Origin of the sequence: Azospirillum humicireducens, assembly GCF_001639105.2 — a bacterium.
Lineage (GTDB): Bacteria > Pseudomonadota > Alphaproteobacteria > Azospirillales > Azospirillaceae > Azospirillum > Azospirillum humicireducens.
This window is the reverse complement of sequence record NZ_CP028907.1, coordinates 1-57,671: the sequence shown is the minus strand read 5'-3', so window position 1 is coordinate 57,671 and position 57,671 is coordinate 1. Positions and strand designations below refer to the sequence as shown.

General features: G+C 66.7%; 41 protein-coding genes and 1 pseudogene (1 of these 42 running past the window's edge). 24 read left to right on the top strand and 18 right to left on the bottom strand.

The window, feature by feature from the left end:
* The 3 genes in view from A6A40_RS27565 to mutY are tightly spaced (at most 46 nt apart) and all read right to left on the bottom strand, a layout consistent with a single transcriptional unit that may run on beyond the window.
* On the bottom strand, positions 1 to 1,039 hold the 5' portion of the coding sequence (locus A6A40_RS27565) for an NAD(P)/FAD-dependent oxidoreductase (protein ID WP_108549046.1). Its footprint begins 101 nt before the window's first position; 1,039 of the gene's 1,140 nt are visible here — the first part of the coding sequence; it begins with the start codon at positions 1,037 to 1,039; its stop codon lies beyond the left edge, outside the window.
* Positions 1,040 to 1,070: 31 nt separating this feature from the next.
* On the bottom strand, positions 1,071 to 1,784 hold the full coding sequence (locus tag A6A40_RS27560; protein WP_108549045.1) for a DUF1194 domain-containing protein: 714 nt from the start codon (positions 1,782 to 1,784) through the stop codon (positions 1,071 to 1,073).
* Between the two features lie 46 nt (positions 1,785 to 1,830).
* Entirely contained in the window at positions 1,831 to 2,889 is a 1,059-nt protein-coding gene (mutY, locus tag A6A40_RS27555) for an A/G-specific adenine glycosylase (protein WP_108549044.1), read from the bottom strand.
* Between the two features lie 161 nt (positions 2,890 to 3,050).
* On the opposite strand from mutY, the gene A6A40_RS27550 reads away from it, so the two are divergent.
* The 3 genes from A6A40_RS27550 (at position 3,051) to smc (ending at position 7,870) form a co-directional block, all read left to right on the top strand.
* The gene (locus A6A40_RS27550; protein ID WP_108549043.1) at positions 3,051 to 3,524 is read left to right on the top strand and encodes a DUF721 domain-containing protein; all 474 of its coding nucleotides are present in this window, start codon (positions 3,051 to 3,053) and stop codon (positions 3,522 to 3,524) included.
* Positions 3,525 to 3,590: 66 nt separating this feature from the next.
* Entirely contained in the window at positions 3,591 to 4,238 is a 648-nt protein-coding gene (locus A6A40_RS27545; RefSeq protein WP_236784097.1) for a DsbA family protein, read from the top strand.
* Positions 4,239 to 4,408: 170 nt separating this feature from the next.
* Positions 4,409 to 7,870, top strand: coding sequence for a chromosome segregation protein SMC (gene smc / locus A6A40_RS27540; RefSeq protein ID WP_108549041.1), 3,462 nt, complete (start codon positions 4,409 to 4,411; stop codon positions 7,868 to 7,870).
* 24 nt (positions 7,871 to 7,894) lie between these two features.
* Here smc and A6A40_RS27535 read toward each other — a convergent pair whose 3' ends face one another.
* Positions 7,895 to 8,947: a hypothetical protein gene (locus tag A6A40_RS27535; RefSeq protein ID WP_108549040.1), complete on the bottom strand. Its 1,053-nt coding sequence runs from the start codon at positions 8,945 to 8,947 to the stop codon at positions 7,895 to 7,897.
* A gap of 57 nt (positions 8,948 to 9,004) precedes the next feature.
* The gene (locus A6A40_RS27530; protein ID WP_108549039.1) at positions 9,005 to 10,285 is read right to left on the bottom strand and encodes an NAD(P)/FAD-dependent oxidoreductase; all 1,281 of its coding nucleotides are present in this window, start codon (positions 10,283 to 10,285) and stop codon (positions 9,005 to 9,007) included.
* Positions 10,286 to 10,452: 167 nt separating this feature from the next.
* Between A6A40_RS27530 and A6A40_RS27525 the strand changes: the two genes are divergently transcribed.
* A complete protein-coding gene (locus tag A6A40_RS27525) occupies positions 10,453 to 11,796 on the top strand; it encodes a glutamine synthetase family protein (protein ID WP_108549038.1) in 1,344 nt (447 codons plus the stop codon).
* 54 nt (positions 11,797 to 11,850) lie between these two features.
* On the opposite strand, the gene A6A40_RS27520 is transcribed toward A6A40_RS27525, so the two are convergent.
* Positions 11,851 to 12,774 carry a homocysteine S-methyltransferase family protein gene (locus tag A6A40_RS27520; RefSeq protein WP_108549037.1) on the bottom strand — a complete coding sequence of 308 codons (924 nt, stop codon included), beginning with the start codon at positions 12,772 to 12,774 and terminating at the stop codon, positions 11,851 to 11,853.
* A 126-nt stretch (positions 12,775 to 12,900) separates the two neighbouring features.
* On the opposite strand from A6A40_RS27520, the gene A6A40_RS27515 reads away from it, so the two are divergent.
* The 12 genes from A6A40_RS27515 to A6A40_RS27460 all read left to right on the top strand — a co-directional run bounded on the left by A6A40_RS27515 (position 12,901) and on the right by A6A40_RS27460 (position 25,766).
* Positions 12,901 to 13,728 carry a transporter substrate-binding domain-containing protein gene (locus A6A40_RS27515; RefSeq protein WP_236784096.1) on the top strand — a complete coding sequence of 276 codons (828 nt, stop codon included), beginning with the start codon at positions 12,901 to 12,903 and terminating at the stop codon, positions 13,726 to 13,728.
* Positions 13,729 to 13,807: 79 nt separating this feature from the next.
* Positions 13,808 to 14,614 (top strand): amino acid ABC transporter permease, encoded by an 807-nt coding sequence (locus A6A40_RS27510; protein WP_167562544.1) that lies wholly within the window; start codon positions 13,808 to 13,810, stop codon positions 14,612 to 14,614.
* 423 nt (positions 14,615 to 15,037) lie between these two features.
* A complete protein-coding gene (locus tag A6A40_RS32375; protein ID WP_108549035.1) occupies positions 15,038 to 17,926 on the top strand; it encodes a UbiA family prenyltransferase in 2,889 nt (962 codons plus the stop codon).
* Positions 17,927 to 17,967: 41 nt separating this feature from the next.
* Complete coding sequence (locus A6A40_RS27500) at positions 17,968 to 18,342, top strand: EamA family transporter (RefSeq protein ID WP_108549034.1); 375 nt, start codon at positions 17,968 to 17,970, stop codon at positions 18,340 to 18,342.
* Between the two features lie 816 nt (positions 18,343 to 19,158).
* Positions 19,159 to 19,344: a DUF1843 domain-containing protein gene (locus A6A40_RS27495; RefSeq protein ID WP_108549033.1), complete on the top strand. Its 186-nt coding sequence runs from the start codon at positions 19,159 to 19,161 to the stop codon at positions 19,342 to 19,344.
* Positions 19,345 to 19,391: 47 nt separating this feature from the next.
* Entirely contained in the window at positions 19,392 to 19,583 is a 192-nt protein-coding gene (locus A6A40_RS27490; protein ID WP_108549032.1) for a DUF1843 domain-containing protein, read from the top strand.
* Between the two features lie 82 nt (positions 19,584 to 19,665).
* Complete coding sequence (locus A6A40_RS27485) at positions 19,666 to 19,860, top strand: DUF1843 domain-containing protein (protein ID WP_108549031.1); 195 nt, start codon at positions 19,666 to 19,668, stop codon at positions 19,858 to 19,860.
* Between the two features lie 102 nt (positions 19,861 to 19,962).
* Entirely contained in the window at positions 19,963 to 21,516 is a 1,554-nt protein-coding gene (locus A6A40_RS27480) for a GDL motif peptide-associated radical SAM/SPASM maturase (RefSeq protein ID WP_108549030.1), read from the top strand.
* A 130-nt stretch (positions 21,517 to 21,646) separates the two neighbouring features.
* Entirely contained in the window at positions 21,647 to 22,744 is a 1,098-nt protein-coding gene (locus A6A40_RS27475; protein WP_108549029.1) for an extracellular solute-binding protein, read from the top strand.
* Positions 22,745 to 22,843: 99 nt separating this feature from the next.
* Positions 22,844 to 23,995 carry an ABC transporter ATP-binding protein gene (locus tag A6A40_RS27470; RefSeq protein ID WP_108549028.1) on the top strand — a complete coding sequence of 384 codons (1,152 nt, stop codon included), beginning with the start codon at positions 22,844 to 22,846 and terminating at the stop codon, positions 23,993 to 23,995.
* Positions 23,992 to 24,936: an ABC transporter permease subunit gene (locus tag A6A40_RS27465; RefSeq protein WP_108549027.1), complete on the top strand. Its 945-nt coding sequence runs from the start codon at positions 23,992 to 23,994 to the stop codon at positions 24,934 to 24,936. Before A6A40_RS27470 ends, A6A40_RS27465 begins: the two co-directional genes overlap by 4 nt.
* Complete coding sequence (locus tag A6A40_RS27460) at positions 24,933 to 25,766, top strand: ABC transporter permease subunit (RefSeq protein ID WP_108549026.1); 834 nt, start codon at positions 24,933 to 24,935, stop codon at positions 25,764 to 25,766. Before A6A40_RS27465 ends, A6A40_RS27460 begins: the two co-directional genes overlap by 4 nt.
* Before the next feature lie 122 nt (positions 25,767 to 25,888).
* Here A6A40_RS27460 and A6A40_RS27455 read toward each other — a convergent pair whose 3' ends face one another.
* On the bottom strand, positions 25,889 to 27,949 hold the full coding sequence (locus tag A6A40_RS27455; protein WP_108549025.1) for a sulfatase-like hydrolase/transferase: 2,061 nt from the start codon (positions 27,947 to 27,949) through the stop codon (positions 25,889 to 25,891).
* A 966-nt stretch (positions 27,950 to 28,915) separates the two neighbouring features.
* Here A6A40_RS27455 and A6A40_RS27445 point away from each other — a divergent pair.
* Positions 28,916 to 29,947, top strand: coding sequence for an agmatine deiminase family protein (locus A6A40_RS27445; RefSeq protein WP_108549024.1), 1,032 nt, complete (start codon positions 28,916 to 28,918; stop codon positions 29,945 to 29,947).
* Between the two features lie 102 nt (positions 29,948 to 30,049).
* Positions 30,050 to 31,924 (top strand): AI-2E family transporter, encoded by a 1,875-nt coding sequence (locus tag A6A40_RS27440; RefSeq protein WP_108549023.1) that lies wholly within the window; start codon positions 30,050 to 30,052, stop codon positions 31,922 to 31,924.
* Positions 31,925 to 31,946: 22 nt separating this feature from the next.
* Here the strand turns inward: A6A40_RS27440 and A6A40_RS27435 are convergent, their stop codons facing one another.
* The 5 genes from A6A40_RS27435 to A6A40_RS27415 are packed head-to-tail and all read right to left on the bottom strand — an operon-like array spanning position 31,947 to position 36,330.
* Positions 31,947 to 32,720, bottom strand: a complete 774-nt coding sequence (locus tag A6A40_RS27435; RefSeq protein ID WP_108549022.1) for a diguanylate cyclase domain-containing protein — start codon at positions 32,718 to 32,720, stop codon at positions 31,947 to 31,949.
* A complete protein-coding gene (locus A6A40_RS27430; RefSeq protein WP_108549021.1) occupies positions 32,717 to 33,652 on the bottom strand; it encodes a sensor histidine kinase in 936 nt (311 codons plus the stop codon). Before A6A40_RS27430 ends, A6A40_RS27435 begins: the two co-directional genes overlap by 4 nt.
* Positions 33,653 to 33,690: 38 nt before the next feature.
* Positions 33,691 to 34,065, bottom strand: a complete 375-nt coding sequence (gene siaC / locus A6A40_RS27425; RefSeq protein ID WP_108549020.1) for a biofilm regulation phosphoprotein SiaC — start codon at positions 34,063 to 34,065, stop codon at positions 33,691 to 33,693.
* A 20-nt stretch (positions 34,066 to 34,085) separates the two neighbouring features.
* Complete coding sequence (locus A6A40_RS27420) at positions 34,086 to 34,631, bottom strand: SiaB family protein kinase (RefSeq protein WP_108549019.1); 546 nt, start codon at positions 34,629 to 34,631, stop codon at positions 34,086 to 34,088.
* 19 nt (positions 34,632 to 34,650) lie between these two features.
* On the bottom strand, positions 34,651 to 36,330 hold the full coding sequence (locus tag A6A40_RS27415; RefSeq protein WP_108549018.1) for a SpoIIE family protein phosphatase: 1,680 nt from the start codon (positions 36,328 to 36,330) through the stop codon (positions 34,651 to 34,653).
* A gap of 473 nt (positions 36,331 to 36,803) precedes the next feature.
* On the opposite strand from A6A40_RS27415, the gene A6A40_RS27410 reads away from it, so the two are divergent.
* The 5 genes from A6A40_RS27410 to A6A40_RS27390 all read left to right on the top strand — a co-directional run bounded on the left by A6A40_RS27410 (position 36,804) and on the right by A6A40_RS27390 (position 43,394).
* Positions 36,804 to 37,622, top strand: coding sequence for a substrate-binding periplasmic protein (locus A6A40_RS27410; protein WP_167562543.1), 819 nt, complete (start codon positions 36,804 to 36,806; stop codon positions 37,620 to 37,622).
* A gap of 118 nt (positions 37,623 to 37,740) precedes the next feature.
* Positions 37,741 to 38,487 carry a response regulator transcription factor gene (locus tag A6A40_RS27405; RefSeq protein WP_167562542.1) on the top strand — a complete coding sequence of 249 codons (747 nt, stop codon included), beginning with the start codon at positions 37,741 to 37,743 and terminating at the stop codon, positions 38,485 to 38,487.
* Between the two features lie 103 nt (positions 38,488 to 38,590).
* On the top strand, positions 38,591 to 41,485 hold the full coding sequence (polA, locus tag A6A40_RS27400) for a DNA polymerase I (protein WP_108549017.1): 2,895 nt from the start codon (positions 38,591 to 38,593) through the stop codon (positions 41,483 to 41,485).
* 115 nt (positions 41,486 to 41,600) lie between these two features.
* Entirely contained in the window at positions 41,601 to 42,185 is a 585-nt protein-coding gene (locus A6A40_RS27395) for a hypothetical protein (protein ID WP_108549016.1), read from the top strand.
* A 156-nt stretch (positions 42,186 to 42,341) separates the two neighbouring features.
* Positions 42,342 to 43,394 (top strand): serine hydrolase domain-containing protein, encoded by a 1,053-nt coding sequence (locus A6A40_RS27390; protein ID WP_108549015.1) that lies wholly within the window; start codon positions 42,342 to 42,344, stop codon positions 43,392 to 43,394.
* A 4-nt stretch (positions 43,395 to 43,398) separates the two neighbouring features.
* Here the strand turns inward: A6A40_RS27390 and A6A40_RS31940 are convergent.
* The 6 genes and pseudogenes from A6A40_RS31940 to A6A40_RS27365 all read right to left on the bottom strand — a co-directional run.
* Positions 43,399 to 45,301 (bottom strand): annotated as a pseudogene (locus A6A40_RS31940) (efflux RND transporter permease subunit); the annotation flags it as partial.
* Between the two features lies 1 nt (position 45,302).
* Positions 45,303 to 46,513 (bottom strand): efflux RND transporter permease subunit (locus A6A40_RS31935; protein ID WP_236784158.1); only part of this gene is annotated, 1,211 nt, incomplete at its 3' end.
* A 24-nt stretch (positions 46,514 to 46,537) separates the two neighbouring features.
* Positions 46,538 to 47,722 (bottom strand): efflux RND transporter periplasmic adaptor subunit, encoded by a 1,185-nt coding sequence (locus A6A40_RS27380; protein WP_108549014.1) that lies wholly within the window; start codon positions 47,720 to 47,722, stop codon positions 46,538 to 46,540.
* Positions 47,723 to 47,752: 30 nt separating this feature from the next.
* Positions 47,753 to 48,649 (bottom strand): alpha/beta hydrolase, encoded by an 897-nt coding sequence (locus A6A40_RS27375; protein WP_236784095.1) that lies wholly within the window; start codon positions 48,647 to 48,649, stop codon positions 47,753 to 47,755.
* Positions 48,650 to 48,803: 154 nt separating this feature from the next.
* Positions 48,804 to 50,129, bottom strand: coding sequence for an HlyD family type I secretion periplasmic adaptor subunit (locus A6A40_RS27370; RefSeq protein WP_108549012.1), 1,326 nt, complete (start codon positions 50,127 to 50,129; stop codon positions 48,804 to 48,806).
* A 43-nt stretch (positions 50,130 to 50,172) separates the two neighbouring features.
* Complete coding sequence (locus A6A40_RS27365; protein WP_236784094.1) at positions 50,173 to 54,120, bottom strand: peptidase domain-containing ABC transporter; 3,948 nt, start codon at positions 54,118 to 54,120, stop codon at positions 50,173 to 50,175.
* Between the two features lie 487 nt (positions 54,121 to 54,607).
* On the opposite strand from A6A40_RS27365, the gene A6A40_RS27360 reads away from it, so the two are divergent.
* The gene (locus tag A6A40_RS27360) at positions 54,608 to 57,460 is read left to right on the top strand and encodes a beta strand repeat-containing protein (RefSeq protein ID WP_108549010.1); all 2,853 of its coding nucleotides are present in this window, start codon (positions 54,608 to 54,610) and stop codon (positions 57,458 to 57,460) included.
* The last annotated feature ends 211 nt before the right edge of the window (positions 57,461 to 57,671 follow it).

Here is a 57,671-nt window from a genome sequence, read left to right as displayed (position 1 = left end):
CCATGGCCGGCGCGGTCTGGATGCCGTAGCCGCCCTGGCCGGCAAGCCAGAAGAATCCCTCCGCATCGGGCGCGAACCCCACGACCGGCACCTTGTCCGCCACGAAGCTGCGCAGCCCCGCCCAGCGGTGGGCCAATCTCCGAACGGAGAAGCGCGACGCTTGTTCCAACCGGTCCACCGTCACGGCGACGTCGATGTCCTCGGGCTGCACGTCGCAGGGCTCGACCGGAGTCTGGTCGGCGGGTGAGGCCAGCAGGCGGCCGGCATCGGGCTTGACGTAGAAGGTCTCGGCCACGTCCGACACCATCGGCCAGCCATCAAGCCCTGCCTTGTCGGCTGGATCCTCGAAAACCGGGTCGAAGGTGATGGCGGTACGCCGCTTCGGCACCAGTCCGACCGCGGCGACTCCGGCCAGCTTCGCCAGTTCGTCGGCCCAGGCCCCGGCGGCGTTCACCACCACAGGTGCCGCGAAGCTGCCGGCGCTGGTTTCCGCCACCCACAGGCCGTCGCGGCGAGCCAGCGCTCGCACTTCGGCATCTGTCACCACCCGGCCACCGCGAGCCTTCAGCCCGCGCAGAAAGCCGTGATGCAGGGCGTGAACGTCGATGTCGCGGGCATCCGGCTCCCACACGCCGCCGGCCACATAGTCCGGACGCAGGAAGGGTGCCCGAGCCAGGACCTGGTCGCGGTCGTAACGTTCGACCGACGGGGTCAGGCGGCGGCCTTGTTCATATTCCGCATCCAGCCGGTCGACCTCATCGTCGCGGCCGACGATCAGCACGCCGCGCGGCGTCAGCAGGTCATGGTCGGCGAAGCCGCCCGGCGGGTTGGTGTAGAAATTCCAGCTCGCCACCGTCAGGGCGCGGATCGGCGCCGGGCCGTAGGTCTGGGTATAGAGCGCCGCGGATCGACCGGTGGAGTGATAGCCCGGCTGAGATTCGCGCTCCAGCACCAGCACCCGGCCCTGTGCGGCCAGCTCGTAGGCTGCCGAGGCGCCGGCGATGCCGGCCCCGACCACCAGGAAATCGACGCGTTCCAACGGTTCCGCTCCTCGGAGTCTTATCGGCCGCCTACGGGATGGCGGCGCCTTGTGGTGGCATGTGATCGGGCAGGGCGACCATTTCAAGGATCAGTTTCTGTCGCAGTGCGGCGACGAAGCTGTCCTTGTCCATCGCGCTTTTCACGAAGCTTCCCGGTCCGCCGATCACGCTCTCCTCGAAATACTCCTCCAGCCAGGGGAATTCGTCGAGGATGGCTAGGCCGTTGACGATGATTCCGCGTTTCGTCACCCGGTCGCGCGCCTCGGCCGGGTCGATCCCGCCGTTGGAAAAGCCGTTGGAGACCAGATCGATCACCTGCCGCGGCGCCTTGCCGCCGCGGTCGAACAGCTTCGCCGCCTCCAGGATGGCGCTGCCGATGGCCGTCGAGTCGCCCTGGAAGCCGCGGGGCAGGGCGTCGATGCGCTCGGCGAAGCGGCCGGCATCCTCCGGCTTGGCCAGGGCCGTCCAGGGGATCAGAACCTTCAGACTGTTCGGCCCCGAATAGGCGGCCAGCGTCACCCGCGCCCGCGCCGACGCCAGCGCTTCCGCCACCGCCGGATCGCGGAAGGCGGCGGCATGGCCCTGCAGCTGGAATTCCAGGTCGCCGGTGGTGATGGAGGCCGACCCGTCGAGCGCCAGAACCAGAGCCACGCCGGCCTGCACATCCTTTCCGGGCGCGGCGGCCTGCAGGGGACCGACCAGAACCAGCAGGACGAGCAGGGCGGTCATCACGGTACGCGGCATTCGCACAGGCACTCCATCACGCAATCGGCCAGGCAGCCGGCCCGTGTCACACGGTGGCAAGGGCGTGGCGCACCACCTTCACCATCACCGACGGCAGAGCCTGATCGCCCAGGCGGTCCACCGGCACCCAGTTCCCATCGGCCCGCTGCCAGTCCGGACCGGCCTTGGCGGCGACCACCTCAAGCTCAAGGTGAAAATGGGTGAATGTATGGCGGACCAGCCCCGGCAGCCGGCGCCAGCGCGCAGGGAACGGCTGCTGCGCCGCGACCGCGGCCTCGCCAGGCAATTCCGGTCCCCAGGCGGTCGACGGCACCTCAGCCATGCCGCCCAGCAGCCCTTCCTCCGCGCGGCGGCGCAGCAGGACGGCGCCCTCGGGGTTCAGCAACCAATAGGCGACGCCGCGGCGGGTCGGCTTCTCGGCCTTGGCTGCTTTGCGCGGCAGGCTTTCGGCGATGCCGGCGGCGCGTGCCTCGCAATACTCCGCCCAGGGGCACAGCATGCATTTCGGCTTGCGCGGGGTGCAGATGGTGGCGCCCAGGTCCATCATCGCCTGGGCATAGTCGCCGGGCCGGAAGTCCGGCGTCAGGGTGGCGGCCAGCCGCCGCAGGGTCGGCTTGCCGTTGGGCAGAGGCTCCTCCACCGCGAAGATTCGGGCGATCACCCGCTCGACATTGCCGTCCACCACGGTTGCCTTGCGGTCGAAGGCGATGGAGGTGATGGCGGCAGCCGTGTAGGCCCCGATGCCCGGCAAATCCAACAGAGCCGCCTCGTCGCCGGGAAACTGCCCGCCATGCGCGTCTGCCACGACGCGCGCGCATTTGTGCAGGTTGCGCGCCCGTGCGTAGTAGCCGAGCCCGGCCCAGGCGACCAGCACGTCGTCCAGCGGCGCGTCGGCCAGATCGCGCACGGTCGGCCAGCGTTCGGTGAAGCTGCGGAAATAGGGGGCGGCGGCGGGCACGGTGGTCTGCTGCAGCATGATCTCGGACAGCCAGACCCGGTAGGGATCGGCGGTCTCCCCCGGCTTGGCGCGCCAGGGCAGGTCGCGGCGGTGGCGGTCGTACCAGGATAGCAGCCGCCGGGCGGCCTCGATCGAATTTGGAATCATGATGGGAAGAAATAGAGGGTTGGAAGCGTCTGGGGAAGGGAGCCGGCCATATCCCATGGCCGGATGCTGGGCATCGGCCCGCGCTTGCGCTAGGGTGCCGCCATCCCACATGACCCGGAGCCGGTTTCCGAACCGATGCCGCACAGGAGTGATCGCAGAGCATGAGCGGACCGCGTCGCATCGGCCAATCCGTTCCGGAGGTCGCCGGCAAGGTGCTGGGCAAGCGCGGGCTTGCCTTCGGCGCGCTGATCACCGACTGGCCGTCGATCGTCGGACAGCAGCTGTCGCTGCGCACCGCTCCCGACAAGCTCAGCTTTCCCCGCGGCAAGCGCGAGGAGGCGACGCTGCACATCCGCGCCATGGGCGCCATCGCGCTGGAGTTGCAGCATCTGGAACCGCAGATCATCGAACGCATCAACGGTTTCTTCGGCTATCGCGCCGTGGCGAAGATCAAGCTGATCCATGCGGCGCTGCCCTCCACGCCCTCGCCAGTGGTGCGCCCGCGCGCCCTGACGATGGACGAGGAGATCGGCATCACCACCACCACCGCGGGGGTCGAGGACGAGGAGCTGCGAGCCACCCTGGAACGCTTCGGCCGCTCGCTGATGGCGCGGCCGAAGCGCGCCGCGCGATAGCCGGCTCGCTGGACGCATCTGTGCATCATTGTCTATACGTCAACATCTGGTAGGAACGAGGGCAAAGTGAACCGCAAAATTTTGGGAATCGCCGGTCTTCTGGCCATCGGCTTCACCGCCGCGTTCGGCACCGCCATGACAGCGGCGTCCACGGCGGCTCAGGCCGCGGCCACCCTGCCGCCGGTTTCGGAGATGATGGCCGAGCGCGTGATGGGCGATCCGAAGGCGCCGGTGACGATCCTCGACTATTCGTCGATGACTTGCTCGCACTGCGCCAATTTCCACGTCAACGTGCTGCCGAAGATCAAGGAAGCCTATATCGACACCGGCAAGGCCAAGTTGGTCTTCCGCGACTTCCCCTTCGATCAGGCCGCACTCAGCGCCGCCATGCTGGCCCATTGCGCCCCGCCCGAGCGCTATTTCCCGCTCACCGACGTTCTGTTCAAGAGCCAGCCGAACTGGAGCCGCTCCTCCGACCCGGCCAAGGCGCTGGCGCAGTACGGCAAGCTGGCCGGCATGACCCAGGAGACCATCGACGCCTGTCTCGCCAACAAGGAGCTGGCCGACGCCATCCTGAACACCCGCCTGACCGGTCAGAACCAGTACAAGATCGAAGCCACTCCCACCTTCATCCTCAACGACGGCAAGGCCCGTATCGAAGGCGCCCAGTCGTTCGAGGAGTTCGCGAAGGAAATCGACAAGCTGCTGAAGTAAGCGCTTCATTGAAGCTTCAACGGTTGTAAGAGGGGTAATGCCCCCTTCCCAACCCTCCCCCTCTTNTACCGGCCATTGGCCGGCCGAGGGCGGGGGAGGGGCGGGGAGGGGGCAACAGTTTTCCGATGCCCATGCTGTCCTAAGTCAAGTACACCAAAGGTTCGTCCCCAGTGCAGTTCACGCGTCTCCGCCTGTCGGGTTTCAAGTCTTTCGTCGATTCCACGGAACTGGTCATCGAACCCGGCATGACCGGGATCGTCGGCCCCAACGGCTGCGGCAAGTCCAATCTGGTGGAGGCGTTGCGTTGGGTGATGGGCGAGACCTCGGCCAAGCGCATGCGCGGCGGCGATATGGACGACGTCATCTTCGGCGGCACCTCCAGCCGGCCGGCCCGCAATTTGGGCGAGGTAACGCTGGGGGTGGACAACCGGTCGCGCACCGCGCCGGCCGGCTTCAACGAGCATGACGAGCTGGAGATCACCCGCCGGATCGAGCGCGGTTCCGGCTCCGACTACCGCATCAACGGCAAGCTGGTGCGTGCGCGCGATGTCCAGCTGCTGTTCGCCGACAACGCGTCGGGTGCCGCTTCGCCGGCCCTGGTCAGCCAAGGCAAGGTTGCGCAGATCATCTCTGCCAAGCCGCAGGACCGCAGGGCCCTGCTCGAGGAGGCCGCCGGCATCACCGGCCTGCATTCCCGCCGGCACGAGGCAGAGTTGCGGCTGAAGGCGGCGGAGGGCAACCTGACCCGCCTCGACGATGTCATCGGGGCGATGGACACCCAGTTGCAAAGCCTGAAGAAGCAGGCGCGGCAGGCCTCCCGCTACCGCAACCTGTCCGACCAGATCCGCAAGGCGGAAGCCGTGCTGTGGCACCTGCGCTGGATCGCCGCCCAGGAGGAGCGCGCCCGCGCCCATGCCGCCTTTGCAGCGGCCGAGGCGGCGGTGCGCGACCGCATGCTCTCCGTCAACCAGCTGACCGCGCGGCGGACGGAAGCCGCTGCCGGCCTGCCGGAGAAGCGCCAGGACGAGGCGCGTGCGGCTTCCGCCCTGCAAAGGCTGGTGATCGCCCGCGAACAGCTCGACGCCGAGGAGAAGCGCGTCGCCGACCAGCAGCGCGCCTTGGAGGCCCGGCTGCGCCAGATCGCCGGCGACCTTGGCCGTGAGGAGGCTCTGGCCGCCGATGCCGGGGAAGCGCTGACCCGTCTGATGGCCGAGCGCGACCGGTTGATCGCCGCACAATCCGACGAGGAGATGCTGGAGGAAGCCGCGGCGGACGCTCTGGCCGAGGCGCGCGAGCAGGTCGATGCTCTCGACCGCGAACTGATGCGCCTGACCGAAGCGGTCGCCACCGACGAGGCCCGCCGCGCCGCCACCCAGCGTCAGGTTGCCGATCTGGAGTCCCGTGCCGCCGGCCTCGCCAAGCGGCTGGCCGAACAGCAGGCCCAGCGCGCCGTGCTGGAGGCGGAGATTGCCGCCCGCGCCGACCTGTCGGACGCCGAACTGGCGGTGGACCTCGCCGAACAGCGGCTGGAGCAGGCCCGTGAGGCCGCGGAGGCCGCTGAACAGGCAAAGGCGGAGGCCGAACCGGCCCAATCCCGTGCCCGTGAGGCGCTGTCCGCTGCCGACTCCGCCTGTGCCAAGCTGCGTGCCGAAGAGCGGGCGCTGGCCGAGCTGCTGGAGGCCGGAGCCGGCGGGCCGTTCCCGCCGCTGGTCGACGCGGTGGCGGTGTCGCCCGGCTATGAGGGGGCGTTGGCCGCGGCGCTCGGCGACGCGCTGACCGCTCCGCTGGACGAAACCGCACCGGTGCATTGGCGCACGCTGCCGGCCTATGGCTCGGTGGCGCCGCTGCCGGAAGAGGTGGAGCCGCTGTCGAGCCGTGTGGAGGGACCGCGGGCCGCCGCCCGCGCGCTTGCCCATGTCGGGGTGGTCGACGATGCCGCTGCGGCCGAATCGTTGTCGGCGACGCTGGCGCCGGGGCAGGTGCTGGTCAGCCGCGACGGTGGCGCTTGGCGCTGGGATGGGCTGACCGTCCAGGCCGGGGCTCCAACGGCCGCCGCCGTCCGCCTCAAGCAGCGCAACCGCTTGGCCGAGCTGCGCGGCGAGCTGGAGCTTGCCGAGGAACGGGTCGAACTGGCGCGCGAGACCCTGGACGCCGCCAAGCTGGCCGTCGAAGAAGCGGCTCAGGCCGACCGCCGCGCCCGCGATGCCGTGCGCGAGGGCTTTGCCGCGCTGAACGTCGCTCGCGAACGCCATGCAAAGCTGGCGCGCGAGGCCGATGCCGCGTCCTCACGCCTTGCGTCACTGGCTGATGCCGTCGAGCGCCTTGCCGCCGACGAGCGCGAGGCTGCCGCCCGCCGCGACGAGGCCCTGGAGTTGCTGGAGTCGCTGCCGGACCCGCGTGAAGGGCGGGATCGGGTGACCGACCAGCGCGCCGCTCTGGCTGAACGCCGCGCCGTTCTGGCCGAGCGGCAGAATGCGGTCGACCGACTGACGCGCGAAGCGCAGGCCCGGCGCCAGCGCCTGGGCGCCATCCAGGCCGAAACCGCATCCTGGGACACGCGCTCCTCCGGGGCCGGTGGACGGGTGGCGGAACTGCGCCAGCGCGCCGACGAGGCCGAAGGCGAACTCGCCCAGCTCTCCGGACGGCCGGCGGCGATCGCGGCGGAACGCCAGGATCTGCTCGACCGCATTGCCATGGCGGAACGTGACCGCAAGCGCGCCGCCGATGGGCTGGCCGAGGCCGAGGCGCGGTTGGCGGAGACCGAACAGGCCCTGCACGATGCGGAAGCGGCGCTGGCCGATGGCCGAGAGGCGCGTGCGCGTGCCGAGGCCGCGGTGTCCGCCGCGCTCCAGCAGGAACGCACCCTGACGGAACGCATCGCCGAACGGCTGGATTGCCGGCCGGAGGACACTCGCGCCGCCGCCGACCTCGACCCCGCCGAACCGATGCCCGATGCTGCGGCGGTGGAAGCCCGGCTCGACAAGCTGACGCGCGAGCGCGAGACCATGGGGCCGGTCAATCTGCGCGCCGAGATCGAGGCGCAGGAGCTTGAGGCCCAGATCACCGGCCTGCATGGCGAGCGCGAGGATCTGACCGCCGCCATCGCCCGCCTGCGCCAGGGCATCTCCAGCCTGAACCGCGAGGCGCGTGAGCGCTTGATCGCCAGCTTCGACGTGGTCAACCGCGACTTCCAGGACCTGTTCACCCGCCTGTTCGGTGGCGGAAAGGCCTATCTGGAGCTGGTCAACGCCGAGGACCCGCTGAACGCCGGGCTGGAAATCTACGCCAGCCCGCCGGGCAAGAAGCTGCAGGTGCTCTCACTGCTGTCGGGTGGCGAGCAGGCCTTGACCGCGCTGTCGCTGCTGTTCGCCGTCTTCCGGTCGAATCCGGCGCCGATCTGCGTGCTGGACGAGGTCGACGCCCCGCTGGACGAGGCGAATGTCGGGCGCTTCTGCGATCTGGTGGAGGACATCGCGCGGCAGGGCGACACCCGTTTCCTGATCATCACCCACCACCGCCTGACCATGGCGCGGGTCGACCGCCTGTTCGGCGTGACCATGGTGGAGCGCGGCGTGTCGCAGCTTGTCAGCGTGGATCTGAGCCGTGCGGAGGAGTTGCGGGGGGTGGCGTGAGGGCGTGAGGATGAGGCGAGACCCTCATCCACCCCGTTTCCACACCGTCGTCTCGATGTAACGGCTCGCCAGGAACCGGTAAGTCTGCTTCTGAAGCGCCTCCACCTTCGGCGAGCGTTCCATCGAAATGTCGTCCCAGCCACGGAGCAGGTCTTCCCATTCCAGCAGCTTGGCGCGCAGGTCGTCGCGGATCTTGCGGATGAACTGGATGGTGGGATGGAAGTTGCGCAGCGCGCCGACGATGTCGCCGGTCTGGGCGTCGGCCTGATCGAAGATCATGTCGTATTCGCGCACCGGCTTGCGGATCAGCCCCTGCATGCGGTTCAACTCGCTGCAGAAGGTGCGGTCGGTGCGGTAGATGGTGGCGAGCTTGCCGATCGCCTGATCGATCCGGCGGATGTGCCTGAAGCGGTCGCGCAGCGCCTCGATGTAGGACAGTTCCTGTGCCAGATCGTCGATGCGGTCGGTCAGATACTGTTCGGCATTGGTTGTCAGCTTCAGCCGCTCTGCGATCTTGGCGAAGGCCGCCTTCATCTTCTCCTGCGTCTGCGGATCATCCAGCAGCTGTTCCAGCTGAGACTGGTCGGACACGATGATCTCGTTCCCGGTGAAGGAGGAGACGATCTGCATGGTCAGCCGCCCTTTGGCGGTGATGCGGTGCCTGTCCTCCACCGACCAGGAGGCCCGGCCGTCCAGCAGTTCGCCGGGAATTTCCTCGCCCGGCCGGATCTGCTTCACGAAGGCCAGACCCTGTTCGATGATCTCCAGCAGGCGGGCGTCGTGGCAACCATCCTCGATCTGGAAGGATTCCATCAGGGTGGGGAAGGCCAGAGCCACCTTCAGATCGCCCAGCAGGATGTTCAGAACCGGGTCCTTGCTGTTCGGATCCTGGCAGAAGAAGGCGCCTGGCAGGCTGAAGACCTTGTGCTGGAAATCGAAATGCGTGTCCCGCATCGGCTGGACCAGGACATTCTCCTGTGCCGCCTTTTCGGCGATGGCAGCGTCGGGAGCGGCATCCGCAACCGGGGCGGCATCCGAAGAGGGGGGTGTCTCGTCGCTGCTGGAGATGTCGGTCATGGGCTTGGACGGTACTCGGCGGGAGAGGAAGGGGCGGCTGTCGATTGCTCCTCCAGCCTACAGCAGATCGCGCAGACGGAACCACATCATTGCAAGGACCAGCGCCGGGGTACGGAACCGACGTCCGCCGGGGAAGGGCGTGTGGGGAATGCGGGCGAACACGTCGAAGCGACCGGCCGTGCCGCTCACCGTCTCCGCCATCAGCCGCCCGGCCATGCCGGCCAGCGCCACGCCATGGCCGGAATAGCCGTGGGCGTACAGCGTCGTCGGCGACAGCCGGCCCAGATGCGGCATGCGGTTCATGGTGATGGCGACCCGGCCGCCCCAGAAATACTCGATGCGGGCGTCTTTCAGTTCCGGATAGATCGCCAGCATCTTCAACCGCATCGCCTGTTTCAGCCCCGGCGCGTCCACTCCGGAATAGCTGACGCCGCCGCCGAACAGCAGCCTGTGGTCGGCGGAACGGCGGAAATAATTGAGCGAGAACTTCATGTCCGAAACCGCGATGTTCGTCGGCAGCAGAGTCCGTGCCCGTTCCTCGCCCAGCGGTTCGGTGGCGATCATGTAGGTCGCGACCGGCATGATGTTGCGGTCTAGCGTCGGCGCCAGCCCGCCGAGATAGGCGTTGCCGGCCAGGATCAGGTGCTTGGCCGTCACCCGGCCGCGCCCGGTGCCCACCCAGGGCTTCGCCCCGCTGTCCATGGCGACGACGCGGCTGTTCTCGAAGATGCGCACCCCTGCGGCATCGGCGGCGCGGGCGAGGCCCAGCGCGTAGTTCAGCGGGTGAAGATGCCCGCTGCCCTCGTCCAGCAGTCCGCCGATATAGGCAGCGCTGCCGACATGCTCGCGGATGCCGGCGCGGTCCAGCGGCCGCACCCGGTCATAGCCGTAGCCGTCGCGCATCTCGCGTTCCAGCGCCGCCACGTCCTGCATGTGGCGCTGTTTCAGCGCCGCATAAGCGAAGCCCCAGGTCAGGTCGCAGGCGATGGCGTGGCGCTCCACCCGTTCGGCCAGCTGGGCCTTCGCCTCCTCGCCGAACTCCCACAGGCGGCGGGCATCCTCCTTGCCGACCCAGCCCTCGACGGTCGCCATCGGCTTGTTGTAACCGGTGATGATCTGGCCGCCGTTGCGGCCCGAGGCGCCCCAGCCGCAGCGCTCCGCCTCCAGCAGCACGACGTCGAAGCCACGCTCCGCCAGTTCCAGCGCCGCGGTCAGGCCGGTGTAGCCGCCGCCGACGATGCAGACGTCGCAGGCGGCCTCGCCCTCCAGGGTCGGGCGGTCGATACGGGAGGCGGCGGAGGCCGCGTACCAGCTGTTCAGGTAGGAGGCTTTCGGCATGCCGCAGTTAAGTCCGAGCCGACGGGGGAGGTCAACGGAAAGGCGGATATTTCACCGAAGCGTCATGCGGAACCCTCTGGCGCGTTCCGCCGGAACGGCGTCATAGTGTCGCTGTCGTCCACAGCACGGAGGGGGCTGCCCATAGTCCGGAGCGGTCCGCCATACCCATGGGTTTTATGGAAGACTTCATCAAGAAGAACCGCATCACCGAAGTCGAATGTCTTGTGCCCGACATGTCGGGCATCGCGCGGGGAAAGATCGTTCCCGCCGAAAAGTTCCTCCGCATCCTGCGCGACCGCGGCCTGCGCCTGCCCGAGGCGATCTTCGTGCAGACCGTGACCGGTGAGTTCCCCGACGACGAGGACATCACGTCGGACGAGAATTCCGACATCTACATGATTCCGGACGAACGCACGATCCGCTTCGTCCCCTGGTACACCGAGCCGACGGCCCAGGTCATCACCGACTGCGTCTATGCCGACGGCAGGCCGGTCGACGTGTCGCCCCGCCATGTGCTGAAGCGCGTGCTGTCGCTGTACGAGGAGCGTGGCTGGAAGCCGCTGGTGGCGCCGGAGCTGGAATTCTTCCTGGTCCAGGTCAACAAGGACCCCGATTACCCGCTGGTTCCGCCGGTCGGGCGCAACGGCCGGATGGAAAGCGGCCGGCAGGCCTTCGGCATCGACGCGGTCAACGAATTCGACCCGATCTTCGAGGCTGTCTATGATTTCTGCGAGAAGCAGGACATCGACATCGACACGCTGACCCACGAGGCCGGCGCCGCCCAGATCGAGATCAACTTCAACCATGGCGATGCGCTGGAACTGGCCGACCAGGCCTTCCTGTTCAAGCGTACGGCGCGCGAGGCGGCGATCCGCCACCAGATCTACGCCACCTTCATGGCGAAGCCGATGCAGGGCGAACCTGGCAGCGCCATGCACATCCACCAGTCGGTGGTCGATACCGTCACCGGCCGCAACCTGTTCAGCAATCCCGACGGCACCGACAGCGACCTGTTCATGGCGCACATCGCCGGGTTGCAGAAATACCTTCCCTATGTGATGCCGCTGCTGGCGCCCAACGTCAACAGCTACCGCCGGCTGGTGCCGAACTCCGATGCGCCGATCAACGTGCATTGGGGCCGCGACAACCGCACCACCGGCCTGCGCGTTCCCGTCTCCCAGCCCGATGCCCGCCGGGTGGAGAACCGGGTGGCCGGCGCCGACGCCAACCCCTATCTCGCCATCGCCGCGTCGCTCGCCTGCGGCTATGTCGGCATGACCCAGGGGCTGGAGCCGAACGACCCGATCAAGGGCTCCGCCTACCGCCTCGCCTTCACCCTGCCGCGCCACCAGTCGGAGGCGCTGACCAAGTTCAACGCCTGCAAGCCGCTGAAGGAAATCCTCGGCGAACGCTTCATCGACGCCGTCACCTGCGTGAAGCAGACGGAGTACGAGGCCTACAACCGGGTCATCAGTTCGTGGGAGCGGGAAAACCTGCTGCTGAACGTCTGACCGGGTCCGCGGCGGGGCGGCACATCGCCCCGCCGCCCTGTCTTCCCCATCCTGTCAGCCGATGCGGGGCTTGCCCTCTTTCAGCCGGCCGGCGAGGGCGGCGATGTGGTCGGGGCCGATGCCGCAGCAGCCGCCGACGACGGAGGCTCCGGCCTCCACCCAGCTTTCGGCCCAGCGCAGGTAGCTCGCCGGGTCGAGATCGTCGCGGATCGGGTCGAGCCCGTCATTCGCCTCCGCCGTCTTCGGCTGGGGCGGGAAGGCGTTGGCATAGACGCCGATCCGCAGCCCCGCCGCCTCCGGCTGCGCCCGCGCCGCCTCGACGGCGGCCCGCATCACCTCCGGCTGGCTGCAGTTGAACAGCAGCGCCTGCGCCCCCAGTCCGGCGGCGGTCCGCGCCGCGTCGGCCACCGTCTCGCCCGAGCGCAGGGTGGGGGCGGTGCGGCCCGCGGCCACCGCCCCGGCATCGGTGTCGTCGAGCGTGAAGGAGAGCCAGAGCGGCCGCGCATCGTCTCCCAGCACGCGGCGTACCGCCCGCGCCTCGTCGAGCGCGCTCTGGGTTTCGGCCAGCCAGACATCGACGTGCGGCGCCAGCCCATCCACCAGCACCCGCAGGATCGCGTCGACCTGCTCGGGCAGGAACAGGTCGGGCCGGTAGGAGCCGAACACCGGCGGCAGCGACCCGGCAGCCTTGATGCCGTGGGCGTCCGCCACCGACCGGGCCAGCCGGCCGGCGCGGTCGGCCAGGGGCAGACCCTGCTCGTCGAAGCGGTCGCGGCCAATGTGGAAGGGGACTACGGCATAGCTGTTGGTGGTCAACACATCGGCGCCGGCGCGGGCGAAGGACTCGTGTGCCAGCCGGACATGGTCGGGGGACTCGATCAGGGCGAGGGCGGACCATTCCGGCTGGCGGAACGGCGCGCCGATGCGTTGAAGCTCCCGGCCCATGCCGCCGTCCAAGATGATCGTTCCCTCAGTCATTCCATGCTCCGTTGCAACTGGCGTCGAGTTGAAGGATTGTCCTAATCGAAAGTGAAGGGCGTTGACAATCTATATAAATAGATTGGAGAATATAGATCATATAACGCAGATTTTACGGGGTTCTTCATGTTGAAACGACTCGCCATCGCGGCCGCCGCCTTCGTCGCCATCCAGGCCGCCACGCCCATGGCGTGGGCAGGGGAGGTCCTGGACCGCGTGACCAAGCGGGGCGAGTTGAAGCTCGTACTGCTGAACGACTATCCGCCCTTCTCCTCGATCAACGACAAGAACGAGCTGGTCGGGTTCGACATCGACGTCGCCAAGGCCTTCGCCGAGCGGCTGGGGGTCAAGCTGTCCATCGACACCCCGGCCTGGGAGGTGATCGCTGCCGGCAACTGGCGCGGACGCTGGGACATCTGCATCTGCTCGATGACCCCGACGGCGGAGCGCGCCGAGGTTCTCGATTTCCCGGTAAAGTACTACGAGTCGCCCGCCGTGCTGGTGGTCCACAAGGACGAGACCCGGATCAAGGGCATCGCCGACATCACCGGCAAGACGGTGGCGGCGCAGTCCGGCGCCTCGTACGAGGCGTATCTCCAGCAGACGCTGAAGATCACCGCCCCCGACGCCCAGCAGCCCAGCTTCCCCTTCGGCAAGGTGACGGTGGCGCCGTACGAGACCGAGACGGTGGCCTTCCAGGATCTCGGCCTCGGCGGCGGCAAGCGGCTGGACGCGGTCATCACCAACTACATCACCGCCAAGGAGCGCATCGACGCCACCGGCCGGTTCAAGATCGTGTCGGACAAGCTCTATGCCGAGCCCAATTGGGTTGCGGTGGAAAAGGGCGATGCGGCATGGTCGGCCAAGGTGAAGGCGACTATCGAGGCGATGAAGGCGGACGGCACCCTGTCGGCCATCTCCAAGCGGTGGATCGGCATCGACATCACCGGTTGATGGATCGGGAGGAAGACCCCGGCGGAGCGGCCCCGGCGACGGGGCCTTGTGCCGCCGGGGCGTGAGGCGGATGGACGGGATGACGGACGGTGTTGCGGCGGCGCCGGGTTCTGGGCGGCAGGCGGGATTCAGGATCAAGGTGGCGGTGGTCTGGGGCGCGCTCGCACTCCTGCTGCTGGCATTCTTCCAGAGCTTCGACCTGAAATTCGCGTTGATCGCGGAGAAACTGCCGTTCCTGCTCGGCCTGCGCCTGACGCCGGGCGGGTTCCTGCAGGGGGCGGCGCTGACTCTGCTGATCTGCCTGCTGTCGATCACGCTCAGCATCGTCATCGGCGTGCTGGCCACCGCCGGGCGGCTGTCGTCAAACCCGGTCGCCTTCGGGGTGGCGACCTTCTACGGTTCCTTCTTCCGCGGCACGCCGCTGATGGTCCAGCTCCTGCTGCTGTATCTGGGGCTTCCGCAGCTGGGACCGGTTCCGGCGGCGCTGCCTTGCGGCGTGCTGGCGCTGTCGCTGAATTACGGCGCCTATCTCAGCGAGATTTTCCGCGCGGGCGTCCAGTCTGTCGCCCCCGGCCAGCGGGAAGCCGCCATGGCGCTCGGCCTGTCGCGCTGGCAGACCGTCTGGACGGTGATCCTGCCGCAGGCGACCCGCTTCGTCATTCCGCCCACCGGCGCCCAGTTCGTCGCGATGCTGAAGGATTCGTCGCTGGTTTCGGTCACCGGACTGTGGGAGATCAATTTCCTGGCGCAGTCCTATGGCCGCTCCAGCTACCGCTATGTCGAGATGCTGCTGACCGCCGCGGTGGTCTATTGGATGCTGTCCCTGATCTTCGAGCATGTGCAGAGCCGGCTCGAAGTCCGCTATGGACGGGCCTATCGGCGCTGACCCGTCCCGAACGGCTTGAACCGCCGCGTGCCGAATCCACTGCGGCGCCGCACCGGTCGCCGTACTCCGAAGAGCCTTCCCCCCCATGTCCGTTCGGTCGCCGGGTGCCGCGTTCCGCCACGACCGCGCGGCGCGGCCGTGGCGGCCGGGCGTAAAAGCGCAAGGCGCTCTCTCTCCCGTTGATTGCGGCTTCCACACGGAATGGAAGACTTTCAAAGCAAATCCACAGTGTATTTTCGACCCTGTCCGGTGAGAGACGGGGTGATGCGGGTGCCGAACCGGGCGTTCGCCGCCGGCAGACTTGGTCTTTTCCTCCGGAAATAGTCACGGAAGACGATCTCCTCTTGGCCGCTACGGTGTTCCAACCGGCGCAGAGGCCCGGTACAGGGGCATCGTCCCGACGCAACCGAGGGATAGCCAAGCATGAGCATGCACCCTGCGATCCCGACCCTTCGAACAGGCCTCCGAGGCGTTGGCTGGGTCCAGCGCAGCATCATCCTCGCGTCGATGTTCATCGTTCTGACGACCGGGCTGCTGGGGCTGGCGCTGCACCGCGGCGGCCATGCCAGCAATCTGACCGACATCCAGAACCTGTTCGTGCTGGAAAACCCCGACCTGATCCCGGTCGACAGCTGGGATCCGATGATCGCGGCACTCGACTGGCTGCATGAGCGGCCGGGCGAGAATGTCTATGACGGCGTATTCTTCAAGCAGCACATCAAGTTCCAGTATCCCGTCACCTCGCTGCTGCCGCTGGAGGCGATGAAGGCGCTGGGGGTTCTGGATCTCGTGGCCTTCGAGCGGATCAACCTGCTGTTCGTGCTGGCGACCGCGGCCGGCATGGCGATCCTGGTGCTGGAGATGGCGGCGCGGCTGCGCCTGCCCGGCGCGCGGGATGACCGGCTGACCCAGGTGCTGCTGGGCGGCTTCGGCTTCGTCGCGACGCTGTGCTTCTATCCGGTGCTGAAGGCCTTCTCGCTGGGGCAGGTGCAGGTCTGGCTCAACGCCGCCTTCGTCTTCGCCTGCATCGCCCTGCTGCGCGACCGCCGGATGCTGTGCGGAGCCCTGCTCGGCGCATCGACCCTGATGAAGCCGCAGATGTCGCTGTTCCTCGCCTGGGCGGCGCTCCGCGGCGACTGGCGGATGGCGGCAGGCTGGGCGGCGGTCGTGGTGCCGGGGGTGGCGCTGGCGACCCTGCTCTACGGCTTCGCGCCGATGGTCGATTACCTCGACGTGCTGCTGTTCATCGGCCGGCACGGCGAGAGCTATCACGTCAACCAGACGGTCAACGGGCTGGTCAACCGCCTGCTGCACAACGGCAACAATCTGGAGTGGTCGGCGGAGGCATTCGCCCCCTATCATCCGGTGGTCCATATCGCCACGCAGGTTTCCGGCCTCGCCTTCGTCGGCTTCGGCCTGCTGTGGCGGCGGCGCGACCGCGGGGCCGAGCGGATCCTGGCCTTCGTCGTCGCCGGCATCTGCTTCACTGTCGGTTCGCCGGTCGCCTGGGTGCACCATTACGGCATCCTGCTGCCCGCCTTCGCCCTGGCCTTCCTGATCCTGCTGGAGCCCGGGCTGCGGCGTCCGGCCGGGGCGGTCACGCTGCTGGCGGTGGCCTATTTCCTGGCCGGCAACGTCCTGTTCTGGCCGGTCAACGCGCTGGCGGACACGCCGCTGAACGTCCTGCAATCCTACCTGTTCTTCGCCACCCTGATGCTGCTCGGCCTGATCCCGGTGCTGGCCGGCCGGCACGACCGCGCCGCAGCGGCCCTGTGGGGCGTGGCGGAAACGGTGGGGCGCGGTCATGCCTCGCCGGTCGAAGAGGCTGCGCCGTCCGTCGTCGCGCTCCCGCGTGCCGCCGCCGAGACGCCGGTCCCGCCCCTGGTCGACGAGGAGCCACCGCTGTTCGTCGATCTCGACGGCACGCTGCTCAGGACCGACCTCCTCTATGAATCGCTGTTCGGCCTGATCAAGGCGCGGCCCTGGGCGGCGCTGCTGGTGCCGGTCTGGCTGGCCGGCGGCAAGGCGCGGCTGAAGGCGGAACTGGCCCGCCGGGTGGAGATCGACCCGGCCGGCCTCATCTACAACCCGGCCGTCCTTCAGCGGCTGGAAGCGGAGCGCAGGCGCGGCCGGCGGCTGGTGCTGGCGACCGCCGCCCATCACCGCTATGCCGACGCCATCGCCCGCCATCTCGGCCTGTTCGATCAGGTGCTGTCCAGCAGCGATCGCCTGAACCTGAAGAGCGAGCGCAAGTTGGAGGCGATCCGGGCGCAGGTCCCGTCCGGCATCTTCGACTACATGGGCAACGACGAGGCCGATTACGCCGTCTGGCGCGCCGCCCGCCGCGGCATCGCGGTGGACGCCGCTGCCGGCGTGGTTCGCCATGCCGCCACACTGTGCCCGCTGGAGACCATCGCCACCCCGCGCCGGCCGCGCCTGCTGCTGATCCTGAAGGCGCTGCGCCTGCACCAGTGGCTGAAGAACCTGCTGGTTTTCGTGCCGCTGGTGGCCGGCCAGAAGCTGGGGGAGGTCGGGCCGACGCTCCAGGCCATCGCCGCCTTCCTTGCCTTCGGGCTGTGCGCGTCGAGCATCTATGTGCTGAACGATCTGCTGGACCTGCCGGCCGACCGCCGCCACCCGCGCAAGCGCCGCCGTCCCTTCGCAGCCGGCGACCTGCCGCTCGACCTCGGGCTGTCGCTGATCCCCGGCCTGCTGCTGGCCAGCCTCGTCCTGTCGCTGGTGGCGCTGCCGCCGCTGTTCCTGGCGGCGCTGGCGACCTATGCCGCCTCGTCGCTGTTCTACAACCTGTTCGCCAAGAACCGGGTGATCTGGGACGTGATGCTGCTGGCCGGGCTCTATTCGCTGCGGGTGCTGGGCGGCGCCACGGCGACGGGCATCGTCCCGTCCTTCTGGCTGCTCGCCTTCTCGATGTTCCTGTTCCTCAGTCTGGCGATGGTGAAGCGCTATTCCGAGATGGACAGCATGCTGAAGCTGGGGCTGGGGCAGGCGGAGGGGCGCGGCTATCTGACCGCCGACATGCCGGTCCTGCAATCCATCGGCGTGTCGGCCGGTTTCCTCTCGGTGCTGGTGATGGCGCTCTACATCAACAGCCCGGAGGTCGGACGCATCTATGATCAGCCTCAGGCGCTGTGGATCATCTGCCCGCTTCTTCTCTTCTGGATCGGGCGGGTTTGGCTGCAGACCCACCGCGGGCTGATGCATGACGATCCGGTGGTGTTCGCCGCCCGCGACAGGTGGAGCCTCGCCATCGGTCTGGTCTGCGCCGCCACGCTCGTCTTCGGCCGGTCCTGAACAGCCGCTCTCCTGTCTTCAGTCATCCCGCCGGAGTTCCCATGCCCATCGCTGTCGTCGGATTGATCCTGCTGAGCGTCACGTTGTCCGCCCTCGCTCAGATATCCCTGAAGATCGGCATGTCGAGCCCGGCGGTATCGAACGCTCTGGCGCAGGGGGAGGCCGGGCGGATCGCCCTGTCTATCGTCGCCACGCCGCATATCCTGACCGGGCTTGCCTGCTACGGGCTGGGCATGGTGGTGTGGCTGGCGGTGCTGGCGAAGGTCGATGTCACCATGGCCTATCCCTTCGTCGGTCTGGGCTTCCTGGTCACGCTGGCTCTGGGCGTTCTGCTGCTCGGCGAGAGCATGAGCCTGACGCGGGTGATCGGCACCCTGCTGGTCGTGCTTGGCGTGATGCTGACCGCACAGAGCTGAAGACTCCGGTTCAAAATATAGGAGCAGGGTCGGCATCGGATATCGAAGAGGAAGGCGCCATGGCAACAGTCGTGGCACCTTCTTTTTGCATTGCAAAAATATTACGGATCGGTGGTGGTCTCGTGTTCTGTGACTGCCATGATGTGGAAACGATTTTTGACAACAAATATTTCATTTCTAAAATAGGAGTATAGCGATTCCCGTCTTGACCGAAGTCGTGGGGTGGATATAACTGACAGCATATTTACGAGTAAAAATACCAGAGTGCGCAATTTCAGCGACAGGCGCTCCAGATGCCGGCCGGCGGGCCGTTGCCTGGGAAGAGCGTGCTCTTTGCCGGTCGCGGCATTCAACGCATGGGATTTTCGCCCCTTGCAGCCGCGGCCGGCCGCCTTCTACCGCCCGCTCCTCCCCCCTCCTGCCGGAAAATCCGAACGCTAGCACCGCGCCGCACGTCTGCCGTGCGGCGTTTCTTGTGATATGCGGCCAGCAGAACAATATGCACATTGGGAAACTCATTTAATCAGTTACAAAAGCATTCTTTCAAAAAGAAAATTAAAAATAATATATTATCAATTGACCAAGACTGATTCGTCGATGTAAATATATTTATAAATCGATCGCCTGCATTCATTGGTGTGAAAGACAGCAAGAACCCCTCTTTCATTCGATTTCTGTATTTATGAAAATCAGAATTAGTTTGCCGATTTTCAGCTGTCGACTATTTAATTTTCAATTTCGTCAGTTTTAAACATCGGCATCACGCTGCGCATTCAAAGCGCATTTCTCCAACCACGACTTGAAGGAGATCATCGGATGTCCACACCCCCCATTCGCATGCTCTACGGCGGTGCTATGACCGAGGCAATCGCCAGCGGCGATCTGTCGAAGATGAAGGAGGCCGCCGCGGCTGCCGAGACGCATGTCGCCGCGCACGGAGACGTCGCCTCGATGCTCGAGACGCTGAAGGTCGAGATCGCGAAAGCCGAAGCGAAGGGCTGACCGGGATCGCCGACACCGTTCCAGATTCCCCGCGGAGCATTTCCCACATGTCCGAAGCACCCCTGCGCTCCATCAAGCCGTATGGCGTGGCGATCTCCGACGCCATTGTCAGCGGCGATCTGGCGAAGATGAAGGAGGCGGCCGCGGCCGCCGAGCAGCATCTCGCCGAACACGGCGACGTCGCGTCGGTCCTCAACCTGCTGAAGGTCGAGATCGCCAAGGCGGAAGCCGGTTCCTGATCCGGTTGGGCCCGCTCCTTCCGCTGCTCCCCGCTTGACCGATCCCCAACCTCCCTTCCCGTCAAAGCCAAGGAAACGCCACATGTCCAGTTCCCCCCTCCCGCATCCCCGGCCGATGTACATGGCCGCCATGACCGAAGCCATCGCCAGCGGAGATCTGTCGAGGATGAAGAAGGTCGCGGCCGAGGCCGAGGCGCATCTCGCCACCTACGGCGACGTTCCGCGTCTGCTGCAGCTTCTGAAGATCGAGATCGCCAAGGCCGAATCGAAGGGCTGATCCGCGGCGGCCGGGGTGCGTTCTCCATGCCGGCCCGCACCCCGGCGGCGCCGCGCCGCCGATAATCAGAGCCAATCTCATTCTGAGGAAGATTCCGGAATCATGGACCAGCCGCTTCCCAGCCTCGACCGTTCGGCCCACTCTGCGGACCAGTCGGCGTCCGTGCCGGCCCGCTACTGCTTCGATGACGATTTCCGCAGGCTGGTTCCGGTCCTTGTGGTCTGGGAAACCACGCTTGCCTGCAATCTGAAGTGCCAGCATTGTGGATCGCGCGCCGGCCGGCCGCGGCCTGACGAGCTGAACACCGAGGAGGCGCTTGACCTTGTCGACCGTCTGGCGGCACTCGGCACCCGCGAGATCTCTCTGATCGGCGGCGAGGCCTATCTGCGCAAGGACTGGGTGGAGATCATCCGGCGCTGCCGCAGCCACGGTATCAGAACCGCCGTGCAGACCGGCGGCCGAAATCTGACCGACCGGCGGCTCGACGAGGCGGTCGAGGCCGGACTCCAGGCCATCGGCGTCTCGATCGATGGGCTGCCGGAGTTGCACGACCGGGTGCGCGGCGTTTCCGGCTCCTACGATCAGGCGATCAGCGCCCTTCGCCGCGCCAAGGACCGCGGGCTGGCGGTGTCGGTCAACACCCAGATCGGACCTGAAACCCCCGACCATCTGCCCGAGCTGATGAACCGGATCATCGAAGCCGGGGCCACCCACTGGCAGATCCAGTTCACCGTCGCGATGGGCAACGCCGTCGACAATCCAGACCTGCTGCTGCAACCCCACCGCCTTCTCGACGTCATGCCCCTGCTGGCCCGTCTCTACCGCGAGGGCCTGGAGCGCGGGCTGCTGATGGTGGTCGGCAACAATGTCGGCTATTACGGTCCTTACGAGCATATCTGGCGCGGTCTGGGCGACGACCGGATGCATTGGACCGGCTGCGCCGCCGGGCAGATCGGCATCGGCATCGAAGCGGACGGCACCCTGAAGGGGTGTCCGTCGCTGGCAACCTCCCTCTATGCCGCCGGCAACATCCGCGAGATGAGCGTGGAGGACATCTGGCGCCATGCCGACCGTATGCGGTTCGGCCGGTTGCGCTCGGTGGACGAGCTGTGGGGTTATTGCCGTACCTGCTATTACGCCGACATCTGCCGGGCCGGCTGCACCTGGACGTCAGAATCGCTGCTGGGCAAGCGCGGCAACAATCCCTATTGTCATTACCGGGTGCTCGACCTTGCCAGACATGGCCTGCGCGAGCGGGTGGTGAAGATCAAGGACGCACCGGACGAGGCCTTCGCCATCGGCGAGTTCGCCCTGATCCAGGAACCGATCCCCGGTGCCGAGTCCCCCGGCCTGCCGGAGCGGGATCCGGCCAAGGTCCACCGCCACGAGCACGAACGCTCCCCCGAAGGTGGCGTGGTGCCGCCCAGCCTGACGCTCTGTCGTGCCTGCAACCAGTATGTCTGGCCGCATGAGACCGACTGTCCCCATTGCGGCGCCGATGTCGCGGCGGCGGCGGCGCAGCATGAGGTCGACCGTGCACGGCGCCATGCGCTCATCCGCGAAACCCAGCGCCTGCTGGACGGGCTGCGTGCCGCGAAGCCGGACGTTGCCGGCGAACCATCCTCCGCCGCTGCCGCCACCGCTGCTGGCGACTGACGGCTGGCCGAAAACTCGACCCAAACCGTTGACAACTCACCCGGGCCTGGGTGCAATAGCGCCCGCGAGCCGGGCGTGCGGTCGGGATGTGGCGGCGCCCGCAACACAGACGAACAGGTCGGGGCAAACCATGAAAAAATTCGCTCTCAGCCTCATCGGCGCGGTCGCGGCGATTGCCATCGCCGGCCCGGCGATGGCCCAGGCCAAGAAGCCGGTCAACATCTACATCTGGAACGACTATCTGGGTGAGACGACCCTCGCCGACTTCACCAAGGCCACGGGCGCTGAGACGAAGGTCGATCTGTACGACAGCCTGGAACTGCTGGAGCAGAAGGTGCTGGTCGGCAAGTCCGGCTATGACGTGATCGTGCCGACCGCGGAGCCGACCCTGTCGCGCCTGATCCAGGCCAAGGTCGTGGGGCCGCTCGACAAGTCGAAGATCCCCAACTACAAGAACATCGACCCGAAGGTCCTGAAGCTGCTGGAGAATTCCGACCCCGGCAACAAATTCGCCGTGCCCTATCTCGGCGGCACCGTCGGCATCGCCATCATCCCTGAAAAGATCAAGGCTGTCGCCCCCGACGTCGCGCTCGACAGCTGGGATCTGATCTTCAAGCCGGAAGTTGCCAAGAAGGTCGCGGCCTGCGGCATCACCGTGATGGATTCGGCCATCGACGTCATTCCGTCGGTGCTGAACTATCTCGGCCTCGATCCAAATTCCGAGAAGAAGGAGGATCTGGAAAAGGTCGAAAAGACGCTGATGGCGGTCCGTCCCTACATCAAGCGCTTCGTCACCGGTGAGAACATCAACATTCTGGCCGGCGGCGACGCCTGCGTCGTGATGGCCTACAACGGCGATGCCATCCAGGGTGCCGCCCGCGCCGCCGAGGCCAAGAGCGCCAAGGTGGAGTACATCACGCCGAAGGAAGGCGTTCAGGTCTGGTGGGATACCCTGGCGGTCCCGGCCGATGCGCCGAACAAGGACGGCGCCTACGAGTACATCAACTTCGTCCTCGACCCGGCCAACATGGCCAACATCTCCAACAAGGTCAGCTACGCCAACGCGGTGCCGGCCTCGCTGGCGACGGTCGCCGACGACATCAAGTCGAACCCCGGCATCTTCCTGCCGGCCGACAGCAAGCTGAAGCTGTTCTCGCTGAAGCAGGTCAAGCAGGCCACCGACCGCGCCCGCACCCGCGTGTGGACCAAGGTCAAGACCGGCAAGTAAGCCGGACCCCCTGAGGCGCCGCCCCGTGGCGCCGGCCCGCCCCGGCCGATCCCCAGCGATGGGGAACTGCCGGGGCGTTGTCATGAAAGAGGATACCGGATGGCCGGTCAGCCGATTCGCAAGCCCACCCGCCTGGAACCGTGGCAGGACGCGGGCCAGACGCCTTATGTCCGCATCGAAAAGGTGACGAAGACGTTTGGTGACTTCGTCGCGGTGGACGAGGTCAGTCTGTCGATCTACCGCAACGAGTTCTTCGCCCTGCTGGGCGGCTCGGGCTCCGGCAAGACGACGCTGCTGCGCATGCTGGCGGGGTTCGAACAGCCGACCGAGGGCAAGATCTTCATCGACGGCGTCGATATGGCCGGCATCCCGCCCTATGAGCGGCCGGTCAACATGATGTTCCAGTCCTACGCCCTGTTCCCGCACATGACGGTGGAGCAGAACGTCGCCTTCGGCCTGAAACAGGACGGGGTGGCGAAGGCGGAGATCCGCGACCGCGTGGCGGAGATGCTGGGGATGGTCCAGCTGTCGGCCTTCGGCAAGCGCCGTCCGCACCAGCTGTCCGGCGGCCAGCGCCAGCGCGTGGCGCTCGCCCGCTCGCTGGTCAAGCGGCCGAAGCTGCTGCTGCTGGACGAGCCGCTGGGGGCTCTCGACAAGAAGCTGCGCGAGCGCACGCAGTTCGAACTGGTCAACATCCAGGAAAAGCTGGGCGTCACCTTCATCGTCGTGACCCACGACCAGGAGGAGGCGATGACCATGTCCTCGCGCATCGCCGTGATGAACCATGGCGTCATCGCGCAGGTGGGCACGCCGACCGAGATCTACGAGTATCCGCACAACCGCTTCGTCGCGGAGTTCATCGGCTCCATCAACATGTTCGACGGCCGCGTCGTCGAGACCAACGGCGATCAGGTGATCGTCGCCTCCGAGGAGGCCGGCTGCGAGCTGCTGATCGCCCACGCAACTCCGGCGCCGGCCGGTTCGCCCGTCTCCGTCGCCATCCGGCCGGAGAAGATCGCCCTGTCGAAGGAGCCGCTGCCGGGTGGAGACGGGCGCAACCAGACGACGGGCATCGTGCGCGAGATCGCCTATCTCGGCGACGTGTCGATCTATCTGGTGCAACTGCCGACCGGCAAGACGGTGCGCGTCACCGCTCCCAACATCACCCGCCGCACCGAAATGCCGATCACCTGGGAGGACGAGGTGACCCTGACCTGGCGTCCCTTCGCCGGCGTGGTGCTGACGCAATGAGGACGGTCGTCGCCATCCTCGTTTCTGGCCTCAGCCGGATCGGGCTGTGGGGCCGCGGCGTGGTCGTCGCCGTCCCCTATCTGTGGCTGCTTCTGTTCTTCCTGGTGCCCTTCCTGATCGTCTTCGGCATCAGTTTTTCCGAATCGATCATCGCCCAGCCACCCTATTCCTCGCTGGTCGAATGGCTGACCGATGAGGATGCCGGCACATCGAAGCTGCAGATTCTCCTGAACATCAGCAATTACTTCCGGCTGGGCGGGGACGACCTCTACATCCTCGCCTACCTGAATTCGCTGCGGATCGCGGCGGTCACCACGCTGCTGTGCCTGGCGATCGGCTATCCGATGGCCTACGCCATCGCCAAGGCCGAGCCGTCGCGGCGCGGCCCGTTGATGATGCTGGTGATCCTGCCCTTCTGGACCAGCTTCCTGATCCGAATCTATGCCTGGATCGGCATCCTCAAGGGCAACGGCGTCATCAGCAACCTGCTGGAATGGGTGGGCATCACCAGCGGTCCGGTGGAGATCCTCTATTCCGACTGGGCGGTCTACATCGGCATGACCTACTGCTATCTGCCCTTCATGGTGCTGCCGCTCTATTCGACGCTGGAGAAGATGGATCCCAGCCTGCTGGAGGCGGCGGCCGACCTAGGCTCGCGGCCATTCAAGTCCTTCCTGTCGATCACGCTGCCTCTTTCGCTGCCGGGCATCGTCGCCGGGTCGCTGCTGGTCTTCATCCCGGCGGTGGGAGAGTTCGTGACGCCGGAACTGCTGGGCGGTCCCGACACGCTGATGATCGGCCGCGTGCTGTGGAACGAGTTCTTCGCCAACCGCGACTGGCCGGTGGCGTCGGCCGTTGCCATCGCCCTGCTTCTGGTCCTGGTGGTGCCGATCATGATCTTCCAGCATGTGCAGGGCAAACAGGCGGAGGCCGGCCGATGAAGCGGATCGGATTCCTGTCCTGGGCGCTGTGGTTCGGCTATGCCTTCCTCTATGTGCCCATCGCGCTGCTGATCGTCTACAGCTTCAACGAATCGCGGCTGGTGACGGTGTGGAGCGGTTTCTCGACCAAATGGTATGCGGAGCTGATCCACAACGACACCCTGCTGGACGCGGCCCTGCTGTCCTTCCAGGTGGCGGCGGTGTCGGCGACGCTGTCGGTTCTGCTGGGAACCTGTGCCGGGCTGGCGCTGGTCCGGTTCGGGCGGTTCCGCGGCCGGACGCTGTTCGGCGGCATGATCACCGCACCGCTGGTCATGCCGGAAGTCATCACCGGCCTGTCGCTTCTGCTGCTGTTCGTGGCGATGGAGCAATGGTTGGGCTGGCCCGACGGGCGTGGAGTCACCACCATCACCATCGCTCACACCACCTTCACCATGTCCTATGTCGCGGTGGTCATCCAGTCGCGGCTTGCCGGCATGGACGGCAGCCTGGAAGAGGCGGCGATGGATCTGGGCGCCCGCCCGGCAAAGGTTTTCTTCGTCATCACCCTGCCGCTGATCGCCCCGGCGCTGGTCGCCGGATGGCTGCTGGCCTTTACCCTGTCGCTCGACGATGTGGTGGTGGCGAGCTTCGTGTCCGGTCCCGGCTCGACGACTCTGCCGATGGTGATCTTCTCCAGCGTGAAGTTCGGAATCAGCCCGCAGATCAACGCGCTGGCCACCTTGATGGTTCTGGTGGTGGCGACCGGCATCTTCGTCGCCAGCATCGTCATGACCCGCCAGGAGCGCCAGCGCAAACGCGACGAGCAGATGGCGATCCAGAACGGCTGAGTGCAGAGCTGTGCGTGTGGAGTCCGCCCGATGCGTACTGACGCACCGGGCGGATTCTAACCTTTTGTTTTTAAGTACTGTTTGGGGCCGGGGCCCTCGTGTCCAAGGCCCCGGCCTCCACTTTATGCCGGCACCGTCTGTTCCACCGGAACGGAAGGATGCACGTCCAGCCCCGCACGCCTTTCCACATCCGCCAGCAAGGCGGCGAGGCGGTCGGCTTCGGCCTGGACCGTCGCCACGTCGTACCAGCCGGGCAGGCTCTCCAGGTCGGTGCGCGCCGTGGGGGCCGCCCCATTCACCTGCACGAGATTGGTCTCCTCGTTCGGATCCCGGCTCAGATCATACATCTCCCATTCCAGCAGGAGCGGGTTTGCCGGATCGAAGTAGCGGGCCAGCTTGGCATTTTCGGTACGCACGCACCGGATATGGTTGGGCTGGCGCACCGGGCCGGGCGACAGTTCCGGCACGCTCTTGACGCTGAAAGCGCCGGTGCGTACGGCCTCGACCGTCTGGCAGTACACCTCGTACGCTCCGTAATAGTCCGGCTGGGTGAGTCGGCCGCCATCGGCCGGCTGGGTCACCTCGTCGTCGGTCATGAACAGCACGCCTACGCGCGGCTGGCCATTGGGATAGGTCACCGGCGTGCCGGGGGTCTTCAACACCGGCGTCAGGTCGATGCCGGGAAACGGTGCCATGGTGTGGCGTTCGGCCAGCTTGGCCGCCGCTTCGTCCAGGGCCGTCTGACCAACGCCGGTCAGGCCCAGCACGGTGGGCACGAGGTCGGCGTGGCTGGTCACGGCATCCACATGTCTCAACGTGGTCCCGTCGCCGCCCATCGAGGTCGGGAACCGGACCACCATCGGCACATGCACGGCCTCCTCGTAGGCGACGTGCCACTTTTCCAGCATCATGTTGTGGGCCGCGCCCAGCTCGCCATGGTCGGCCACGAAGATCACGATGGTATTGTCGGCCTGCCCGGAATCCTCCAGGGCCTGGAGAACGCGGTTGATCTGGGGATCGACCTGGGAATGCAGCCAGGCATAGAATTGCAGGAGCTGGATGCTGTACCCCTCCGGATCCTCGGAAAGCTGGAACGGGATGGTGAATTTCAGGGCCAACGCCACCGCGGCTTCCCAGTCGGCGGTCCCGGCCACGTTGCCGGCGGCGCTGACGGCGCCGTGGCTCGCCTTGGCGGACAGGGCCAGTCCGATCTTGTAGGCGGCGTCGAACTGGCAGGACGGCTTGGTCGACAGATCCTCGTTCCAGGTGGGTATCTTGCCGGCGCAATCCTGAGGGAAGCCCTGCGGGTTGAGCGGCATCGACATGGTGCCCTCGGTCGGCGGAAGCGACGACTGACCCTGGAGAGGCACGTCGAGCGGGCCGAACACCGGTTGGGTCTTTGCCGCGCTTCCATCGGTCGGCGGCAGGGCCTGGGAAACCACAGTGGGATATGTGGCGATGTCATGGGGGTTGGTGAAGGACACCACCGCGAACCAGGGGCGCTGGGCGGCGTCGGTGGCGGGGGTGTTGGGGCCGGGCCGCGCCTCGTCGGCCGAAACCCCGTAATTGTAGGGCAGTGCCAGTCCGCGGCGGCGCAGGAACAGGCAGGCGTTGTCGGCGAAACCGGCGTCGCGGTAGATGCCCAGGTTGTTGATGGCCGCCCCATGGGGCTCCGGATAGGACAGCTCCCAATCGGAGAAGCCGTAACGCTGGAGCGAATGGCCGGCCGGGTTGCTGACATGCCATTTGCCGAAATAATGGGAGGAATAGCCGATGGCCTGCATCCAATGGCCCATGGTGGGATGGCCGTCGGCCTCCAACCACGGGAATTGGGCCGCGTTGCCGTCCTTGAACATGCCGTCGGTCTGGGTCACGCCGGTGCGGTTGCCGTACTGGCCGGTGAACATCACCGCGCGGCTGGGGGTGCAGGCGCTGGACCCGATGGTATGGTTGTGCAGCGCCACCGCGTTCCTGCGCAGCCGGGTCAGGCCGGGAAAGAAGCGGGCATATTCGTTCTCTCCCACGTCCGCCTCGCCCCGGAATCCCAGGATCCGCTTCAGCGGTTCCGCCAATCCGCCATTGGGGCCATAGGAGAAGCGCGGGTAGCGGTATTGATCGACGGAGATCAGCAGGATGTTGGGCTGCGTGCCGTTGTGCTGCGGCCGGTTGGCGATTTCACTCATGACAATATTATCCCTTGCGATCTGTATCGGAGAGAAGCGGCGGAGAAAAGTAATGAACTCTCGGAAATCGGATGATTTTCCGTTTCAGGCTGTAGATTTTTTCTAGTCTCATTCATTTTTTTAAGGATAGTTTGATAACATTTGCTGCGTCAAACGATATTGGTAATAATTTTCGCTTAGATCATGCAAATAAATATCATACCGATGTGTGCATTTTATTGCAAATTACTTGAGAATGGCCGCATTCGGCGCTGTTGCGTGCGGGCGTTGGATTGCGCGTGGTACACCGCGTTCAAACCGCCCAAACTGCTTTCGGTCAGCCGGAACTGGCCTCAATTCATCGCCACGTCCCGTTTTCAGGGGGGTGATTTACACTGGGTCCATCCCAGTCCAGTCCCTTTATGGGCCTGAACCCGAAGCAGGAATTCCAAATTCCGTCCACGAACGGGGTGGGTGCGGAACGTCAGCTGAGACATTCAGCCACGGGTCCGCAAGCTCAGCCATCCACGCGCGGCAGACCTCTGTTGTCACGGATGGCAATTGCCCATTTCTTTTGCTATATTGGTGTCATCGTCAACAGCGAAAGAGGCTGTGTCATGCGCGCACTCCTGTGGTTCCCATTGTTGAGACTCGGCTTCTTCAGTCCTGTTTCCATGGCTTATTCGACCAACCGTACGGTTACCGCCCGCCGCGCTCTGCGTCCCCCGTCCGGCCGCTGACCGGACCCATGCCGGATCCCTCTCCCGGCATGCCGACGCGATTTCATTCCGCGTCCTTCTCAAAAGTTTCTCTGCCATAAGGCCAAGTGCCCGCTGCAGTGGATGCGATTGCCAAACGCGCGCTCCCGTGGTTAGGGTGGATTGGGATGAAAAACGTCCCGGTCCCACGTGGTTCGCCGACCATCCTGTTGGTGTTGCGGCTGCGAAGGGCAAACTGGGACTTTTGAAAGCGTAGAGGGATCGACGCATGACGACACCGAACGCCCTGACGCCGACGGGTCAAGGCTTCCACATGCCCGGCGAGTGGGTGCGCCACAGCGGTTGCTGGATGGCGTGGCCGTGCCGGCCGGAAACCTGGCCAGAGGGCGCTTTCGACGCCGCGTGCGACGCCTACGCCGAGGTCGCGCAGGCCATTTCCCGGTTCGAGCCGGTGACGATGGTGTGCGACCCGGCGGATGTGGCCGAGGCATCGCTTGCCTGCGGTCCCGGTGTTCAGATCCTGCCGCTGCCGATCAGCGATTCCTGGATTCGCGATACCGGTCCCAGCTTCGTCGTCGATGGCAAGGGCGGGCTGGCCGGGGTGCATTGGGGCTTCAACGCGTGGGGCGGCAATTACGACGGCTGCGATAAGGACCAGCAGGTCGGGCGCCTGATCCTCGACCACCTCAAGCTCCCCTGTTTTGCCGCCCCGCTGGTGATGGAGGGCGGCTCTTTCCATGTAGACGGGGAGGGGACGCTGATCACGACCGAACAATGCCTTCTCAACCCCAACCGCAATCCCGGCCTGTCGAAGGCCGAGATCGAACGGAACCTGAAGGCCCATCTCGGCATCGAGACGGTCATCTGGCTGGGCGAGGGCTATCAGGACGACGAGACCGACGGCCACATCGACGAGATCGCGCTGTTCGTGCGTCCCGGCGTGGTCATGGCGATCACCACCGACGATCCGGGCGACCCGAATTTCAAGATATTCCAGGACAATCTCGACCGGCTGAAGCGTGCCCGCGACGCCAAGGGCCGCGAACTTGAGGTCATCCCGATCCAGCAGCCCGCCCGGCGCGACATGAACGGGGTGCGCCTGACCCTGTCCTACACCAATCTCTACATCGCCAATGGCGGCATCGTCATGCCTGCCTTCGAAGATCCGGCCGATGACGAGGCCTATCGTGTCGTCCGCAAGGCCTTCCCCGACCGCGAGGTGGTGCAGATCGCCGCCATGGACATCGTGCGCGGCGGCGGTGGCATCCACTGCATTACCCAGCAGCAGCCGCTTCCCTGACGGCGGTTCCCTCTCCGTGTCCGCTGTTGGGCGGGTGAGGGAACGCGCCGACACGGCCGGTGTTCCTGTCGGGCATTCTCCTTTCCGGAAAGCCCGACGATCATGGCCGAGGATACCGCCCGCTGGCTGCAGGCACGCCCCATCGCGGTGACCAAGGCCGCGCCCCCCGCCTCGACCCAGACGATCCTGCTGATCATCACACTGATCGTGGTGACGCTGTATCTGGCGGCGGACATCCTCATCCCCATCGCGCTGGCGGTGCTGCTCGGTTTCGTGCTGACGCCCATCGTCAGCCGGCTGGAGCGCTGGCATCTGGGCCGGGTGCCATCGGTTCTGGCAGTGGTGGTCCTGCTGTTCATGACCATCATCGGCTTCGGCGCGGTGGTGGGCAGCCAGCTTGGCGATCTGGCGGAGAATCTGCCGACCTACCAACGCAACATCCACACCAAGATCCAGACCCTGCGTGCCACCACGTCCTCCGCCGGCGGCCGCGGCGCGCTGAAGCAGGCGACCGACGCCTTCCGGGACCTGCAGCAGGAGCTTGAGAGGGCGACCGCCGGCGAACCACCGGCAGCGCCACCGTTGGGCAAGGCTGTCAGCCCGTCCCGTCGGGAACCGGTGCCGGTCCGCCTCGACCAATCCGATACCGGCATCTTCGACCTTGTGCGCCGGGTGCTTGGCCCGGCGATGACGCCGATCGTCACGGCCGGCATGGTGCTGGTCTTCACCATCTTCATGCTGTTGCAGCGCGAGGATCTGCGCGACCGTCTTATCCGGCTGGTCGGGTCCGGCGATCTCAGCCGGACGACGGAGGCGATGAACGATGCCGGCGAGCGGGTCAGCCGTTATCTGCTGATGCAGGTGGTGGTCAATGTCACCTACGGTATTCCCATCGGCATCGGCCTATGGCTGCTCGGCGTGCCGAATCCGCTGCTGTGGGGGCTGATGGCGACGGTTCTGCGCTTCATCCCCTTCCTGGGGCCGGTGATCGCCTCGGCATTTCCGATCCTGATATCCTTCGCGGTCGATACCGGCTGGACTCTGCCGCTGCTGTGCATCGCGCTGTTCGTTGCGGTGGAACTGCTTTCCAACAATGTGGTGGAGCCCTGGCTCTACGGCACGGCGACCGGCCTGTCCTCCCTCGCCATCATCGTTGCGGCGGTGGCGTGGACGACCTTGTGGGGGCCGGTCGGCCTGCTGCTGGCAACGCCGCTGACCGTCTGTCTCGTGGTGCTGGGGCGCCATGTGCCGCAGTTGCATTTCCTGGAGGTGATGCTGGGCGACCGCCCCGTCCTGCCCGACGAGGCGAAGGTGTACCAGCGCCTGTTGGCCCGCGATCCCGCCGAGGCGACCGAGATTGCGGAGGAACGGCTTGGCAGGAGCAGCCTGGACGAGATGGCGGACGGTCTGCTGCTGCCCGCCCTGTCGCTGGCCGAGCAGGATCGCCAGCGCGGCACCTTGAATCCGGAAGGCCGTCAAGCCGTGGCCGACGGAATGGCGAACCTTCTGGACGAACTGTCGGAGATCGGCAACCCACCGGACAATGCGCCGCGCGTGCTCTGCATCGGCGCCCGCAACAATCTGGACGAAGCGGCGGCCGGGCTGCTCGCCTATCTGCTGTCCGGCCGCAGCGTCCGCACCGACGTGATCCCGTGCGAGAAGGTGTCCGCCCGGACCATCGCCAGCCTCGGCACGACCGGCGTCGATGCGGTGGTTCTGTCTTCCCTCAACCCCTCGGCGCTCGCCCATTCGCGCAGGCTGCTGCGACGGCTGCGCCTGCATTTCGGTCCCCGCGTGCCGATCCTGCTCTGCTTGTGGAGCGCCCACCCCGCAGCCGAAGTGCCGGAACGCGCCGGCGCCGAGACCGATGCCGACCTGGTCGCCACCGGCATGGCCGGTGCCCTGGCGCAGTTGGAAGAGTTGCGGATCGGCGCCACGACGCCGGCCGCCGCCGAGCCGCAAGTCGAAGCGGATTGAGAGAGGCCGACATGACGACGGCTTATGCCGCCGTTGCCCACCTGTTCCGTCCGGCGCGCTTGGCGATATAGAGCGCATCGTCCGCGGCCTGGATGCAGTCGTCCGCGGTCCGCCCCGGCCGGTAGGCGGCCACTCCCAGGCTCAGCGTGACGCCGATACCGCGCCCCTGATGGGTGATGGAATGATGGGCGATCAGTCCGCGCAGTTTTTCCGCCACCGTCTCCGCCTGCACCTGATCGGTGTCCGGCAGAAGGATCAGGAATTCCTCGCCCCCCCAGCGGGCGCACAGGTCATGTCCGCGCAGGTTCCGGCGCAACAACCCGGCGGCCTCCACCAGGACGTGATCGCCCGCGGCATGGCCGAAGGCGTCGTTGACCTCCTTGAAATGGTCGATGTCCAACATGATCAGGGCGAATCCACCGCCGCTCCGGCCGACGCGGCACAGCTCCGCTTCCAGGCGGTCGACCATATGGCGGCGGTTTGGCAGTTCGGTCAGCGGATCGGTCTGCGAGGCGGCATGCAATGCCTGCGCCATCTGCCGTGTGTCGGTCTGGATGCGGTCGCTGATCTTGGCGATCTTGGTCAACTGCCGCATCAGCTTCAGGTGTTCGTCCGCCAGGGCGCGGAACTCCGTCATCAGCGGATGGGCGGCATACCCCTCGGTTTCCGCAAGCCGGGCGAGCCAATCCTGGAGTTTCTGTTCCTGCAGCATCATTCCCACCGTTCCCCGCCGCAGTGCCCAGCGCCTGGGCAGCCCCGAGACCCTCCCGTCACCGGATGTCGCGTCGCCGTTCATGACGCCGTCTCCGTCATCGATGGTGCCTGCGCGGGCGTCTCCGCCATAACCGCAGTCGAAGCCGCTTGCGCAGGTGCGATTCGGGCGAGCGGCAGGCGGACCGTGAAGTCTGCGCCTTGACCCGGCTGGCTCGCCACCGAGATTCCGCCTCCGTGGGTATCCACGATGCAGCGGGCGAGATGAAGACCCAACCCGGCGCCGGTGGTGCCCGCAGCATTGGATGCCCGGAAATACTTGTCGAACAGCCGTGCCGCGTCGGCGGCATTGACGCCGATTCCCTCATCCGCAACACGCACCGTCACCTGCCCCTCGCCAGTGGAGAGGTCGAGGCGGATCGTTCCTCCGTTCGGCGAGTATTTGACAGCGTTTTCCAGCAGGTTGGAAAAGACAACGGCCAAAAGGTCGCGGTCGCCGGGAATGGGAACAGGGCGGTCGAAACCATGCAGCTCGAACCGGTGCCCTGCCGCCGATGTTCCCATTTCCCGGACCAGACTGCCCAGCATGGAGACGAGGTCGAACGCTGTGGGCCGTGCGACTGCGGTGCCCAGCCGGTCGTCGGTCAGGCAGCGCTCGATCAGATGAAGCATCCGCTGCACCGCATTTCGGATCTTTCCCACCCGCGGCCTGGCCGAGCCCGGCAGCTTCGGTTCCAGTTCCAGCAATTGCGAGGCGCTGTCGATGATCGCCAGCGGGGTGCGGAACTCATGGCTGACCATCAGCACGAATTGGCGCTGCTGGCGCGCCATGTCCTTGGTCTCGGTCTGCAACCGGTCACTGATCTTCGCGATCTTGCGGAACTGGCGTAACAGCTTGCCATGCCGTTCGGCCAGATTCTGGAATTCCTCCAGCAGCGGATTGCCGGCATTGGCCGGATCCCCGGCCAATCGCTCGATCCACTGACGAAGCTCCTGTTCCTGCGACCGCATCGACATCTCGGGTGCTCAGTTCATCTCGGCTGGTTGACGTGTCTTCAATGGGCGAGGATTTCGAAGGGCAGGGACACGTCTTCCGCGAACTCCTCGGCCATGTCGAGGGCACGGTCGTTGTCGCTGTCGTAGTGCCAGCGCACCGTCACGGTTTGGCCGTTCTGATGGGCGACGTCCAGCATCTCCAACACATCGATCATGCATTTGATGCTGCTGGTGTTCAGGTAACTGAGTCCGATGTCCAGCACCACCGAAGCCGCGGGTTCCTTCAAATACTCCTCCAGCCAGCTGAAAACCGGCGCGTAGAAATCGAAGGAATTTTCCGGGTAGGACTCTCCATCGATGCGCAGGATCCCGGCAGCCGGATCGAAATCGATCAGGGGGGAGCAGGAGGTCGCCTCTATCCGCAAATTATCCATTATGAGTGATCCGTGATTTTTTATAGCTGGACTTCAAGGCTGAAGAAGAAATAGTGATCATCCACTGCACGCAGCGAGTATTCCAGTGGACGGGTGGCCTTGCGCGCCATGTCGATCAGTCCCAGGCCGGCACCGCTGGCGCCCGCTTCGCGCGGCTTGCGCGACTGTTCCTTGTAGGCGGCCTTCAGCCCCGCCTTGTCCAGGCCACGCAACTTCTCCAGCATCGCCGACAGGGCTGGAACGTCGTCCGCCTCGACAAGATTGCCGGAGCTGACGACGTAATGGTCGTCCTCCTTGCCGATCACGACGATGCCGCTGTTGGCGGGGATCGGACGGCCTTGCGCTTCGCGGGACGCGGTATAGTTTCTGACGTTCTGGGCCTGCTCCACATAGACGGAGAAGACATCCATGATCGCTGATTTCTCGATGCGCTCATTTTCCAGATGGTTGCGGACCGCCTTCCCCAGCTCTTCGATGACGCTGTGGCTGAAGGGGCCGCTGAAGCAGATCAGCAGCTTCTGCCGTGACAGCAGCTCCTGAAGGTTGAAGAGTTCGTTGCCTTTCATCGTACCTTGACGACCTGCCTTACGGGTGGATGAGGTGGGAGGAGGAGCCGTCGGTCCCGCAAGCCGCCGTGGCCGATGCCGGTGACAGCGAGAAACCGATCAGGGTGATGTCGTCGCGCTGGGCCCGGTCGCCCTGGTGGTCGGCAAGAGCCTGAGCGAAGGCGGCCTTGCGGTCTGCCATTGGGATGTTGTCGGTATCCAGCAGCATGGCGTTGAAGCGCCGGTTGCCGAACCCGAAACCACGGGCGCCGCCGGCCTGATCGAGGAAACCGTCGGTGGTCAGGTAGAAGCTGCGGCCAGGTGCCAGGTCCACCCGGTGGGTGGAGAAGCGGTGGCCGATGTCCGACCGGCGATAGCCCAGGCTTTGGGCATCCCCCTTGATCTCGCTGACCGCTGCGGCATCGCCGCTCCGGGCATCGACGATGTGCAACCCGATCCGGCCGCCTGCGAACAGCAGGTCGCTCCGGTCCGGCCGCACCAGGCACAGCCCGATGTCCAGCCCGTTGTCGAAGCGCGGATTGTCCCGGCCGCGGGCCAGCGCCGCGCGCACCATGCGGTTCAACCGGCCCAGGATCGCCGCGGGATCGCTGTCGGGCGTGTCGGACAGCACATGGTCGAGGATCGCCGACACCGTCATCGTCATGAAGGCGCCCGGCACGCCGTGGCCGGAACAGTCGGCGACACCGATCAGGAAGCGGCCGTCCTCCAGTTCGCGGAAGATGTGGAAATCGCCGCCCACCACGTCGCGCGGTCGCCACAGCACGCAGACACCGTCCAGCCGTCGCGCCATCTCCCTCTCGTCGGGCAGGATGGCCGACTGCAGCAGGCTCGCATACTGGATGCTGTCCATGACCTGACGGTTCACCACGGCCAGCTGTTCATTGGACCGGCGCAGTTCCTCCGTCCGTTCGGCGACGCGCTGCTCCAGCCGCTCGGTATAGTCGTGGACGGTCTCCGCCATGTGATTGAAGGCGACGGTCAGCTGACCGATCTCGTCGGCGCGGCGGTTGCGCAGCCGTACCCGGTAGTCGCCGGCAGCGATGGCGCCGGCCGAACGCGTCAGCCGGGCGAGCGGCGCCAGGACCAGCCGGTTCAGCAGGATGCTGATCATGCCGATGACGGCCAGCAGCGAGAAGAAGACCAGCCCGGCCATCGGAGCCAGCGCGGTGATGGTGGCGCTTTCCGCTTCCTCCAGCGAGTAGGTCAGGCGCAGCAGGCCGACCATGGTGCGTTCGCCGTTGCCACCTGAAATGGAGATCTGGCGCTCGACGGTCGTCAATTCCGCCCGTCCGGCGGGGCGCTCCAGCGCCACCAGCGGATCGCCATGGCCGCCGCGACCGCCGGAAGCAGCCCACACCTTGACGCTGCGCACCGCGGCATCCTCGGCCATCAGGCCGCGGATCATCCCCTCGACCGCGCGGGTGTCGAACTCCCACACCGCCTGGCCCATGGCCGACGCCTGGAGCGTGCCGACCAGCGTGGCGCGATGGGTCAGCGCCTCGCGCTGCTGGCGCCCGACCAGGACGGACGAGACGCCCATCGCGACCAGTCCGACCAGCAGGGTGCAACCGACGATCATCAGGATGACACGGGTCAGCAGCGACGATCCCCCGGCGCGCACGGCATCCTCGTCCGTGCCGCGGGGGCCTGAGCCGCGAAGCGTATAGGATTCGGTGTCGTCCCATCCCGTGACGCTCATCCACATCCTCCTGACCCGGCTGACCGGAGCGTGGTCGTTCATGACGGTCTTCACGGTAGACCCGGTGCGGTCGACCGGGAGTGCGGCAGTCCCACGCCCATCGGCAATTCCACCCCTGCGTGTGGCGCGCCGACAGTCATCGATAACAGCCGGCGGGCATGATGCATGTGGCGGATCGACCCATCCATAGCATGATCGTTTTATCCAGTCGTGAAATAACATTCGGCAATGCCTTGCTTCATTATCAGGAAGCCTGGGAAAATGGGAACGACCGGCAACCGAGGGCGACCAATGTCGTCCAATTGAATCGAACTGTGACGATTGCCGGCCAAATGGTGGGGTGAGCAGCACCAAGCCGTTGCCCCAAAATGGGATTTTCGCTGTACGGCCGCGCAGTCGCCCATGCTACCTTCCCGTCCGCCGCATCCCGGTAGGACGGTCGCGGCCTGGACCGCAACGGTGGAGGGCGAAGGATGGCGTTCGATGTTCGTGCATTCGGTGCCGCAGGGGTCATTTCCGCCACGCTCGCCGCCGCCCTTCTCCTGGCCGCATCACCGGCCGCGGCCCGTCCGGTCACGGTGATGGCGCCGGAGTTGCCGCCGATGATGACGGCCGCCGGCACCGGGCGGGAAGCCTCCATCATCGCCGAGACACTGGCGGCCTGCGGGCATGAGGCGCAGTTCAAGGTCGTGCCCTTCGGCCGCCATTGGAACGATTTCCGCGACGGTGCCAAGGTTGACGCCGTCACCACCGTGCCGGCTGGCATGGAGATGCCGGGTGCGCGCTCCGCCCCATATATCCTCTACCAGAACGGCGCGTCGGTGCTGAGGAGCAGTGGCCTGACCGTGAAGACGCTGGCCGATCTGGCAGGCAAGCGGGTGATCACCTTCACGGGCGCCCCCGATGTCCTGCCCGGCCTGCGGGATGCGATCCCGAGTTTCTCCGACTTCCGCGAGCGCGCCGACCAGATGGTTCATTCCAATCTGCTGTTCGCCGGCCGGGTCGACGCTGTTCTGGCGGACGGGCTGATCTTCGCCGAATACAACCGTCAGCTGCAGGACAAGGCGAAGGCGGGCGGCGGTCTGCCCTTCGACCCCGGCCAGCCGGTGCAATTCACCGCCATCTTCCCGCCGACACCCTACAGCATGGTGTTCCGCGACGAGTCGCTACGGGGCGACTTCGACCGCTGCCTTGCGGAGCTGAAGGGGAAGGGCCGGATCGATGCCATCGACAAGGCTGCGGTAGCGCGCTACGCCGCCACCGTCGGCGACCAGTACCTGTCCGAGAGGTAAGGTGGCGGATCCGATCTTGTGCAGACCCGGTTTGGTCTGATCCTATTGATTGGGTTTGCGTAACCCGACTGGGTGTTTAAGATAACTTCATACGAATGTGAATGGGGGCATAGGCGTCGTGGCCCGGATCATTGTGGTCGAGGACGAAGCCGACCTTCGTGACGACCTCGTCGAATATCTCGACCGCTGCGGATTCGAGGTGCGGGGAGCGTCGCGCGGCGCGGAACTGGACCGGCTGCTGGAAGGCGGCCCTGCCGACGTCATCGTACTCGACGTCAATCTGCCCGATGAGGACGGCTTTTCGGTCGCGCGGCGCATCCGCGCGTCGTCCCATGCCGCCATCATCATGCTGACGGCGCGGTCCAGCCTGATCGATCGGGTCATCGGGTTGGAACTGGGGGCCGATGTCTATCTGGTCAAGCCCGTGGATTTCCGCGAGGTCGAGGCGCAGGTCAAGGCGCTGATGCGCCGGATGCAGAAGGGGGTCGCCCCGCTCGCTGCACCGGAGCCGCCGCCCGCCGCTCCTGCGGCCGACGCGCGCAGGGCCTGGGTCTTCGACGACATCGAATGGCGCATCCAACCGCCGACCGGCGCCGCCGTGCCGCTGACCGCGACCGAGTTCAAGTTCCTCTCGCTGCTGGTCACCGTTCCCGGCGAGCCGGTGAGCCGTCAGGATATCTCGGTGGCGCTGACGGGCCGCGACTGGGATCCCTACAGCCGCTCCATCGATTCGCTGGTGCGCCGCCTGCGCATCAAGGTGGAGGAACGCAGCGGCTGCCCCCTGCCGGTTCAGGCGGTGCACGGCGTCGGCTATGCCTTCGTCGGCCCGGTGGTCAGCAGCGTGGTCGAGGACAGCACGTCCTGATTCCCGCCCCCTGTTCTCCGGCCCCTGATATCCGTCTCGGCACTCGACTCACGGGCCTCCTTCGGCGATGGTGGCGCCCGCAAGGAAGGGACGAGAGACCATCATGACCGACGCCACCGCTGCCTCCCAGAACGACGCCTCCGGCACCGCCTCAAATGGCGACGGCAGCGGGCTGTATCTGGTCGACGGCTCCGGCTTCATCTTCCGCGCCTTCCATGCGCTGCCGATGCTGACGCGGCCGGACGGCACGCCGGTCAACGCGGTGCTGGGCTTCTCCAACATGCTGCTGAAGCTGCTGGCCGACGCCAGGGCGGAGGCGGTGGCGGTCGTCTTCGACAGCAAGCGCCTGAATTTCCGCAACGAGTTCTATCCCGACTACAAGGCCCACCGTCCGGAACCGCCGGAGGAGTTGAAGCCGCAGTTCGCCCTGATTCGCGAGGCGACGGAGGCCTTCTGCCTGCCCTGCCTGGAGCTGGAAGGCTATGAGGCCGACGATCTGATTGCCACCTATGCCCGGCTGGCGCAGGAGGCGGGGCGTCAGGTCACCATCGTTTCGTCCGACAAGGACCTGATGCAGCTGGTTCGTCCCGGTGTCGGCATGTTCGACCCGATGAAGAACAAGACCATCGGCCCCGACGAGGTGTTCGAGAAGTTCGGAGTCGCGCCGGACAAGGTGGTGGACGTCCAGGCGCTGGCCGGCGACAGCGTCGACAATGTCCCCGGCGTGCCGGGCATCGGCGTGAAGACCGCGGCCCAGCTGATCACCGAATATGGCGATCTGGAAGCCCTGCTGGCCAATGCCGATAAGATCAAGCAGCCGGCCCGCCGCCAGAAGCTGATCGAGTTCGCCGAGCAGGCCCGCATCTCCCGCCGCCTGGTTCTGCTGGACGAGAATGTGCCGCCGCCCAAGCCGCTGGACGAGCTGCGCGTGCGCGAGCCCGATCACCAGCGCCTGATCGATTTCCTGCGCGCCCAGGGCTTCCGCAGCATCGTCTCGCGCGTCGAGATGGAGATGCTGAAGGACGGCCGCATCGCCGACGGTGCCGGATCATCCGCCGCCCCCACCTCGGCCGCCCCCGCGGCGAAGGATCCCGCCGCCGCGCCGTCCGGGGAAGCGGGGGAGCGCCCGGCCCGCAAGACGGTGCTGAATGTGCCGGAGGTGCGTTACGAGCTGGTGCAGGACGCCGACACGCTGCGCCGCTGGGTCGAGCGCGCCCGCGAGACCGGCGTGCTGGCGGTGGATACCGAAACGGACAGCCTGACCCCGGCCACCGCCACGCTGGTCGGCGTGTCGCTGTCGACCGAGCCGGGCATTGCCTGCTACATCCCGCTGGCGCATGGTTCGTCCACTGCCGCCGCCGGCCAGCTTGATTTCGACGCCCCGCCGCCGCCGGTGCAGATCCCGACGACCGAAGCGATGGCGATCCTGAAGGACGTGCTGGAGGACCCGTCGGTCCTGAAGATCGGCCACAACTTCAAGTTCGACCACCAGCTGTTCGCCCGCAACGGCATCGCGGTGTCGCCGGTGGACGACAGCATGCTGATCTCCTATGTGCTGGACGGCGGCGCCCACGGCCACGGCATGGACGAGCTGGCGGAACTGCACCTCGCCTATACGCCGATCCCCTTCAAGGAGGTCTGCGGCACTGGCAAGAGCCAGATCACCTTCGACCGCGTGCCGCTGGACAAGGCGCTGGCCTATGCCGCCGAGGATGCCGACATCACGCTGCGCCTGTGGACGCTGCTGAAGCCGCGGCTGGTCGACGACCGCATGGTCACCGTCTATGAGACGCTGGACCGCCCGCTGGTCCCGGTGGTGGCCGACATGGAGCGCGCCGGCGTGCGCATCGACAAGAAGGCGCTGTCCGACCTGTCGCAGAGCCTGTCCATCCGCCTCGCCGAGATCGAGAAGGACGTCCACGCGCTGGCCGGCCAGAGCTTCAACATCGGCTCTCCCAAGCAGCTGGGCGAGATCCTGTTCGACACGCTGAAGCTGGGCACCGGCAAGAAGGGCAAGACCGGCGCCTATTCCACCGACAGCAGCGTGCTGGAGGAGCTGGCGGAGCAGGGCCACACCATCGCCCAGCGCGTTCTGGACTGGCGCCAGCTCGCAAAGCTGAAGAGCACCTATACCGACGCGCTGCAGGAGAAGATCTCCCCCGTCACCGGCCGGGTCCACACCGCCTTCGCGCTGGCGGCGACCAACACCGGCCGCCTGTCCTCCACGGATCCCAACCTGCAGAACATCCCGGTGCGGACGGAGGAGGGCAAGAAGATCCGCCGCGCCTTCGTGGCGTCTCCCGGCCACAAGCTGCTGAGCGTCGACTATTCGCAGATCGAGCTGCGTCTGGTGGCGGAGATGGCGAACATCCAGGCGCTGCAGGACGCCTTCCGCGACGGCCTGGACATTCACGCCGCGACCGCCGCCCAGGTGTTCGGCATCCCGCTGGAGCAGATGACGCCGGACATCCGCCGCAAGGCAAAGGCGATCAACTTCGGCATCATCTACGGCATCTCCGGCTTCGGCCTGGGCCGCCAGCTGGGCATCGCGCCCGGCGAGGCCAACGCCTTCATCAAGACCTATCTGGAGCGCTTCCACGAGCTGAAGGTGTGGATGGAGTCGATCAAGAGCTTCGCCCGCCAGCACGGCTATGTGGTGACGCTGTTCGGCCGCCGCTGCTACATGCCCGGCATCCAGGACAAGAACGCCGCCCGCCGCGCCTTCGCCGAGCGTCAGGCCATCAACGCCCCGATCCAGGGCACCGCCGCCGACATCATGAAGCGCGCCATGAACCGCATGCCGGGCGCATTGGCCGCGGCGGGGAGCAACGCGCGGATGCTTTTGCAGGTGCATGACGAACTGCTGTTCGAGGTGCCGGAAGCGGAGGCCGAGGACGCGGCGCGCATCGTGCGCGGGGTGATGGAGGGTGCGGCCCATCTTGGCGTGCCGCTGGTGGCGGAGGCGGGGATCGGGGACAATTGGGAGGAGGCGCATTGAGGGGTAGGGTCGGCTCCCGCACCTGCCGCGCCGGCCGCAATTTATTGAGTCAGCATAGTTATGTGTGTTAGCCCGAACGGATCGAAAATATCCCTTTGATGAGGAGGGGTTACAAGTGACGTCCGTTGCCCAGACTGTCGCCTTTGCGCCGGCCGATACCCGCCGTGCCCTGGTCCATGCCGCATTGTCGCGAAGCCAGGGCGCGATCGCCAAGAAGATGGACGTGGATTCCATCGAGACTTCGATAGACCGTCTCAAGCGGTTGCTGTTCCCCTGGATGGTGCTGGATTTCCGCGCCGAACCGACCAAGACCAAGGCGATTTGCATCTTCAAGATGTTCCTGGGCGACAGGGAAGACGACAGCGCCGCCTACGCAAAGCTCGCCAGTGAAATGAAGACGGTCGAACAGAATTCGAAGCTGGCTAAGAGCATGAGCTGGTTCAAGCGGGTGAAGACGTCTAGCACCCGCACCGTCGACAGCAACATCTTCGACGACATGTTTCTGCTGCATCTGGAAAGCGATCCTAAGAACATATTGAGATACCAGATGAACCAGGAGCTGTTCGCGCAGATTGTCCGGACGCCGCCGACCCTCAGTCATAGCAAGGAACTGCTGGCTGCCGTCCGCAAGATCCGCCAGACCTGCAAGGAGGCCGGGTTCTCTCTGAAGAACCTCGGTCTGGGCGACAGCTTCACCTGATCCGCGGCTCCCACCCCTTGCCGGTTCTCGATTGCCCTGCGCAGCCTCGAAACCGGACACCGCTTTTGGCGTAACTCCGCCGGGCTACGAGGGGGCAGGGCAATGCAGAGGGATGGAAAAGGCCGGAAGGACGGGGCTTCCGCCCGGCATGGGCGCTTGCTCCGGCTGACCTTGGCCATTGCACTCCTGCTGGGCTCCGCGGCCCCGTCCGCCCACGCAGCCGACCGCCTGCAGCGCCTCCTCGACCGCTTTCTTGCCGAGGAGGAACTCGACGGCGGCGTCCTGCTGGTGTCCGGTCCCGACATACGGCGCGTCGTCGTCTCCGGCATCGCCGACCGGCGCGGCGAGCGGCCGGTCACGGAGGAGACGCGCTTCTATGTCGCCTCCGTCGGAAAGATGGCGACCGCCGCCGCCGTGCTGCAGCAGGTAGAGGAGGGGCTGCTCTCGCTCGACCAGCAGGTCCGGCACTTGGCGCCGGACCTGCCGCTGGGCAAGGTCGCCAATGTCAACCGGGCGCAGCTGGTCCATCTGCTCGACCACAGCTCGGGCATTCCCGACTACATCACCGATGCCTATGAAGAGGACGAGGCGGCCAAGCCGGAGCGACTGCCGCGCAACGGCGCTCTGCTCGCCTATGCGGCGGGGGAGGAGGCGACAGGGCCGGTCGGCGGGCATTACGAATATTCCAACAGCAACTATGTCCTGCTCGGCCACATCGCGGGGCTGCGCGACGGCGTTCCCTTCGCGCAGGTGCTGCGGAATCGGGTGATCGACCGGGCCGGGATGGGCTCGACCACCGTCGGCGCCGATCCGCGCGACCGCAGCCTTGCCCATGGCTATACCGAAGATGGCGACGTCAGCCGCAGATCCTGGGCGGCGACCACCGGCGACGGGCCGCTGGTCACCACTGCCGGCGATCTGGAGCGCTTCGTCTTCGCCCTGTTCCGCGACAACCGCTTGCTGAAGCCCGAGACGGTCCGGCGGATGATGACCCCGTCGGAGAACGAGGAGGGGCAGGGGCTGGGCGTCGCGCTGTGGAAGGACCGCTGGGGGCGCGGCGTCGGCCATGACGGCCGCTATGACGGGTTCGAGGCCGATGTCCGCTATTACCCCGGCCGCCGCACCGCTCTGATCTTCCTGACGAACGGAAACCAGCAGAGCGACGAGGCCCTGCTGGATGCCGTGGCGGAGGAAGTGTTCAGACGGTAAGCGGTCAGTGGTGCGTCACCGCTCCCGCGGGGGTGGCGGGGATGTCCGCCGACCGCTCCACCTTCGCGCCGGCCAGCCGGCGCAGCAGGACGTAGAAGACCGGGGTCAGCACCAGACCGAACAGGGTGACGCCGATCATGCCGGCGAACACCGCCACACCCATGGCATGCCGCATCTCCGATCCGGCGCCGGTGGAGGTCACCAGCGGCACCACGCCCATGATGAAGGCGATGGAGGTCATCAGGATCGGGCGCAGGCGCAGGCGGCTGGCCTCGATGGCGGCCTGGATTGTGCTGCGGCCCTGCTCCTCCAATTCGCGGGCGAACTCCACGATCAGGATGGCGTTCTTGGCGGACAGGCCGACCAGAACCATGAAGCCGATCTGGGTGAAGATGTTGTTGTCGCCGCCGGTGATCCACACGCCGGCCAGCGCCGACATCAGGCTCATCGGCACGATCATCAGGATCGCCAGCGGCAGGGTCAGGCTCTCATACTGCGCCGCCAGCACCAGGAAGACCAAGAGGATGCTGATCGGGAACACCCACAGCGCGGAGTTGCCGGCCAGGATCTGCTGATAGGTCAGGTCGGTCCACTCGAACCGCACGCCGCGGGGCAGGGTTTCCGCCGCGATGCGTTCTGCCGCCGCCTGCGCCTGACCGGAGGAGAAGCCCGGCGCCGGTCCGCCGTTGATGTCGGCGGCGGTGTAGCCGTTGTAGCGCACCACCATCTCCGGCCCGTAGCTGGGCGACACCCGGACCAGCGAGGACAGCGGCACCATGTCGCCGCGATCGTTGCGGGTCTTCAGGAGGCCGATGTCGCCGGACTCGGCCCGGAACGGCGCGTCCGCCTGCACCCGCACCTGGTAGACGCGGCCGAAGCTGTTGAAGTCGTTGACGTAGAGCGAACCCAGATAGATCTGCATGGTGTCGAACACCTCGCCGACCGCCACGCCCTGCTGCTTGGCCTTCACCCGGTCGAGATCGACGTCCAACTGCGGCACGTTGATCTGGTAGCTGGAGAAGGTCGGTCCCAGCTCCGGCGTCTGCATCGCCTTGGTGACGAAGGCGCCGACCGCCGCGTTCAGCGCCTCGTAGCCCAGCGCTCCGCGATCCTCCAGCTGCATCTTGAAGCCGCCCAGCGTGCCGAGGCCCATCACCGGCGGCGGCGGGAAGATGGCGACGAAGGCCTCCTTCAGGCCGGCATAGCGCATCTGCAGGGTGCTGGCGATGGCGTTGGCCGACAGGCTGGCGTCGCCGCGCTCGGCGAAGGGCTTCAGCGTGACGAAGACGATGCCGGCGCTGGAGCTGTTGGTGAAGCCGTTGACCGACAGGCCGGGGAAGGCGACGGCGCTCTGCACGCCCGGTTGCTTGAGGGCGATGTCGGTCATCTCGCGGATCACCGCCTCGGTGCGGTCGAGCGAGGCGCCGTTGGGAAGCTGGGCGAAGCTGATCAGGTATTCCTTGTCCTGCGCCGGGACGAAGCCCATCGGCACCGCACGGCCGAGCAGGACGGTGGCGCCCAGCAGCAGCACATAGACCAGCATCATCATGCCCTTGTGCCGAACCACCCCGCCGACGCCGCGGCCATAGCCGGTGGAGGCGCGGTGGAACACCCGGTTGAACAGGCGGAAGAAGCCGCCGAACACCCGGTTCATGGCGCGGGTCAGCCAATCCTGCGGCTGGTCATGGCCGCGCAGCAGCACCGCCGACAGGGCCGGCGACAGGGTCAGCGAGTTGAAGGCCGAGATGACGGTGGAGATCGCGATGGTCATCGCGAACTGCTTGTAGAACTCGCCGGACAGGCCGGTCATGGCGGCCAGCGGCACGAAGACGGCGACCAGCGTCAGGGCGATGGCGATGATCGGCCCGCTGACCTCCTGCATCGCCTTGTAGGTGGCTTCCTTGGCCNGCCAGCACCATGCCGAACAACGACAGCGCGTTGATCGAATAGCCCAGCAGAAGCATGAGCGAGAAGGTGCCGACGATCGACACCGGCACGGCCAGCAGCGGGATGATCGACGCTCGCCAGGTCTGCAGGAAGACGATGACCACCAGAACCACGAGGGCGATGGCCTCCAGCAGTGTGTGGATCACCGCGTCGATGCTCGACCGCACGAACTGGGTCGGGTCGTAGACGATGGAGAAATCGACTCCATCGGGCATGTCGGCCTTCAGCTCCGCCATCGTCGTGCGGATCGCGTCGGAGATCGCCAGTGCGTTGGCGCCCGGCGACTGGTTGATGCCCAGCGCCACCGCCGGCTTGTTGTCCAGCAGTGACCGCAGGCCATATTGCGAGGCAGCCAATTCGACCCGCGCCACGTCGCGCAGGTAGGTGACGCCGCCGTCCTTGCCGATCTTCAGCACGATGCCGGCGAACTCGTCCACCGTCTTCAGGCGGCCCTGCGCGTTGATCGACAACTGCAGCGGCGTGGTCGGCAGGCTGGGGGAGGCGCCGATGACGCCGGCAGCGACCTGGACATTCTGCTCGCGGATCGCCGCCACCACATCGGACGCGGTCAGGCCGCGCTCCGCCACCTTGTTGGGGTCGAGCCAGACCCGCATCGAATAGTCGCCGGCACCCCACACCTGCACCTCGCCGACGCCCTGGATGCGGCTGATCCGGTCCTTGACGTTCAGGATGGCGTAGTTGCGCAGGTAGGTCATGTCGTAGCGGTCGTTGGGCGACAGCAGATGCACGACCATGGTCAGCGTCGGCGAACTCTTCACCGTCGTCACGCCCAGCCGCTGGACATCATCCGGCAGGCGGGGCAGCGCCTGGGAGACGCGGTTCTGCACCAGCTGCTGCGCCTTGTCCGGGTCGGTGCCGAGCCGGAAGGTGACGGTCAGCGCCATGTTGCCGTCGCTGTTGGCCTGCGACTGCATGTACAGCATGTTCTCGACGCCATTGATCTGCTCCTCAAGCGGAGCGGCGACGGTCTCGGCGATGACCTTTGGGTTGGCGCCCGGATACTGCGCCCGGACGACGACGGAGGGCGGGACCACCTCCGGATATTCGGAGATCGGCAGCTGGAACAGCGAGATCGCACCCGCCAGGAACAGCGCCACGGAGAGGACCCCCGCGAAGATCGGGCGGTCGATGAAGAATTTAGAGATGTTCATGACGGCTCTCCCGGCGGGTATGGATCATTGCGCCGTGGATGCGGTGCGGATGGGCTCCGGCGTGCCGTTCATCGCCACCGTGCGCGGGGTGACGCGGCTGCCGGGACGGGCATGCTGCAGGCCGTTGACGACGATGCGCTCGCCGGGCTCCAACCCGCGCTTCACCACCCGCAAGCCGGCCTGATGGGCACCGGTGACGATGGCGCGGTAGGTGACGGTGCCGTCCTCCGCCACCACCAGGACGAACTTCTTGTCCTGGTCGGTGCCGATGGCGCGGTCGTCCACCATCAGCGCATCGTGCGGTTTGCTGCCGCCGACCTTGATGCGGGCGTAGAGGCCGGGGACCAGCAGCCCGTCGGCATTGTCGAAGCGGGCGCGCACGCGGATGGTGCCGGAAGCGGCGTCCATGCGGTTGTCGACATGCTCGACCGCGCCATCGCGGGAGTAGCCCGTCTCGTTGGCCAGCCCCAGCTGCACCGGCACGCCCGCGGCGTCCTTCACCCCGGCGATGTGGGTCAGGTAGGTCTGCTCATCGACGTCGAAGGAGGCGTAGATCGGCGAAACAGAGACCAGCGTGGTCAGCGGCGCCGCCGCGGCCCCGCCCGCCACCACGTTGCCGACCGTCACCTCGGCGCGCGACACGCGGCCGGAGACCGGGGCACGGACCTGGCTGTGCTCCAGGTCGATGCGGGCGATCTCCAGCGCCGCCTGTGCGGCCTTCAGGTTGGCGGCGGCGGCGCGGGCCTCGTTCTCCTTGCTCTCCAGCGACTGGCGGGAAATGGTGTCGTCGCGGACCAGACGCTGGGCGCGTTCGAGGTCGGAGGCGGTGAAACGGACGCGGGCCTGGGCGGCGGCGACCTGGGCCTCCTGGCGGGCGACCTCCGCCGCGAAGGGGCGCGGGTCGATGGTAAACAGAACATCGCCCTGGCGGACCAGTGCGCCGTTGCGGAAATGCACGGCGGTGATGGCGCCGGCCACCTGGGGACGCACTTCGACCCGGTCGACGGCCTCAAGACGGCCGGAATAGGACTGCCAGTCGGTGATCTTGCGCACCACCACCGGGGCGACGTCCACCTCCGGCGGGGGCGGGGCTGCTGCGGCCGTCTGCGGGGCGTCGGCATGGCCCTGGCTGACGACGATGCCGGCGGCCCCCGCCGTGGCGACACCGGCGATCAGGACGAGGGCGAGCTTGGAACGTGACTTGGTCATGGGGTCTGTCTCCGGAAGAGGAGGGAAATGTCAGGCGCGCGCGGCGGGCAGCGAGCGAGGCAGCCGGCGGCGCAGGAAGTCGGAGACGGCCTGCAGCGCCGGCTTGTGGCCGGGCAGGGCGTCATGGGAGATGGCGGGAAAGCGGGTGACCTCGGTCGGCACGCCGGCGGCGATCAGGCCGGCGGCGTACTGCTCGGCCTCGGTGCGCAGCATGTCGTTCTGGGCGGTAACGATCAGGGCCGGCGGCAGCCCGCCCAGCCGGCGCGATTCCAACGGGGCAGCATAGGGGTGCAACCGTTGCGCCGCCTCCGGCAGGTAGGCGCGGTAGCAGCGGGCACAGTCGGCCATGGTGCTGTCGAACAGGCGGGCCGTGGTGGCGGCCTTGCCGTCGGTGTCGCCGATGCCGCTGCGGCTGGCCCGCGTCAGGCTCGGGTCCAGCATCGGGCCGAGCAGCGCTTGAGCGGCGAGGCTGACCCCGCCCAGGTCGCGGGCGAGGAATGTCAGGGAGGTGGCGACATGGCCGCCGGCATCATAGCCGACAACACCCAGCCCGCCGCGGGCAAGCCGGAGCGAGCGTGCCTCCCCGGCGGTCCACAGCGCCGCGCGGTAGGCGTCCTGTGCGGCGGTTGGGAAGGGGTGGGCGGGCGCCAGGGAATAGCCGACCGACACAACCAGGGCCGGGGTCTCGGCGGCGATGGCCGACGCGGTCTCCTCCGCCTCCTCCAGCGAGCCGGACGTGAAGCCGCCGCCATGCAGATAGAGCAGCGCCGGAACCGCAAGTCCGATCAGCGGCCGGTAGAGCCGCAGCCGGATGTCCTGGGTATGGCCGGCGATGGTCCGGTCATCGACCGCGAAGGGGCAGGGTGCCGTTCCCTGTGCGCGGCCGCGCTCCGTACCCGTTCCTTGTGTCCTCGTCGACCGTTCCATCGCCGTCCGGTGCCGTGGCACCCCTCCCGCATTGCAGTGCGGTGGAGTGTGGCTCCCGTAGGCATGCGAATAAATACCGGGTCAGCGGCAACACAATTCGGCTGGGATGAACAATCGCCGGCCATTGGTCGGGTGGGGCCGGCGCCGCCGATCCTCACCGCTCGTTGAAGCTGTCCGACAGGGCGAAGTAGATCGGCTTCAGCAGATATTCCAGCAGCGACCGCTCGCCGGTGGTCATCTCCACCTGGGTCGTCATGCCGGGCAGGACCGGGTGCTGGACATCGTCGCGGCCGACATGGTTGCGGTGGAGCGTGATGACCGCCTTGTAGTAGGGACGGTGCTGCTCGTCCAGGAAGGTGGTGGCGGAGATGCGCTGCAGCGTGCCGGTGACGGCGCCGTAGCGGGCGAAGTCGTAGGTCAGCACCTTGACCGTCGCCTCCTGCCCGACATGAAGGTGGCCGACGTCGCGCGGGGTGACATGGGCCTCCACCGTCATCTCGTGGTCGACCGGGACGATCTGCATCAGGACGCCGCCTTCCGGCACCACGGCGCCGATGGTGTTGACCCGCAGATCCTGCACCAGCCCGCGCACCGGCGACAGCACGGTCAGCCGCTGGGAACGGTCGTCCAGCTTGGCGCGGGCCTCGCGCAGCTGGGCGATCTCGGCGGTGACGGTGCCCATTTCGGTCACCGCATCCTGCGCCAGCTTGGCCGTCTGGTCGAGGATGCGGTTGCCGGCCTCGGTGATCGCCTGCTGGGTTGCGATGATCTGCCCCTCGATCCGCCGCTGCTCGCCCATCAGGCGGGATTGCTCGCGCTGGGTCTCAAGCGACTGCAGCTTGGACGACAGGCCCATGGATTCCAGCTTGTTGCGGATGTCGACCGATCCGGTGATGAAGGTGATCTGGTCCTTGATGCTCGCCAGCTGTCCATCATACAGCGCCAGTTCCGCCTCGCGCTGGGAGACCTGGGCGCGCAGCACGGCGATGGCGGTGTCGCGGGCCTGACGCTGGGTGTCGTAGATCAGGCGCTGGTCGGCGATCTGTGCTTCGGACTGGGGGGTATCGGCGCCGGCGACGCGCGCGAAATCCGGCTCCCGCCCCGCGGCGAAGGCGCGCAGCCGCTCCGCCCGCAATTCCAGCGTCAGCAGGCGGGCGTTCATCTGCTCCCGCTCCGCCTGGACCTGCTTGGGATCGAAGACGAGCAGCGGCTGGCCTGCCTCCACCAGATCGGTTTCCTTGACCAGGATGGTTGACACGATGCCGCCCTCCAGATGCTGGACCACCTGGGCGTTGCCGGAAGGCACCACCTGCCCGGCGGTGACCACGGCCTCCCTGACCGGCATGATCGTGGCCCAGGCCATCAGCGCCGCCATCAGCAGGACAAGCACGAGGATGGTGGCGCGGACCAGCGACAGCATCGCATCGTCGGCGCTGAGCGATTTGCCGGTGGGGCGGGCGAGGTCAGAAGCAGCAGCCATGATGCGTTCACACGGGATCGAAGGAAAATGGGAAGGACACGGATCAGCGTTGAGGCACCGCGGCGACGCCGGGCGGGCGTTGCAGCCCGATCCCGCCCAGCAGCGCCCCGGCGATCCCGTTGGCGACTCCGCTGCCGCCACCCGCCGGACCGGCGCCTGGACCCGTCCCCGGACCGATGGGCCGGGGGCCGGGCAGGCCGCCGGCCGGGCTGGCGGGGGCGATCATGCCGGCATCCATCGTCAACACCGTATCGGCGAGAGTCAGATGGCTCGGTCGGTGAGTGACCAGGAAGATGGTGCTGTGCCCGCGCAGTGTCGAAAGCGCCGCATGCAACGCCTTGTCGCCCTCGAAGTCCAGCCGGCTGGCCGGTTCGTCGAGCAGCAGGATGCGCGGCCGGCGGATATAGGCGCGGGCAAGGCAGATCTTCTGCGTCAGGCTGGGCGAAAGGCGCAGCGATTGATTGTCGCCGATGCGGGTATCCAAACCACGGGGCAGCGCCTCAACCTCGTCCAGGGCGCCGGCCAGCGACAGCGCCCAGCGCAGTTCGGATACGTCGGCGGTCTGATCGGCGAAGCGGAGGTTCTGGGCGATGGTGCCGTAGAACAGGGTGCTGGCCTGCGGGACATAGCCGATGGACTTGCGCAGGTCGATCGGGTCCATCTGGCGGATGTCGACGCCGTCGATGCGAACGTTGCCGGCCTGCGGCGCATAAAGCCCGAGCATCACCTTCAGCAGCGACGACTTGCCGGCGCCGTCCGGCCCGACGATGGCGACGATCTGACCCGGCTTGACCGTGAAAGACACGCCGACCAGCGCCGGATCTGCATCGTTGCGGTAGCGCAACGACACGCGGGAGAAGGACACCTCACCCTTCAGCTTGCGCGGTTGCAGCGTGGCGCAGCGCGGCTCGCGCTCAGGCCGGATGCTCATCAGGCCGTTGATCTGGCGGGCGTTCGCACGCAACTGCTCGATGCGCGGCAGCATCGAGACGGCGGTCTGCAACGGTACCATCACCCGCCACAGCAGCATCATCGACGCCATCAGCGCGCCCGGCGTCATGGCGCCGGTGAAGACCTGGAGCGCGCCGACACCGACGGTGGCCAATCCGGCGACCGGCACGACGAGCCCGGCAAGCGCCGCATGGGTGGCCGACAGGTTGGCGGCGGTGTGGCCTGACCGGGCAGTGCGGGCGGACAGGCGATCGTAGCGGTCGCGCCAATGGGCGAGGCCACCGATGGCGCGCAACGCCGGCATTTTGGCGACCATCTCCACGAAGAACTCCTGCCGTTCGGTGTCGGCGCGGGCGGTGGTTCCTGTGCGGGCGCGCACCAGCGGGTGTACGGCGGCACCAATGGCGGCGGTGATCAGCACGGCGGCCAGTGGAACCAGCGCCAACGGCCCGCCCAGAACGGCCATGACGCCCAGGTAGAACAGGGCGAAGGGCACGTCGAACAGGGCGGCGACCTGTCCCTGGCTGATGAAGTCGCGGATCGATTCCAGATCCTTCACCCGGGCGATCTGCGTGCCGATGGCGGCGCGCTCGCTCATGCCCACCGGCAGCATCAGGATGCGCTCGATCGTGGCGTTGCTGATGGTGCGGGCGATGCGCGACCCGGCATGGGCCAGCGCCCGTCCGCGGATCTGGCGCAGGGCGAAGTCGCCGCAGATCACCAACGCCGCTCCCACCGCGATGGTGGCGAGCGTGTCGAAGGACCCGGTGCCGATCACCTTGTCGTAGATCGCCATGGTGAACAGCGGGGCGGCGACCGACAGCAGGTTGATGACGGCGCTCAACCCCAGCACGGCCCACAGCAGCGGGACATAGCCGTGGATGACGGTGCCGACCCAGTTCTGCGTCCCGGCGCCGGCGGTCGCCTCCAGCGGGGTAAAGACGAAGGCGGTGCCCTTGCCGAAATTCAGCGTCACCGTCTCACGCGACTGCCCGCTGAAGGCGACCACCCCGTCGGCGTCGGCGGACAGCAGCGTGTAGACGCCGCCGTCGCGGCTGCGGAAAAGGCAGGGCATCAGCGACGGGTCCGGCCGCGCGAGGTCGATGCGCAGGCTGCGCCCTTCGAAATGCAGGCGCTGGAGGACGTCGCACAGCTCCTCCACCGTCTGCACCTCGGAAAAATGGGGCAGGGCCTCCGCCAGTGTCTGCGGAGCGCCGCGCCAGCCGAGCGCATCCAGCAACGGCACCATGCAGGCGCCCACCGACGACGCTTCCGCCAGCCGGCGGCGCAGGATGTCGGCGTCGTCATGGGCGGCGCGGATCGGTCCGGCATCCGGTGCGGCGGACGCGCCGACCGCCGATGGCGCCGGATTGGGGGCGGTGAGGGCGGGCTGGCCGCCCGGGGACTCGCTGCCTGCAGGGCTGCGGCTGACCGCGTGGCCGTCGACGATCTGCACCACCCGGTCGGCCAACGACAGGAGCGATGGGCGGCTGGTGACAAGCAGGATGGTGACATTGCCACGCATCTCTTCCAATGCCCGGCGGAACTGCTTGTCGGATTCGGTGTCGAGGGAGGAATTTGGCTCGTCCAGCAGCAGCACCGCCGGTTCGCGGACAAGGGCGCGGGCAAGGCAGATCATCTGGCGGGCGCCGCGCGGCAGCGCCTCCTGCGAGGCGTCGCCGACGATTGTCTCGTAGCCCTGCGGCAGGCTGGCGATCCGGCGGTCGAGCCCGAGGCGCCGGCAGACCTCCATCGCCAGATCGGCCCGGCCGGGGTCGAACAGGGTCAGATTCTGCAGGATGGTGCCTTTGAAAAGCTCCGGATGCTCGCCGACATAAACGACGCCGCCGATACCGGTCATGGCGTCGGTTTCCGTCCGGCTGTGCACGCCCACCCGCACCTCGCCGGAGTTCGGCCGCAGCACGCCCAGGATCAGGCGGAGCAGGGTCGTCTTGCCGGTCGAATTGGTCGCCACGACGCCCAGGAACTCGCCCGGCCCGACGGTCAGCGACAGGTCGGTCAGGATCTCGGGCCCGCGGTCGTAGGCGAAACGGACCTTGTCCATCTCGATGGTGCCGGGGACGAGCGGCTCCGCCACCGCGCCGGCGGCGCCGGTCCCATCTCCTGACCACAGCGTGCCGCCGTCGGACCCGACCTCCAGCAGGACATGGCCGATGCGGCGAAGCGACAGCGACACCGACTGATAGCGCACCCAGCGGTCGAACAGGGACTGCACCGGCTGGACACAGCGCCCGGCCAGCATCGAGCAGGCGGTGAGCACGCCTGTCGTCATCATCCCGTCGATGACGGACACGCTGCCCAGGATGACCACCAGCATCATCGTCGCCTGGGACAGGGTCGTGGCGATGACGGAGGCCGACCCGCTCAGCCGGGCGACGTTGAAGTCCTCCTCGCTGCAACCCTGCTGAAGGCGTTCATGGCGGCGCAGCAGACCAGCCTCCGCCCCCAGCCCCTTGACCGTGTGGACGCCGCTCAGAACCTCGCTGATGAAGTTCAGGCGCCGCTCTTCCAGCATATGGCGGTTCTCCAGCGCCCGGCGCATCCGCCGGCCCAGGATGGCACCGAGGACCAGGAACAGCGCCAGAACGCCCAGCGGGATCAGAACCAGCCAGCCGGCCAACAATGCGATCAGGCCCAGGTAGAGCGCTGCAAAGGGGATGTCGATGGCCGATTGCAGGGCCTGCCCGGAGTAGAACTCCCGCACCATCTTGATGGCGCGGTAGACCTCGAAATGGGTGCCGATCCCCTGTTGTGAAAAGGCGTTCAGCGGCATCCGCATCAGCCGGTCGATCAGCGACGCGCTCGACCGGTGTTCGATCCTGGCGCCCATCCAGGTGGTCAGCGCCGATCGCGCCACCCGCAGGATTGCCTCCATCACTGCCGCCGCGCCGCAGCCGAGGCCGAGCAGCAGCATGGTGCCGTAGGACTCGTTTGGCAGGATTCGGTCGTAGACGTGCAGCAGAGTAACCGGCAGCGCCAGCCCGAAGACGTTCAACGCGAAGGAGGCGAGCACCAGCATGGCCCGATCCCGACGCGGACCGAGCATGCCAGCCAGCAGGCGGCGCGCGGCCTTCTCCGCTGCCCTATCGCGGGCTGCGGAGGATTTCGCCGATGCGGAAGCGGCGGACTGTTCGATGCGGGTGGCAGATGGTGATGCGGACTGCAAAACGACCAACCTGGGCACAGAGTTAACCGAGCAGCCAATCAACAGCACAATTGCTAGTGATAGGTAAATCCACGAATAGCAACAAATGGCAACCGAGAGACATAGCTTCCTGCGTGCACCCCTTGTTAAACTGCGCGAAAGGAGCACTAAACCATTATGATAAAAGGATTCTTGTCCGTTCGTACACCTATGGCCGCGGCGCTCCGGCTGGCGTGATGTCAGCCAAGTTGTTGAAAATCATCACAGGAAATTGCTTATCACAAGCAAGTAGGAGCGCTAGAACCGAAGATCGTGACAAGTGGCGTGGCGCGATTTTGCCCCCGACTTATGGAGCGGTCCGATGGCTGAGGAAGCGGTTCAGGGCAAGAGTCCGGCGGTCGACGACCGTCAGATCCTGGACGATCTGACTCTCCTGCAGCAGGTCGACGCGACCCGGTTGAGCGGCGTGATCCACGAGGCAGGGTCCGTAGACCTTCAGCGGCCCGACGATACGCTCGGCTATGTCCAGACCGACTATCGCGGCGCCGAGGAGTTGATGATCGGCGGCGCCGTGCAGACCGGTGAGGTGGTCGGCGAGTCGGTGGCGGTGGCGACCGACCAGGCGGCGATGACCGGCCTGCTGGCCGGCGACATGCTGCGCACGACAGGCACGCTGGGTTCCGGCCCCTCCGGACCCGACGGATCGGGACCGTCGACGGAGGAGAGCCGCGATGCGACCGGCGCTGCGGTCGAGCGGGCGGTGTTGCTGTCCAATGCACGCACGACCACCGCTTTCACCGAACTGCCGGCGTTCCCGTCCGACATCCCCGTTCCCGAGACGCCCGACCAGATCCTCAGCGATGGGACGGTTTCCGCCATTGCAACGCCCGTCCTTCTCCAGGATGGGGTAGGGACCCTCGGCGACCAGCCCAATGCGGGGACCGCGGCCCCGGTGTCGGACGCGCCGAGCCTGACGGTGAACGGCGTGTCCGGTGACGAAGACACGGCCATCGCCCTGAACATCGCGGCCGCACTGACCGACACCGGCGGAACCGAGAGTCTGACCGTCACGCTGTCGGGCATCCCGGACGGAGCGGTTCTGCGCGACGCCTCCGGCACCATGCTGACGGTGGTGAACGGCACCATCCTGCTGGCCTCCTCGCAGGTTCCCGGCCTGACCCTGACGCCGCCGCCGAACAGCGGCGACAACTTCACCCTGACCGTCACGGCGACCAGCACCGACGGCACCGCCGCCCCGACCAGCGTCACCGCCACGCTGCCGGTCACCGTCAATCCGGTGTCCGACACCCCGACCCTGAGCGTTGCCGCCACCATCGGTGCGGAAGACACGGCGATTGCGTTGAGCATCAGCCCGGCCCTGACCGACACCGACGGGTCGGAGGTGCTGAGCATCACCATCGGCGGAATTCCGGCCGGTGCTGTCCTGACCAACGCGGCCGGCGAAACGCTGACGATTGCCAACGGCTCCATCACGCTGGCGCCGGGTCAGCTTGCCGGATTGGCGATCATACCGCCGGTGAACAGCGATGCCGACTTCACCCTGACTGTGACGGCGACCAGCACCGACGGCACCGCAGCACCGGCCAGCACCAGCGCCCCCCTTCGGGTGAGCGTCAATCCGGTTTCCGACATGCCGACCCTGGCCGTCCCGGCGGCGAGCGGCAGCGAGGATACGGCGATCCCGTTGACGATCAGCCCGGCCCTGACCGACACCGACGGCTCGGAGACGCTGACCATCACGCTGTCCGGCATTCCGGACGGGGCGGTGCTGCGCAATGTCGGCGGTGCGCTGACAGTTGTGAACGGCACTGCAACACTGTCTCCGGCGCAGCTGAACGGCCTGTCGATCACGCCGCCGGTGAACAGCGATGCCGATTTCACCCTGACCGTCACGGCCACCGCCACCGACGGCACCGCCACACCGGTCAGCACCAGCGCCCCCCTTCGGGTGACCGTCAATCCTGTGTCCGATACCCCGACACTGAGTGTCACCGCCGCGACCGGAAACGAGGACACCGGCATTCCGTTGGTCATCGATCCGGCCCTCACCGACACCGACGGTTCGGAATCTTTGAGCATCACCATCGGCGGCATCCCGGTTGGTGCCAGCCTGCGCAACACGGCAGGCGATACGCTGACGATCAGCAACGGCTCCATCACGCTGGCGCCCGGCCAGTTGGCCGGTCTTATGATTACGCCGCCGCTGAACAGCGACGTCGACTTCACGCTGACCGTCACCGCCACCGCGCGGGATGGCGGCGCCGATCCCGCCAGCACCAGCGCTGCCCTGCGTGTCACCGTCACGCCGATTACCGACACGCCGACTCTCAGCGTCAGCGCCGCGACCGGCAACGAAGACACCGCCATTCCGCTGACCATCGATCCTGCCCTGACGGACGTGGACGGGTCGGAATCGCTGACGATCACAATCAGCGGTATTCCGGCCGGCGCCAGCCTCAGCAACGCGGCCGGCGACGCGCTGATCATCGGCGACGGGTCGATTACCCTGACGCCGGCGCAGTTGAGGGGCCTTAGCATAACGCCGCCGCAGAACAGCGACGTCGATTTCGACCTGACGGTGACTGCCACGGCGAAGGACGGCGTTGCCGACCCGGTCTCTGTAACACAGACGCTGTCGGTGACCGTCAACCCCGTGTCGGACACTCCGACGCTGACGGTCCAGGCCGCTGTGGGAAATGAAGACACTGCGATTCCGCTGACGATCAACCCGGCATTGACCGACACCGACGGTACCGAGGCGCTGACCGTCACCATCTCCGGCATTCCGGCCGGCGCTGTCCTCGCCAACGATCTGAACGGCGCGCTGACGGTTATCGGCGGCTCCATCACGCTCACCCAGGATCAGCTCGCCGGGTTGAAAATCACGCCGCCGCTGAACAGCGATGTCGACTTCACGCTGACGGTGACCGCCATCGCCAAGGACGGCAGCGCCGTTGCCGCAACCAGGACCGAAGCGCTGCAGGTGACGGTGAACCCGGTGTCGGACACGCCGACGCTGACGGTCAGTGCTGCGACCGGGAACGAAGACAGCGCGATCCCGTTGACGATCAGCCCGGCCCTGACCGACACCGACGGGTCGGAGACGCTGAGCATCCTGGTCGAAGGTGTGCCTGAACGGCGCGCTGACGGTTATCGGCGGCTCCATCACGCTCACCCAGGATCAGCTCGCTGACCCTGACGCCGCCGCCGAACAGCGACGTCGACTTCACGCTGACGGTGACGGCCATCGCCAAGGACGGCAGCGCCGTTGCCGCGACCAGGAGCGAGACGCTGCGCGTCACCGTCGATCCGGTGTCGGACACGCCGACGCTGACGGTCCAGGCGGCTGTGGGAAATGAAGACACTGCGATTCCGCTGACGATCAACCCGGCATTGACCGACAC

What these genes read in the sequence shown, in the direction of transcription:
- A6A40_RS27465 (WP_108549027.1), top strand. Translation starts at nt 23,992, where the DNA reads ATGAGGACGGTCGTCGCCATCCTCGTTTCTGGCCTCAGCCGGATCGGG.
- A6A40_RS27525 (WP_108549038.1), top strand. Translation starts at nt 10,453, where the DNA reads ATGGGTTTTATGGAAGACTTCATCAAGAAGAACCGCATCACCGAAGTC.
- A6A40_RS27375 (WP_236784095.1), bottom strand. Translation starts at nt 48,649, where the DNA reads ATGGAACGGTCGACGAGGACACAAGGAACGGGTACGGAGCGCGGCCGC.
- A6A40_RS27490 (WP_108549032.1), top strand. Translation starts at nt 19,392, where the DNA reads ATGTCCGAAGCACCCCTGCGCTCCATCAAGCCGTATGGCGTGGCGATC.
- A6A40_RS27410 (WP_167562543.1), top strand. Translation starts at nt 36,804, where the DNA reads ATGGCGTTCGATGTTCGTGCATTCGGTGCCGCAGGGGTCATTTCCGCC.
- A6A40_RS27370 (WP_108549012.1), bottom strand. Translation starts at nt 50,129, where the DNA reads ATGGCTGCTGCTTCTGACCTCGCCCGCCCCACCGGCAAATCGCTCAGC.
- A6A40_RS27470 (WP_108549028.1), top strand. Translation starts at nt 22,844, where the DNA reads ATGGCCGGTCAGCCGATTCGCAAGCCCACCCGCCTGGAACCGTGGCAG.
- A6A40_RS27455 (WP_108549025.1), bottom strand. Translation starts at nt 27,949, where the DNA reads ATGAGTGAAATCGCCAACCGGCCGCAGCACAACGGCACGCAGCCCAAC.
- A6A40_RS27495 (WP_108549033.1), top strand. Translation starts at nt 19,159, where the DNA reads ATGTCCACACCCCCCATTCGCATGCTCTACGGCGGTGCTATGACCGAG.
- A6A40_RS27415 (WP_108549018.1), bottom strand. Translation starts at nt 36,330, where the DNA reads ATGAGCGTCACGGGATGGGACGACACCGAATCCTATACGCTTCGCGGC.
- A6A40_RS27520 (WP_108549037.1), bottom strand. Translation starts at nt 12,774, where the DNA reads ATGACTGAGGGAACGATCATCTTGGACGGCGGCATGGGCCGGGAGCTT.
- A6A40_RS27530 (WP_108549039.1), bottom strand. Translation starts at nt 10,285, where the DNA reads ATGCCGAAAGCCTCCTACCTGAACAGCTGGTACGCGGCCTCCGCCGCC.
- A6A40_RS27430 (WP_108549021.1), bottom strand. Translation starts at nt 33,652, where the DNA reads ATGTCGATGCGGTCGCAGGAACAGGAGCTTCGTCAGTGGATCGAGCGA.
- A6A40_RS27480 (WP_108549030.1), top strand. Translation starts at nt 19,963, where the DNA reads ATGGACCAGCCGCTTCCCAGCCTCGACCGTTCGGCCCACTCTGCGGAC.
- A6A40_RS27445 (WP_108549024.1), top strand. Translation starts at nt 28,916, where the DNA reads ATGACGACACCGAACGCCCTGACGCCGACGGGTCAAGGCTTCCACATG.
- A6A40_RS27460 (WP_108549026.1), top strand. Translation starts at nt 24,933, where the DNA reads ATGAAGCGGATCGGATTCCTGTCCTGGGCGCTGTGGTTCGGCTATGCC.
- A6A40_RS27500 (WP_108549034.1), top strand. Translation starts at nt 17,968, where the DNA reads ATGCCCATCGCTGTCGTCGGATTGATCCTGCTGAGCGTCACGTTGTCC.
- A6A40_RS27535 (WP_108549040.1), bottom strand. Translation starts at nt 8,947, where the DNA reads ATGACCGACATCTCCAGCAGCGACGAGACACCCCCCTCTTCGGATGCC.
- A6A40_RS27560 (WP_108549045.1), bottom strand. Translation starts at nt 1,784, where the DNA reads ATGCCGCGTACCGTGATGACCGCCCTGCTCGTCCTGCTGGTTCTGGTC.
- A6A40_RS27550 (WP_108549043.1), top strand. Translation starts at nt 3,051, where the DNA reads ATGAGCGGACCGCGTCGCATCGGCCAATCCGTTCCGGAGGTCGCCGGC.
- mutY (WP_108549044.1), bottom strand. Translation starts at nt 2,889, where the DNA reads ATGATTCCAAATTCGATCGAGGCCGCCCGGCGGCTGCTATCCTGGTAC.
- A6A40_RS27440 (WP_108549023.1), top strand. Translation starts at nt 30,050, where the DNA reads ATGGCCGAGGATACCGCCCGCTGGCTGCAGGCACGCCCCATCGCGGTG.
- A6A40_RS27380 (WP_108549014.1), bottom strand. Translation starts at nt 47,722, where the DNA reads ATGACCAAGTCACGTTCCAAGCTCGCCCTCGTCCTGATCGCCGGTGTC.
- A6A40_RS27485 (WP_108549031.1), top strand. Translation starts at nt 19,666, where the DNA reads ATGTCCAGTTCCCCCCTCCCGCATCCCCGGCCGATGTACATGGCCGCC.
- polA (WP_108549017.1), top strand. Translation starts at nt 38,591, where the DNA reads ATGACCGACGCCACCGCTGCCTCCCAGAACGACGCCTCCGGCACCGCC.
- A6A40_RS27510 (WP_167562544.1), top strand. Translation starts at nt 13,808, where the DNA reads ATGACGGACGGTGTTGCGGCGGCGCCGGGTTCTGGGCGGCAGGCGGGA.
- A6A40_RS32375 (WP_108549035.1), top strand. Translation starts at nt 15,038, where the DNA reads ATGAGCATGCACCCTGCGATCCCGACCCTTCGAACAGGCCTCCGAGGC.
- A6A40_RS27360 (WP_108549010.1), top strand. Translation starts at nt 54,608, where the DNA reads ATGGCTGAGGAAGCGGTTCAGGGCAAGAGTCCGGCGGTCGACGACCGT.
- siaC (WP_108549020.1), bottom strand. Translation starts at nt 34,065, where the DNA reads ATGGATAATTTGCGGATAGAGGCGACCTCCTGCTCCCCCCTGATCGAT.
- A6A40_RS27435 (WP_108549022.1), bottom strand. Translation starts at nt 32,720, where the DNA reads ATGAACGGCGACGCGACATCCGGTGACGGGAGGGTCTCGGGGCTGCCC.
- A6A40_RS27475 (WP_108549029.1), top strand. Translation starts at nt 21,647, where the DNA reads ATGAAAAAATTCGCTCTCAGCCTCATCGGCGCGGTCGCGGCGATTGCC.
- A6A40_RS27420 (WP_108549019.1), bottom strand. Translation starts at nt 34,631, where the DNA reads ATGAAAGGCAACGAACTCTTCAACCTTCAGGAGCTGCTGTCACGGCAG.
- A6A40_RS27515 (WP_236784096.1), top strand. Translation starts at nt 12,901, where the DNA reads ATGTTGAAACGACTCGCCATCGCGGCCGCCGCCTTCGTCGCCATCCAG.
- A6A40_RS27365 (WP_236784094.1), bottom strand. Translation starts at nt 54,120, where the DNA reads ATGCTGGTGCTCGCCTCCTTCGCGTTGAACGTCTTCGGGCTGGCGCTG.